The organism is Corynebacterium fournieri (genome assembly GCF_030408775.1).
GTDB lineage: Bacteria > Actinomycetota > Actinomycetes > Mycobacteriales > Mycobacteriaceae > Corynebacterium > Corynebacterium fournieri.
Genome location: NZ_CP047210.1, coordinates 2,263,852 through 2,320,009, shown reverse-complemented (window position 1 = coordinate 2,320,009; position 56,158 = coordinate 2,263,852). Strand labels below are relative to the sequence as shown.

Here is a 56,158-nt window from a genome sequence, read left to right as displayed (position 1 = left end):
CTGGGGCGGCATTGCCCTGGCCCTGATCATCCTGCTCGGCGGCGGCTACATGTTCTGGCAGGCCTCCCGGAAGCCGGTGCACAAGGACAACGTCAACGACGACTGGGACGGCAACTCCAAGTCCCCGGCCCACACCACCGGCGACGCGCAGCGCTCCGAAACCGGCCACGTCGATTCCGGCGAGCCCGCGGACTTCGTGGACACCTCCGTCGGCCTCAACACGTCGGGTTCGACCACCGTCACCACCGACCACCACCCGCACCGCTAGCCGGAAAGGACAATTACCGTGCTTGAACTGCTGAAATCTCTGTTCGCGGTCGTCGCTGTGGGTATCCTGCTCGGCGCTGGCCTGCCGGCGCTGTACGCCATGAGCATCCACTTCCTCTCCCCCGGAAGCGACGGCTCCTCCCCGGCGGGCGCGCGCCGCGTGCTGGGCTGGATCTTCCTGGCCATCGTGATGGTGGCGGTCGTCGCTGCCCTCCTGCTCATCGCGCGCGAGCGCATCGAGTACCTCACCGGATGGGATCCGTACCCCTTCCTCTAACCGTTTCATCCGACCGCCGGGCCCTGGTTTTCCCAGGGCCCGTTTTTCGTGCGTGCGCAGGAATAATGGACTTCGTCCAATCGTTGGTGTTGACAAACTATTTACTCGAACCTAGGGTTACCCGGAAATGAACGGAAGGTTAACTCCCTTCCCTGGCTATGAAAGGAGGTGAGCCATGAAGGGCTTCATCAACTCGGTCCGCGCATGGTTCCGCGACGAGGAGCGTGGCATCGCGTCGCTGAACGACCTCTCGCCGCTCGCCGTGCTCCCGCACGTCGACGCACGCTCCTAGTTCCCTAGGACGCGCCCAACCCGCCGCCCCCGGCACATCCGGAGGCGGCGGGTTTTTGCCGTTGAGGGCGAGGAGGCGAAGTTGACGTCGCAAAGCATAAATTTCACCTGAATTTCACCATGGCGAAACCTGGGGGAACTACATTTCCAACTGCTTACCCGCAACTGCCTGAAACGAAGGACCCCCATGCGCAAACACGTCGCCGCAGCCGCCGCCCTCGCCCTGCTCACACCGCTGACCCAGCTCGCCCTGCCCACCGCGCACGCAGAGGACCACGCAGAAGACCTGGCCTCCCGCTTCACCCTCGGCGTCATGCCGGACACCCAGTTCTACTCCCGCTACGGCACCGAAGCCGCAGGCGACATCTTCGGCGACCGCTACGGCTTAAACCCCTACGACGCGCAGACCGAGTTCCTCGCCCAAAACCACAAGAAGCTGGGCACGCAGTTTGTCACCCACCTCGGCGACGTGGTGGACCAGCCGGAAGACCGTGCCAGTTGGGACATCGCAGACCGCGCGATGAAAAAGCTGGAAGACGCCGGAGTGAACTACTCCGTGCTGCCGGGCAACCACGACCTGACCATGTTCGGCGATAATTCCGCGTTCAACCAGTACTTCCCGGAAGAGCGCGCGAAGAAGAACTCCACCTACATGGGCCGCACGACCTCCACCGGCATCTACGAGCGAGGCACCGGCGACAAGTACAGCTTCCCCGGCCAGAAGGTGGAATCCGAGTACCACATCTTCGAGGCCGAGGGCCAGAAGTACCTGGTGCTGGCGCTGGGCTTCCGCGCCAACGACGACACCCTCAACTGGGCCCAGGGTGTCATCGACGCCCACCCCGACCTGCCGGTGATCCTCACTGCGCACGAGATTTCCGGCATCAACGGTGACGGCTCCACCTACTTCACCGAGGAGTACGGCCAGCACCTGTGGGACACGCTGATCCGCAAAAACGACCAGATCTTCCTCACCATCGCCGGCCACCACCACGGCGCGGGCTACCACGTGGAAAAGAACGACGCAGGCCACGACGTGATCAACATCCTGCAGGACTACCAGATGGCCTACCTGGGCGGCAACGGCCTGATGGGCCAGCTGCAGTTCGACCTGACCCACAACCAGCTGCAGATGCTCGCCTACTCGCCGTGGGTGAAGGACAAGAAGCACGACAAGCTGACCTCCTTCGACCACCTGATCATGGAGGGTAAGGGCGACTCCTACACCATCGACTTCAACTTCGCCGAGCGCTTCAAGGCCTTCGCCCCGGACTTCGCGGCTGGCGACGCCAACGACCCGGACTACAACGAGGCCCTGAAGCAGACCATCACGCAGGGCTACACGCCCTACCAGGTCACCGAGAAGGACCAGCCGAAAAACGAGCAGGACTACGCGTACGTGGACGGCACCGTCGTGCACTGGCGCCCGGGCCAGACCAAGGTGGAGGGCAAGCTGCTTAACGACGGCGATTCCGCCCCCGCCGGTGCCGTCATCCCAGACGTCGAACACGGCGACGACATGACCCGCGTGCGCCACCGCGTCGGCGCAGGCGCAGATGCGGTGACCTTTAGCGACGACAAGCACCCGCTGTCCTCCGACCGCGGCTCGCTGGAGTGGAAGGACCCGCAGCACAAGCACTCCACCGCCTGGTTCGAAACCGCCACCGGCGCGGACATCAACTCCATGAACTTTGAAAACGGCTACACCATGGAGGCCTTCCTCAAACTCGACGAGGACTGGAATGCTGACAACAACAAGTGGTCCAACGCCCTGATCCGCGACGCCTCCGGCACCATCACCCACCCCGACAACGAGGACGGCGACCCGATCCAGATGCTGGGCGTGTCCAGCCTGCGCGAGCTGCGTTGGTACTCCTACGGCGACAACGGCGAGGGCTTTTCCAACTGGACCCACGAAGTGCCCAAGGGCAAGTGGATGCACATCGCGGTGGTCAACGATCCGGCGGACAAGTCCGTGACCATGTACGTGGACGGCTCGCCCATCCTGCGCGACGGCTACGGCCCGGTGGGCATGGGCGGCAACGGCGACAAGTGGCTGCTGGGCACCTCCGCCTGGGACAACGACAAGGTGGACGGCTGGTTCGGCAACATCGGCGAGATCCGCATGGTGGACCACCCGATCGGCCCCGACCAGTGGCTCACCGCGCGCGGCGAGGCCCCGGCACCGAAGACAACGGCACCGACGACCACTGCGCCGGAGGCCGAGTCTGAGGGCGGCTCCTCCAACGCGGGCAGCATCGCGGGCGCGTTCGCCGGCGGTGTACTCGTTGGCGCGCTCGGCCTGCTCGCAGCGCTGCTCGCCGGCGCGGGCGGCACGCTCCAGTGGATTGTGGACCAGGTGCGCCCGTACCTGCCTCAGATGTAGGTTCGCTACACCTCGGCCGTCGCGGCGAAGAAGGCCTCCGCGAAGGTGGCCGGATCGGATAAGTCGATGCCGCACAGCTTTTGGATGCGCGCCATCCGGGAGCGGACGGTGTGCCGGTGCACGCCCAACGCGTCGGCGGTGTGCGCCAGCTGCCCGCCGTGCTGCAGGAACACGCTCAACGTCCTGGCGTAGTCGGTGTTGCGCGCGGCATCTTCCGCCTCGAGCACGCCGAACAGCTCCCTGCGCTGGGCTACAAGGGCCTCGGCCACGGCCGGCTCGGTCAGCCAGCTGGCCCGCGAGGAGCCCGGAAGCGCGTTTCCTCCCAGCGCTAAGACCGCGCACCTAGCTTTGAGCGCGCGGATGTGCGGCTCGGCCAGCTCCGCGGCGGGCACCGGGCGGCCAACTGCCACGCGCACCCGCTGCGCCGCGGGGCCGAGCGAGTCCAGCAGGTCCGCACCGCTGTGCTCGGGGTGGACCAGCACCACCATGCTCACGGGGTCGAGCGCGGTGGCGTACAGGAAGTGCCCGTGCGCCTCGGCTGCGCGGTCCAGCGCGGAGCGGGCCTGCGAGAGCGCGCGGGGCCGGTCGGCGGTGATGACGACGGGGCGGGTGAGGCCGGAGTCGTCGATAGGCGTGTCAAAGCCACGGGGCAGCAGTGCTGTGGAATCGCCCAGCCCGAAGCGGGCGGACAGGGCGAAGGCGTTGAGCTCGTTGCGCGCGGTGCGAAGTTCGGCCGGGCGCGCCAGCAGCATGTCCGCAAGACCGGCGCAGTGGCGCACCAGCGCGGCGGGCGGGCGCCGGTGCGACCGGATCTGCAGCGAATAGGGGCGCTGCGGGCCCGAAACCAGGCGCTGCGTGGACGAGCGCATCCGCTCTCCCCGCTCCACGGCGGCGCTGTAGCCTGCAGATTCGGCGACGGCGACCGGTGCCGCGCCGGGTCCGGTGATGCGGACGCTGGCGTCGAGCAGCTCGGCGGCCGCTGAGGCGAGCATGTCCAAGGACCCGGGGATGGCAGACCGGGTGAGGTGCTCCTGGGCGTCGATAAGCTGCTGCTGCTCCACCTGCGTCCGGCGGCGCTGCTCCTGGTGGATGGCGGTGACGATGGAGATGAATGGGATGCGCCGCGGCACCTCAAACACGCCGATGCCGCGCCGCCGCGCGGCGTCGAGCACCTGCTCCGGGACCGCGTCGAAGGTCAGGCCGGTGCCGAAGCCGACCGCTACCGCGCCCGCGTCCGCCAGGTGGTCGATGTAGCGCCCGAGGTCCGCGGGGTGGTTCTTGAACGCGATACCGACGGTGAGCACGAGCGATTCGGGCTGGATGAACTCCGTGGCGTCTTCCAGCTCGTTGGTCTGCGCCAGTGAAAAGTGCTTGGTAGACGGCGCGACAAGCTCGCGCAGTGCGAGTTCTTGTTTGTGCAGCAGCCACGCAAAGGTCAGGTCCATGATGCTCCACCTAGTACAACCGGGGCCAAGAATATCGCCACACTGTACATGGCGGCGCTCACACACAGCGCTCATACTGTCCTGCAACACGCAGAAACCGAAAGTAAGGAGCAGGGATGCAGGATTTGAACTACCACCTCCCGCAAGAGCGACGAGTGGTCACCGACGGGATGGGGCCGACGAGCAAAGAACTCGACGCCCGCCGGCAGACCGCCGTGGCCCGCGCACTGTCGCCCGGCCTGCCGGGCTACGTCGTTGCAGGCGACGGCGGTGTGCTCGCGGATGCGGACGGCAACTCGTTTATTGATTTCGCTTCCGGCATCGCCGTGACCTCCGTGGGCGCGTCCAACGAAAAGGTCGCCGCAGCCGCTGCAGACGCCGCGTCGAAGTTCACCCACACCTCGTTCATGGTCTCGCCGTACGAGTCTTACGTCGCGGTGTGCGAGAAGCTCAACGAGCTGACCCCGGGCGATTTTGCCAAGAAGTCCTTCCTGCTCAACTCCGGCGCGGAGGCGGTGGAAAACGCCGTGAAGGTCGCGCGCTCCTACACCGGCAAGCCCGCCGTGGTAGTCTTCGACCGCGGCTACCACGGCCGCACCAACCTCACCATGGCCATGACGGCAAAGAACAAGCCGTACAAGACCAAGTTCGGCCCGTTTGCCTCCGACGTGCACCGGGTACCGGGCTCCTACCCGCTTCACGACGGCCTGACGGGCGAAGAAGCCGCCGCCCGCGCAATCACAACCATCGAGCAGGAAGTCGGCGCAGAAAACCTCGCCTGTGTGGTGATCGAGCCGATCCAGGGCGAAGGCGGCTTCATCGTCCCCGCCGAAGGCTTCCTGCCGGCCATCGCGCAGTGGTGCCGCGACAACGACGTCGTCTTCGTCGCAGACGAGATCCAGGCGGGGTTTGCCCGCACCGGCGAGTGGTTCTCCGTTAACCACGAAGGTGTCGTCCCGGACGTGATCACCACCGCGAAGGGCATCGCAGGCGGGCTGCCGCTGTCCGGTGTCACCGGCCGCGCGGAAATTATCGACGCCCCCATCCCCGGCGCGCTCGGCGGCACCTACGGCGGCAACCCGGTCGCCTGCGCCGCAGCGCTCGCGGCCATTGAGGAGATGGAAACGCACGACCTGCCGGCGCGTGCGCGAGAGATTGAAGCGCTCGTGCGCACCCACCTGGAGCCCTTGATCGCGCTAGACGGCGTGCGTGAGCTGCGCGGGCGCGGCGCGATGATCGCGCTCGAGCTGGAAGACGGCGCCGCCACCGCCGACATCGCCGCCGCGTGCAAGGACCAGGGCGTGCTGATCTTGACCTGCGGCATGGACGGCAACGTCATCCGCCTGTTGCCGCCGCTGGTAATCCCGGAAAACCTGCTGGTGGAGGGCCTGGAGGTTCTCGCCGGCGCAGTAAAGGAGCGTCTCGCGTAATGTCAGCACAGTTTGAAGTGGTCAACCCGGCCACCGAGGAAGTCATCGGCCGAGTCGCAGACACCGGCAAGGACGAGTGGCTCGCAGCGCTCGGCCGCGCGGTCCAGGCGCAGCAAGCGTGGGGCGAGTTCGCCCCGCGCCAGCGCGCGGAGGTGCTGCGCGCCGTCTACGAGAAGATCACCGAGCGCACCGACGAGTTCGCCCGCACCATGACCGCAGAGATGGGCAAGCCCTTTGCAGAGGCGAAGGGCGAGGTGGCCTACGGTGCCGAGTACTTCCGCTGGTTCGCGGAGGAGGCGGTGCGCATCCCGGGCCGCATCGGGCGCGCCCCGGCCGGCAACGGCGACATCCTGGTCACCCGCACCCCCGTCGGCCCCGTGCTGGCCATCACGCCGTGGAACTTCCCACTGGCTATGGCCACGCGCAAGATCGCCCCGGCGATGGCCGCCGGCTGCCCGATTGTGGTCAAGCCCGCTGCGGAGACACCGCTGACCATGCTGCTTGTCGCTGAGGTCATCGCCGAGGCGGTCACCGCAGCCGGCGGCCCGCGCGACCTGGTGCAGATCCTCACCACCACGGATTCCGCCGGGTTGTCGCAGACCCTGATGGCGGATGAGCGCCTGCGCAAGATCACCTTCACCGGCTCCACCAACGTGGGCAAGATCCTGGTCAAGCAGTCCGCGGACAACCTGTTGCGCACCTCGATGGAGCTCGGCGGCAACGCCCCGTTCCTCGTGTGCGAGGACGCGGACCTGGACCTGGTGCTGGACTGCGCCATGCAGGCGAAGATGCGCAACGGCGGCGAGGCCTGCATCGCCGCGAACCGCTTCATCGTGCACGAATCCCTCGCAGAGGAGTTCACCGCTCGCCTCACCCGGCGCATGGCGGAGGTGACAATGGGCAACGGCATGGACGACGGTGTCACGCTCGGCCCCATGATCACCGCGAAGCAGCGCGACGGCATCGCGGCGCTGGTAGACGACGCGGTCGCCGCCGGCGCCACCGTGCGCTGCGGCGGCGAGGTGCCCGAGGGGAAGGGCTACTTCTACCCGGCTACTGTGCTTAGTCGCGTTCCCTCGGATGCCCGCATCCTGCACGAAGAGATCTTCGGCCCGGTGGCCACCGTGACCACGTTTTCCACCCTCGAGGAGGGCATCGCGGCCGCCAACGGCACCCAGTTCGGCCTGGCGGCGTACGGGTTCAGCGAGAACGTGCACACGTGCCGTCGTCTAGCGGAAGAGCTCACCGCTGGCATGGTCGGCATCAACCGTGGCGCGATCTCGGATGCGGCCGCCCCCTTCGGCGGCATCAAGCAGTCCGGCTTCGGCCGCGAAGGCGGCGCCGAGGGCATCGAAGAGTACCTGGACGTGAAATACCTGGCGTTGTAGCCGAAAGGAGCGCATGAACCATGTCCCAATACGCAGTAACCAACCCGGCGACCGGTGAAGTGGTGGAAACCTTCGACGGCGCCACAGACCAGCAGATCCAGGACGCGATTGCCGCCAGCAAGCGCGCTTTCGCGCAGTGGTCGGCGCAGCCGTACGGCTACCGCGCCGAGCGGCTGAAGAAGTTGGCGCAGCTGCTGCGCGAGCGCAGCCGCGAACTCGCCGAAGTGTCGTGCGTCGAGATGGGCAAGCCTTTGCCGGAGATGGTGGAGGAGGTGGAGTTTTCCGCCGACATCATCGAGTACTACGCCGACAACGGGGAGACCTTCGCGGCCGAGCAGGCAATTCCGAGCGCGGACGGGACCGCGGTACTTCGCCGCCTCCCCATCGGGCCGCTGCTGGGCATCATGCCGTGGAACTTCCCCTACTACCAGGTGGCGCGCTTTGCCGGGCCGAACCTGATGCTGGGCAACACCATCATCTTGAAGCACGCGGAGATCTGCCCCAGAAGTGCACTGCGCTTCGAGGAGCTCACCCGCGAGGCGGGCATCCCGGCAGGCGTGTACACCAACGTGTTTGCCACGCACGAGCAGATCTCGGACATCATCGCGGACCGGCGCATCCAGGGCATCTCGCTGACCGGTTCCGAGCGCGCCGGCGCGGCCGTTGCGGCCCAGGCCGGAGAGAAGCTGAAGAAGGTGGTGCTCGAGCTCGGCGGCACCGACCCGTATGTCGTGCTGGACACGGACGACGTTGCCGCAGCGGCGCAGCTGGCGTGGGAGACGCGGATGGTCAACACCGGTCAAGCTTGCAACTCCAACAAGCGAATCATCGTCATGGAGGACATCTACGACGAGTTCGTTGCGGAGCTGGTGAAGTTGGCGGAGGCCATGACATCGACGACGTGGGACGCGTACGCCGAGGCCACGTACTGCCCCCTGTCGTCGCGCGGCGCGGCGGAGAACCTGCGCAGCCAGCTCGAGCAGGCAGTCGCGGCGGGGGCGAACCTGCGCACCGGGGGCGAGCTCGCAGATACCGGCGCGTACGTTTCGCCCGCGGTGATCACGGACATCCCCCGCGGGTCCGACTCGTACTACGCGGAGTTCTTCGGCCCGGTGGCAGAGGTGTACAAGGTCGCCTCCGACGAGGAAGCCGTCGAACTCGCCAACGACTCGCTCTACGGTCTCGGCGGCGCGGTGTTCTCCACCGACGAAGGCAGGGCGAAGGCGGTGGCGGACCGGCTGGAGGTCGGCATGGCCAACGTGAACACTCCCGCCGGCGAGGGGGTTGAGCTGCCCTTCGGCGGCGTGAAGCAGTCCGGCTACGGCCGCGAGCTCGGCCCGGTGGGCATGGACGAGTTCGTGAACAAGCAGCTCTACTTCGTCGCCGACTAAGGCGGCGGCCTCCCGGGTGTGCATTTGCATATCGGCCCCGTGCGGGCGTTGACGTTTCGCACGCCAAATGCGCAACCCGGTCCCGGCGCGAACGCGCTCGCATACGTTTTTGGGGAATGACTCCCCTCCCGTGAAAACACTCCGTGAAAGAAAGGCGGCACCTGCATGGTCCACGTTGGCAAGGCAATCGTGAACGCGCTTGAGGCGCACAGCGTCGAGCGCACGTTCATCGTCCCCGGGGAGAGCTTCCTTCCGGTGCTGGACGGTCTGCACGATTCGGACATAGACACAGTGGTGTGCCGCCAGGAGGGCGGCGCCGCCTACATGGCGGAGGCGCACGGCAAGGCCACGGGTAAACCGGGCGTGGCCATGGTCACGCGCGGCCCGGGCGCGTCCAACGCGTTTGTGGCGGTGCACGCGGCGTGGCAGGACTGCACGCCGATGGTGCTGTTCGTCGGCTTGATCCCGTTTGCGGACCGGGACCGCGAGTCCTTCCAGGAGTTCGACCCGAAAGCCTGGTTCGGCACCCAAGCCAAGCAGGTGTTTGTGCTGGATGATCCAGCTTCGGCGTCGCGAGTCGTCGCCGACGCGTTCTTCCAGGCCTCTACCGGCAGGCCGGGGCCGGTGGTGATCGGGCTGCCGGAAGACGTCCTGTACCAGCAGTTTGAAGGCACCGTCTACCCGCCGCGTCCGGTCTCGGGCGGAGGGGTTTCGCCGGGGCAACGGGACGCCGTCGCCAAGCATCTGTCTCAGGCGGAAACACCGCTGATCTACGCGGGCGGCCCGGGCTGGGACGGCGAGACCTCGGACAAGCTGGCGCAGTTTGCGCACGAGCACAATATTCCGGTGGTGCACGACTGGCGCGCATCCGACCGCATCGCCTTCTCCGCGGCCGCCAACGCCGGCTGGCTGGGCTACGGGCGCGACGATGCGGTGGCGCAGCTGCTCGAGGAAGCGGATGTGCTGCTGCAGGTCGGGGCCGTGCTTAGCGACGTCCCTACGGACGGCTACACCCTGCGCCAGAGCCCAGATGCCGTCAACATCGTCGCCACGATGGACACCTCGCTGCGCGGTCATTCCGGCGCCGTGACCGAACACATTGTGGCCTCGCCTAAAGCATTCGTGGACGCGCTCGCGCAGCTCGAGGTTCCGGTGGCGGACGAGCAGCGCTTCACCGCCGCGCACCAAGCGCACCTGGACTACGCCGCCATTGCCGGGCCGGAAACGTGGCGCGACGCGCCGGAGGGCACCGCCCACCTGGAAGAGGTGTTCCGGCAGCTGCAGGAACAGCTCGGCGACGACGGCATCTACACCTTCGGCGCAGGCGACCACTGCATCTGGGCGCAACGGTTCCTGCGCACGGAGCAATTCCCCTCGCAGCTGAGCATGCGCAACGGCTCCATGGGCTACTCCGTGCCGGCCGCGATCGCTGCCTCGCTGGAGTTTCCCCAGCGGACCGTGGTCACCATTGCCGGCGACGGCGAATACCTGATGAACGGCCAGGAACTGGCCACCGCAGTGCAGGAAGGCACCGCGTTTTTGGCGGTGACGGTGACCAACGGGCAGTACTCCACCATCCGCGGGCACCAGGAGAAGCACTTCCCCGGGCGCGTGAGCGGAACCCAGATGGTCAACCCGGACTTCGCCGAGGTGGCCAAAGCGTTCGGCGGCTACGGCGAGCTTGTCACCTCCGATGAGCAGGCCGCCGGCGCGATCGCGCGGGCGCTGCAGAAGGTGCGCGAGGAGCGCGTGCCCGCCATTGTCAATGTGATTGTGGCGCAGGAGCTGGGGCTGCCGGAGTAGGCCCGCGCCAGGGCAGAGCCGAAAGCGCAACCGCTGCCTGCGCGGGGACGGTGATGTCCAAACCGGCCTGGGTTTTGAAGGCCTGCAGCCGGTTGACCACGGTGTTTCTGTGGCAGTGCAGGGCGTCGGCCACGTCTTTCGTGGAGCCGCTTTGCAGGTACGCGGCCACGGTTTCGAGTACATCCGGCGCGTCCGCGCGCATCTGCGCCACGGCTGCATGGGCGCGCTGCAGCTCCCCCGGCAGCAAGGGGTGCAAGTGCTGCGCGGCAAGCGCCCAGGCTGCGTCGCCGACGGGGATCAGCTGGCCCGGGTTTTCCGCTGCGTCGAACATTGCGACGCAGCCGCGCACCGCGCTGCGCACCGCCGCCAGGCCAGGCAGCCTATCGAAGGTCACTCCGCCGAGATTGTCCGTGTGGCTGCGGATGATGGCCTGGTCGCTGCTGCCCTCGGCAGCCGGGGAAAATGCCGCGTACAGCCCCCGGTAGCCGTGGCCGAAGATCTCCCCTTTAGCCGCCAGAGGCTCCAGCGCCGTCTGGGCCGGGGCCCACGCGTTGGGGTGGTAGACGGTTAAGTCGATGGCGGTGCTGTCGCTGATGCCCAGCGCACGCGAAATAGCCCCCACGGCCTGCGGGCCTAAACGTTCCGCGGAAAAGAGCCGCTCGATGTGCCTGGCGTGTGCGAAGCGCGCGTCGTGGCGGGCGCGCGCTTGCTCGGCGGCGTACGCGCCGCGGATGTACACCGTGTAGCGCGACACCAGTTTTTGAATGTCGTCGACGTGGTCCACCAGCATGGGCAGCTGTTCCGGCGCAACGTTTCGGCGGAAGCGGTCCCATAGGACGGTGAAATCGATCTGGATCGCATCCACGAGCGCGGACAGGCGCACCCCCTGGTGAGCGCGCTTCGTGCCCAGCTGCCGCGCGTGAGCGGCGAGCACGTCCTCGTCGATGCCGAACTCGAGCTGGACAAGAAACAGTCCCAGGATGCTCGAGGCCGTCGCCCGCAGCTCGGCATTGTCCACCACATCCTCGCGGTAGTAGCCGGATTCGTGGAAGAGAACGAGGAAGTCATCCACTACTTCGTCCAGGTCGTCGCGGACCTGCTGCACGAGGCCGCTCCACTGCTCGTCGGTATGGGTGTGCATGTGCACAAAGATACAACCGCGGATTATGAGTTGGGCCAGCAACCGCGAAAGAGGTTCCCGTCACGCTCGTGGCGCAATAGTGTCAGGGAACACATTTGTCAGCGAGCTGGAGGAGGCGGACGCATGCACGCAACCACCATTATCAACGCGCGTGCAAAGACCATGGACGCAGCGGGCGGAACCGCGACGTCGATACGCATCGGCTCTGGGCGCATCCTAGAGCTCGACGTCGAGCCCGCGCCGGGCGACACCGTGCTGGACGCGAGGGGGCGCACCATCATCCCCGGGTTCAACGACGTGCACGCGCACAGCGTGTGGTTCGGCCAAACCCTGCGCGAGATCGACCTCGGCAGCGCCCGCCGGCGGGCCGACGTGCTGGAGGCACTCCAAGGCGCAGGCGGCGACGAATGGGTGGTGGCCAGCGGGTTCAACCCCAGTCTGTTGGAAGACGGGCCGCTTTCCATCGCCGAGCTCGACCGCGCCGCCAACGGAAAGCCGCTGCTGATCAAGCACAATTCCGGCCACGCCTACACCGTCAACACCGAAGCGCTGCGCCGCGCAGGCATCGACCCGGAGCACCCGCCGCGCATCGAAGGCGGCGAGGTCGTGGTCGACGCCGACGGTCACGCCACCGGCCTTCTCGACGAAAATGCGATGCGCCCCATCAACGACGTGCTGCAGCCGGAGAGCGAAAGCGACATCACCGACGCGCTGGACAGGGCCGGCAAGCGCTACCTCGCCGAGGGCGTCACCTCAGTGACCGACGCCGGGGTAGCCGGCGGGTGGATCGGCCATAGCCCGCAGGAGTTCGGCTTCTACCAGCGGGCCCGTGACACCGGGAAGCTGCACGTGCGCACCCAGGCGATGATCACCCTCGACGCCCTGCACAGCGTGGACGGCCACGCGGACGACCCGGCGGTGCACGGCCTCGACGCCGGTATCCGTACCGGTCTCGGCGACGAGCTGCTGCAGATCGGGCCGGTGAAGATCTTCACCGACGGCTCCCTGCTGGGCAAGACTGCCGCGCTGACAGATGACTACGTGTGCTGCCACCACGCCGGATACTTCCAGGGCGACACGGACACCATGCGTGCTCACGCTCTTGGGGCGGCCGCCGGCGGCTGGTCGCTGGCACTGCACGCCATCGGCGACAAAGCGGTGGACTTTGCGCTGGATGTCATTGGCGAAGCCGTGGCAGAGCACGGGCAGCGCGCGGTCCCGCACCGCATCGAGCACGGCGGGGTGGTGCGCGACGACCAACTCGCGCGCATGGCCCAGCTCGGCATCGTGCTTGTGCCGCAGCCGCGGTTCATCGCAGAATTTGGCGACTCCATGGCGCAGGTGCTCGGAGCGGAGCGCGCCGCGCTGTCCTACCCCGGTAAGCGCCTGCTGGACCACGGTGTGGTGCTGCCGGGCAGCTCGGACAGGCCCGTGGCCACCGGCACTCCGCTGCGGGTGGTGCAGAGCTTCGTCGAGCGCACGACCGCCTCGGGTGCCGAGTACGGCCCCGCCGACCGGATCAGCGTGGACGAGGCGCTGTACGCCTACACCGCAGGCTCCGCCGCCGCGACCGGGTGGGCGGGAAAGAAAGGCCAGATCGCGCCGGGCCAGTTGGCCGATCTGGTGCTGCTCGGCGCCGACCCCGCGGAAGTGGAGAGTCACGAGATCAGCGATATCCCCATCGACGCCACCGTGCTCGGCGGGGAGATCGTCCACGGCGATTTCTAAGTAAAGGACTCAAGATATGCACACGACACCACCCAAAGACGAGCAGTTCCTCGCTGATTTCGCCCAGATGAGCGCCAACGGTGCCACACCGGGCGGCGGCGTTGAGCGCCAGGCGGCCAGCGAAGGCGACATCCTAAACCGCCGCTGGTTCAGCGGCGTTCTCGAAGGCTTCGGCGCCGAGGTCGGCTACGACAAGATCGGCAACCAGTACGGGCTGTTCGAGTTCGTGCCCGGCGCGCCCTATGTCGCCGTTGGGTCCCACCTGGATTCGCAGCCGCTGGCCGGGCGTTTCGACGGCGCCTACGGCGTGCTCGCCGGCGCCCACGCCGCGGCCCGCGTAGCGGCGAAGGTGGAAAGCGGAGAGCTGGCGCCGCGCTTCAACGTGGCGGTGGTCAACTGGTTCAACGAGGAAGGTTCACGCTTCGCGCCGTCGATGATGGGCAGCTCAGTGTTCACCTCCGCGTTGAGCCTTCAGGACGCACGGGCGGCCACGGACTTGCAGGGCACCACCGTCGGCGAGGCGATCGACGGTGCGAAATGGGCGCCGCTTATCGACGCACCAAAGGTCGCCACCTACGCCGAAATCCACGTCGAGCAGGGACGCGGACTCGAAAACAACGGCAACCAGATCGGTTTGGTCACCGCGACGTGGGGCGCGAAGAAGTTCGTCGCCACGGTGCGCGGCGAGCAGGGCCACACGGGCTCGACGATGATGCGCGACCGCCGCGACGCGCTGTTCGGCGCCTCGTTGATCATCGCCGCAGTGCGCCGCCTCACCGAGGAATTCGCGGAGGGTCGGCTGCAGGCCTCCGTCTCGCAGCTGACGCTCGAGCCGAACTCCCCGGTCACGATCGCGAGAGAAGTGCAGTTCAACGTGGATCTGCGCTCCCCGGACAGTGATGTGCTGGCCGCGGCGCGCACACGGCTCGACGAGATCGTCGCCGCGGCAGCCTCCGAAGCCGACGTGGAAGTCGAACTTTCACTCACCCACGAGTGGGCCCTGAACCCCTACCCGGAAGCCGGTGTGGAACTCGCCCGCGAATGCGCGCAAGAACTCGGGCTGACCCATCAGGAGATTTACACGGTGGCCGGGCACGACTCCACCAACATGAAAGAGCACTACCCCACCGTGATGCTGTTTGTCCCCAGCGTGGAGGGCATCTCGCACAACGAAGCCGAATACACCACAGACGAAGACTGCCTGGCGGGGCTCGCGCTGCTCACCCGCGTGGTCGAGCAACTCGCCGCAGGCAAGCTCGCGCCGGATAAGCGCTGAGCCGAAACCGGCAGCCCCACCTTCCCCCAGATGAAAAGGAACCTACGCCATGTCCACCACATTTAGCCGGCCAGCAACCGGCGATGACGCATCCGGCCCGTTGCCGGAGCTGCACAGCGAAGAGCATATTGCCCAGTCCCGCGCAGAATTCAACATGGATCAACTCTCCGCAGCTGATGCGGAGGTGATCAAGGAAAACCGCGCTGGAGACGCCCCGGACGGCAACTTCCTGTCGTGGGCGATCACCCTGTTCGGCACCGCGGTCGGCGCAGGCATTTTGTTCCTGCCCATCGACGCCGGCAGTTTCGGCTTCTGGCCGCTGCTTATCGCCACCTTCTTCGTATTGCCGTTGGTGTTTTTCTCCCACCGCACGTACGCCCGCATCGTTTCCGCGTCGCCCGAAAAGGGCTTGGACGTGCTCCAGGTAGTCACCGCCCTGACCGGCCGGAAGCGCGGCCTGGCTACCGCGATCCTCTACTGGCTGGCCATCTACCCGACGGTTCTGATCTACGGCATCTCCATCACCAACACCGTCGACAGCATGATCGTCAACCAGATGGGCGGCCCGCACGTGAACCGTGTGCTGCTGGCAACAATCTGCGTCGGTGTGATGACGGGCGCGTTCGCGCTGGGCAAGAAGGCCACCTTGTGGCTGGCCAACATCCTCGTCTACCCGCTGATCATCGCGCTGGCCGCAGTGTCCATCTACCTCATTCCGAAGTGGGACATCGCCAGCTTCATGGCGTACGAGTCCGGAACGCCGCTGTGGAAGTCGTTGCTGCTGCTGTTGCCTGTGATGGTGTTCTCCTTCAGCCACATGGCCGCCCTGTCCCAGTTCGCGCTTGATGTGCAGAAGAAAAAGAAGGGCGATGTCGCCGCCACCGAGCGCGAGGTGTCCAAGATCGAGCTCATCACGGCGCTCATGCTGGTGGTGTTCACCATGTTCTTCGTCTGGTCCTGCTCGCTGACCCTGGGCGCCGAGGGCATGGACGAGGCCCGTGAGCAGAACATCCCGATTCTGTCCTACTTCGCCAACGTCACCCACACCCCGTTTATGGCCGTGATCAGCCCGGTGATTGCCATCTGCGCCATCGCGTCGTCCTACTTCGGCCACATGCTGGGCACGGAAGAGGGCACCTCGTACCTCATCCGCGTGGCCGCGCCGGGGTTCGCGGAGAAGGTCAACCCGCAGGTGCTGCGCTGGTGCATCTACGTCTTCGTCTTCGTCACCGCAGTGCTGGTGGCGGTGATCAACCCGTCCATCCTGACGCTCATTTCCGCCGTCGGCGGCATCTTCGTCGCATTCCTCGTCTACATCGTCCCCAGCCTGCTGTTTAACAAGGCCACCGCGTTCAAGCATTACGCGCGCCGGCCCGACACGATCTTCGTTCTTATCATGGGCTTGCTCATTATGGGCGTGACCATCTGGCAGATGTTCTAAGAAAGGACCGCTTGTGCTTCGCGCAGACCTCTCCCTCTTCCCGGACTACAAGCCCGGCAAATCGGATGAGACAAAACTGAAACTGTCGGCCAATGAGGCGAACTTTGGGCCGCTGCCCACCGCCCTGGACGCCATCCGGGAGGCGGCTGCTCGCGCCAACCGCTACCCCATTTCCGGATCCCCGGTGCTGCGCAAGGCGTTGGCGGACCGGCTTGGGCTGACGGAGGAGCAGGTTGCGGTGGCCCCCGGGGCGTCGGCGGTGATCCAGCAGGCCGTATTCATGACGTGCTCTGCGGGCGACGAGGTGCTGTTCCCGTGGCGCAGCTTCGAGGCCTACCCGCTCTACGCCCGCGTCGGCGGAGCGACTCCGGTGCAGGTCCCGCTTGGACAGGGAGAGGCGATCGACCTGGATGCGGTGGCCGACGCCATCACGGAGCGCACCCGCCTGATCATCATCTGCAACCCGAATAACCCGACGGGGCTGACCATCACCAAAGACGAGTTCACCGAATTCATGCGCCGCGTCCCGGAGGACGTCGTGGTCATCCTGGACGAGGCGTACTACGAGTTCAACGATGCCGAGGACACCCCGGACGCCGTCGAGGAGATTGCGAAGTACCCGAACCTCCTGGGCGCGCGCACGTTTTCCAAGGCGTACGGCCTGGCAGGCCTCCGCGTCGGCTACGGCTTCGGCAACCCGGAGCTCGTCCGTGCCCTCGGGCTGGTCGCCTTGCCGCTGACCGTCACAGAGCTTTCCGAGCTCGCAGCCGTCGCCTCACTGGACGCACACGACGAGCTGATGGTGCGCGTGAAGGAAACCCAGACTCAACGCGACCGCGTTGCTAAGGAACTGGGGCTGCAGCGCTCCTACGCCAACTTCGTGTGGATGCCGTGCGACAACGGCGCTGAGGTGGAGCAGAAAATCAGTGCGGAGGGCGTGATTATCCGCAGCTACCCGGACTCTGGAGCGCGAGTGAGCATCACGGACGCAACTGAGATGGATCAGTTCCTCGCCGCCTGGAGACGGGCGGGGCTGCCCACTGCCAACTAACGGGTCGCGCTGCCTTTCTCCGTTTCGCTGTGGGAACTCGTGTGCTTTATGATCGCTGTGGCGTATAACACTCAGTAATAAAGGAGTACCTTTGACCACAGCGGGCAAAGAGTTCAACATGGACCATCTCACCGTCGCCGACATGCGACAGGTGGAGGAAAACCGGTCCGGCACCGTCCCGGACGGCGGCACACTGTCCTGGGCCATCACCCTGTTCGGCACCGCAGTCGGTGCCGGCATCCTGTTCCTTCCCATCGACGCCGGCAGCTTCGGCTTCCTGCCGCTGCTGCTGATCACCCTGTTCATCGGCCCGATGGTGTTCATGTCCCACCGCACCTACGCGCGCATCGTCGCCGCGTCCCCCGTCAAGGGCCTGGACGTGCTGCAGGTGATCACCGCGCTCGCCGGCCGCAACCGTGGCCTGATGACGGGCCTGATGTACTGGCTGTCCATCTACCCCATCGTGCTCATCTACGGCGTGAGTATCACCAACACCATGGACAGCTTCGTGGTCAGCCAGCTCGGCGGCCCGTCGCTGCCCCGCTGGCTCATGGCCACCTTGTGCGTCGGCGTGCTCACCGGTGCCTACGCGCTTGGCAAGAAAGCCACCCTGGCGTTTGCCAACCTGCTGGTCTACCCGCTGATCATCGCGCTGGCCGTGGTGTCGTTCTACCTCATCCCCCAGTGGGACCTGGCCAGCTTCCGCTCCTACGAGTCGGACACGCCGTTTTGGAAGGCGATGCTACTGATCCTGCCGGTGTTCGTGTTCTCCTTCAACCACATGCCGGCGATGTCCCAGTTCGCCCTAGACGTGCAGAAGAAGTACAAGGGCGACCTCCCGGCTACCAAGAAGGCCGTGGCCGTCATCGAGGCCATTACCACCGTCATGCTCGTGGTGTTCACCATGTTCTTCGTCTGGTCCTGCACCCTGGCACTGGGCGCCGACGGCATGGACGCCGCCCGCGAGCAAAACATCCCGGTCTTGTCGTACCTGGCCAACGAGACCCACACCCCGTTCTTGGCGGTGCTCTCCCCGATCGTCGCCCTGTGCGCCATCGCGTCGTCCTACTTCGGCCACGTCATGGGCGCCGAGGAGGGCACCACGTACCTCGTGCGCGCTGTCGCGCCGGGTGTCGCCGAGCGCCTGGACCCGAAAAAGATGCGCTGGGGCATCTACGTGTTCATCTTCGTCACCACGGTGGCCGCGGGCATCATCAACCCGTCCATTCTGGATCTGATCTCCGTGGTCGGCGGCATCTTCATCACGTTCTTGGTCTACATCGTGCCGATGCTGTTGTTCCGCTACGCCAAGGACTACCGCCGATTTGCCAACAAGCCGGAAACCTGGATCGTGTTCGTCTTGGGCATTGTCATCATGGGCGTGGCCATCTGGCAGATGTTCGCGGGGTAGGTCCGGGAGCGGGGGCGTCGCCAAGTAAATGCCTAAAGGTGCACCACCTCGATGTCGCCTTGCTTGGCGAGGTAATCCGCTGCCACGGAACGGTGGCAGATGTCGGGGTCGGGTTCTGAGCAGAGGAGCACGGAGGCGTCGGCAAGCTTCGGCATCTCGCGCTCGTCGAACTCGGCACGGAGCTTGTCTGCAAACTCGTCGAACGGCAGGCCCTCCTTGCGATACGCGTGCATGAGGTCCTCGCTGGGCGCGAGCGCGAGTTCGTGGGTGTAGCCGATGCCCGCGATGGTCTCGAGGAACCACGGCAGATCGGACTGCTTGGTAAAGCCCGCGAGCTGGTTCGAGTTGTGGCGCCGGATATCGACGACCTGTTTGATCCCGTTTTCCTGGAGGATGCCGAAGAACTCCTCCGCCGTCTTCTTGCTGTAGCCGATGGTGTAAAGGCGCATGTGCGCGACTGTAGCGGTGCCCGGGCAGGGGCGGTTGCCGTGCGCATCAATCCCCGCCCGGGCCCGGGTGGATGGCGGGAGGCCCGTGGAGGGTCGTCGAGAAGCAATGGCCCTTAACTACACTGTCTAACCATGACTGAGGCGACCCCGCACCGCTATACGGCCGAGCTGGCCAACACCATCGAGCAGAAGTGGCAAGCGCACTGGCGCGAGCACGGAACGTTCAACGCACCCAACCCGGTTGGCCCGCTGGCGCCCGAGGGCCAGGCCGAGCTGCCGGAGGACAAGCTCAACGTCCAGGACATGTTCCCGTACCCGTCGGGCGCTGGCCTGCACGTGGGGCACCCGCTTGGCTACATCGCCACGGACGTCTACGCCCGCTACAACCGCATGCTGGGCAAGAACGTGCTGCACACCCTCGGCTACGACGCGTTCGGTCTGCCGGCGGAGCAGTACGCGATTCAGACGGGTACGCACCCGCGCACGACTACTGAGGCGAACATCGCAAACATGACCCGCCAGCTCGACCAGCTGGGTCTGGGGCATGACCGCCGCCGTTCCGTCGCCACGACGGATCCGGAGTTTTACAAGTGGACGCAGTGGATCTTCCTGCAGATCTACAACGCGTGGTTCGACGAGGACCTGCAGAAGGCCCGCCCGATCGAGGACCTGGTCAAAGACCTCCTGTCCGGTAAGCGCCAGACCAAGGACGGCCGCAACTTCCGCGACCTGACCACCGAGGAGAAGCACAAAGCTATCGACGAGTTCCGCCTCGTCTACCTCTCCGACTCCATGGTCAACTGGTGCCCGGGGCTCGGCACCGTGCTGGCCAACGAGGAGGTCACCGCGGAAGGCCGCTCCGAGCGCGGCAACTACCCGGTGTTCCGCAAGCGTCTGCGTCAGTGGATGATGCGCATCACCGACTACTCGGACCGTCTGCTCGACGACCTTGACCTGCTGGATTGGCCGGAAAAGGTCAAGAGCATGCAGCGCAACTGGATCGGTCGCTCCCGCGGTGCGGACGTCGTCTTCGACTCCCCCGCCGGCGATATCACCGTCTTCACCACCCGCCCGGACACCCTGTTCGGCGCGTCTTATGTGGTGCTTGCGCCAGAGCATGAGCTTGTCGACGACCTCGTGACCGATGCCTACCCCACCGATGTGGACACGCGCTGGACCAACGGCGAATCCACCCCGCGCGAAGCGGTGGATGCCTACCTGCGCGCAATCGCTGCGAAGTCCGACGTGGAGCGCCAGGAGAACAAGGAAAAGACCGGCGTGTTCCTCGGCTCCTACGCCGTGAACCCGGTCAACGGCAAGCAGGTCCCGATCTTCATCGCTGACTACGTGCTCACCGGTTACGGCACCGGCGCGATTATGGCGGTGCCGGCCCACGACGAGCGCGACTACGAATTCGCAGGAGTCTTCGGCCTGCCGATCACCCCGGTGCTCGACGGCGATGTCTCCGAAGAGGCGTTCACCGGCGATGCCACCCACATCAACTCTGCCAACGACGACGGCCTGGACCTCAACGGCATGGGCAAGGGCGAGGCGATCGATTCGGCAATCGCGTGGCTCCGCGACGCAGGAGCGGGCCACGAGAAGATCCAGTACAAGCTGCGCGACTGGCTGTTCGCCCGCCAGCGCTACTGGGGCGAGCCGTTCCCGATTGTCTACGACGAGAACGGCCAGGCGCACGGCCTGCCGGAGGACATGCTGCCGGTGGAGCTGCCGCAGGTGGAGGACTACAACCCGGTCGCCTTCGACCCGGACGACGCGGACTCCGAGCCGTCCCCGCCGCTGGCCAAGGCCACGGACTGGGTCGAGGTGGAGCTGGACCTGGGCCACGGCACCCAGAAGTACTGGCGCGACACCAACGTGATGCCCCAGTGGGCGGGTTCTTCCTGGTACCAGCTGCGCTACATCGACCCGACGAATGCGGAGGCGTTCGTGGACATGGAAAACGAGCGCTACTGGACCGGCCCGCGCGGCGAGAACGACCCGGGCGGCGTGGACCTCTACGTCGGCGGCGTCGAGCACGCGGTGCTGCACCTGCTCTACGCCCGTTTCTGGCACAAGGTGCTCTACGACCTCGGCTTTGTCACCTCCAAGGAGCCGTACCGCCGCCTGTTCAACCAGGGCTACATCCAGGCCTACGCCTACACCGACGCCCGCGGCGTGTACGTCCCGGCTGCTGAAGTGGAGGAAAAGGACGGCCGGTTCTTCTTCGACGGAGTCGAGGTCAACCGCGAGTACGGCAAGATGGGCAAGTCCCTGAAAAACGCCGTCGCCCCGGACGACGTTGTGGAGCAGTACGGCGCCGACACCCTGCGCGTTTACGAAATGTCCATGGGCCCGCTGGACACCTCTCGCCCGTGGGCGACCAAGGATGTCGTCGGCGCGCACCGCTTCCTGCAGCGCCTGTGGCGTCTGGCTGTCGACGAAACCTCCGGCACCCCCGCCGTCACCGACGCAGAACTCACCGACGAGGACCGCAAGGCACTCAACCGTACCGTCGCCGGCGTGCGCGACGACTACGCCCACCTGCGCGACAACACCGTGGCCGCCAAGCTCATCGAGTACGTCAACTACCTGACCAAGGCCTACCCCAACGGTGCCCCGCGCGCCGCCGTGGAACCGCTGGTGCAGATGGTTTCCCCGCTGGCGCCGCACATCGCGGAGGAGCTGTGGTCGGTGCTGGGCCACTCCGAGACGATCACCTTTGAGTCCTTCCCGGAGTTCGACGAGAAGTGGCTTGTCGACGACACCGTTGAGGTCCCCGTCCAGATCAACGGCAAGGTCAAGGCGCGCATCGACGTCGCCACCGACGCCTCCAAGGACGACCTCGAAGCTGCTGCGCTTGCCGACGAGCGCGTCGCTGGCCTGATCGACGGCAAGAACGTGGTCAAGGTCATCGCCATCCCGGGTCGCATGGTCAACCTGGTGGTGAAGTAGGGGGTTGGGGCCGGGGTTCCGGAGCGCGCGGCGTGCCGGTGCCCTGCTCTGCCCGTCCCCGCCCCGCCTGGCCCCGCCCTCCTGCGGAATAGTTCACTCGCCCGAGTCTTCCCAGTGAATTAGTCCACCTTGGACGGTTGGATAATTCACTTTCCCCAGGTCGCAAAAGTCCCCATGCGGAGTTGTTCACTCGGCGGGTCTGCGGACTTCCTGTGAACCACACTGGTGGCCGTTGTGTTGTTGGCTAGGTGGTTTTGGCTATGTTTCGTTGTTTAGCCAGGGTTGTGTATTGCCCGTCTGGTCCGGTGGTGAGTCTGCCAAAGACGAACCAGTCCAGATAATCGTCAAGATACTTCATAAACTCCTCGGTTGTGTGCTTTTCGGGGCGAATTCCACTGGCGTGAAGTTCGCGCTTGATGGTGCCGAAGAACCCTTCTACTCGGGCGTTGTCGCCGCTGTTGCCGAGCCGGGATAGGGACGGCACCATCAACCAGGCGTTATCGCACGGGTTCTCCTCTGTGCAATGTGTGCATTGTTGCCTGTCGTGACTGATATCAGTCAGTCGGTCAACCCAATCGATGTGGCGGTAGTGCCAGCCACGGTCGGTGTGCAGTTCGGGGCGTTGTCCTGGTTGTATTTGCTCGAGCCCAGCTTCAAGCATCGTGTTGGTCAGCAACGCCGCTGGTCGCGTTGCGCAGGTGTACGCGATGGGCATGTTGTCGTGGAAGTCGATCAGCGGGCTAAAAAAGACTTTGCCGTCAGCGCATTGAAACGCGGTGATGTCGGTGCCGAGTCTTTGATTTGGCGCATCGGCATAGAAATCGTGTACCAGATCCTTCCTGCCCGCCTGCCTGCGACGATGCGCCTGCGAACGATATCTTTGCGAGACGTGGGTGCCATTTTTGGTGACAGTGTCGATGTCTCCAACCAGACATCGATTTGCTGGGCGATGCGCAGTTTCGCCCTTGTACGAGCTGTAGCGCTTCGTGCGTTTCATCTTCGGCTGCAGGTGTTCTTCGCGCATGATCGTGCGAATCGATTTTTCCCCCAGCGACAGACCGTTCGCTTTGCACACTTCACTCACGCGGCGGTAGCCGTAGACCATGCGGTTGCCCTCACAGGCGGCGGTAACCATTGCCTTGGCCTGGCCTTTTCGGTCGACTAGAGGGTGTTTTAACCGCTTGCATGCCGACTTGTAGGTGTTGTACTTCAATCCGTAGTAGGCGCAGCAACGCGTTACTTGGTATCCGACGTCCCGGAGTCGTCTGACAGCCGTAGCGACGACCACGCTGTCGAGCGTCTCCGGGTTTGCGCTTTTCCCTCAGATTCCATCACCGCCTCAAACAGCGCTTTATCCGCCAGACGCATAAACCGCTCTTGACGCAACAGGTCTTTGAGGGTCTCAACGTCATCCGGCAACGCTGCCTCATCAAACGGAGCTGTTGGCTGCTCATGGTTGCGTGAATATGCACTCTCATCGCGCGGGGCGCGTTGTGATTGACGTTGTGTTTCGGCCTTCTTGCGCTTGCGTTTTTGGGCTTCGTGGTGTTCTTTCACACGCGCCAGTGTCGCCTGTTCTATCTCCTGCGGTGTCATCCCACGCCGCGAACCCGCATCCGGAGCGAACTTGTGCGTCCACGCCGCCACGGAACTCGCAGCGACCCGAAAACGCCATCCAATCTCGCGGGTGGATGCCGACGTTGTCACATTCGCCCGAACGACCTCAGCAATCAACTCGGCAGAACGCCAACCTTTATCGACCCCGCTGCCATGACGGGCGTTGCGTGCCCATCCCGAAATTGAAGCGGTAGAAGGAACAGACCTACATTCCTCCCGAATCAACTGCGCACGAACCTGCGAAGCAGCAAGCCCCTGCCCCGAAAGCTCAACGGCACGCTGCCGTACCTCCGGCGGATAACTCATCCTCGAACTCCGATCCCGACGACCGATGGTTCACAGGAAGTCCGCAGACCCACCACTTGACACAAAACGGATCTATCAGGACGCCACCCGCGCAGACCCCAAACCGCCCCCGGGTCTGTGGCTGGAGTGACTGTTACCATCTCGAGTGAAAGCGAACGACAACCTCGAAGGATGGGTACATGTCCACTCCCTACAACGGCGGCGGCTTCGAGCCGTATCCGGAGCATCCGGAAGGCAGCCACCCGGAAAACGGCTCCGGGAGCTACCACCCAGGTACAAACCCAGGCAACTACCCAGGCACCAACCCCGACAACCCCACCAACTACGGCGCTCAGCACCAGCCTGACCAGGGCTACGCCGCTTTTGAGGTGAATTCGGCGGGGTGGATGGCTGGTTCCTCAGCGCTGCGCTTCCACGGCCAGCAGCTCACGGACAACCAGCCGGGCGACGGTTTCTCCCCGCACCCGATCAACGACCCGGCTTCCAACGGCTGGTACCACGTGAAGGGCACCGGCAAGCTCCAGGTGATGGAGGCGCTGAGCTGGGCCGTGAAGGCGATGATGGCGAACGCGAAGTTCTGGATCCCGGTCGGCATCGCCTTCACGGTGCTGATCGTGCTGACGCAGTTCTTCCCGGGGCCGGTGTCGCTGATGACCACGATTGCGGTGTTCCTGCTCGTGCCGTGGCTGCTCGGTGTTGCGCTGCAGCAGACCTTGGTCAAGCACGTGACGTATAGCGACGCGAAGGCGCCGGCGTACGGCAAGACGATCGGCATGACTGCGCTGCTCGGGTTTGTCGGCGGCGTGGCGATGTTCATCTTGATGATGGTGTTGGCGGTCGGCGCGCTTTCCACGCTGGATCCGAGCACTGTGCCTGACCCGAACGCCCCGGACGCCGATCTTGCGGAGATGTGGGAGTTCATCCGCCCGATTTTGGGTGCGTTGACCGTCTCGTTTGTGGTGGCTGTGCTGGTCGGGCCGTTCTTCTTGTTCCAGTCCTGGTACGCGGCGGACAACAATGGTTCGTTCGGCGATGCGTTTAGTGCGGGTCTGAAGGCAGGCGCGTCGAACTACTTGCCCATTCTGGGCCTCGGTGCGCTGCTTGTGCTGCTCAACATCGTCGGCGGGATTTTGTTCTTCCTCGGCTTCATTGTTTCCCTGCCCGTGACGTTTTTGGCGGTGGCGCACGCCTACCGCCAGGTCTCCTGCGGCCCGGTGCCGAAGGAAGCTGTGGCTACAGCTTAACCACGGCGCGTCCGCTGCCCCGCCCCTCCAGCAGCCGACGCCCAACCTCGACCACGCCATCCAAACCGACTTCCTCGGTGCGGATGGCGTTGGTGTCTACAGACTCGTCGAGTAGTGCCCACGCCTCGTCGCGGATGTGGTTCGGCGCATCCACGGAGTTGATGCCCACCAGCTGCACCCCGCGCAGGATGAACGGCAGGACGCTAGCGGGCAGGTCGTTGCCGGCGGCCATTCCGCAGGCGGTGGCCACCCCGCCCCACTTGAGCTGGGTCAGCGCGTTGGCCAGCACGGTCGAGCCGACGGTGTCCACCACACCCGCCAGCCGCGCCTTTTGCAGGGGTTTGCCGGGCTCGGAGAATTCGGCGCGGTCGAGCACCTCGGCGGCGCCGAGTTCGCGCAGCCAGGCGCTGTGTTCGTCCACGCGCCCGGTCAGCGCCCACACTTCGTAGCCGCGGGCGGCGAGCAGCTGCACTGCGATGGAGCCGACTCCGCCGGTGGCGCCGGTGACCAGCACGGGGCCGTCGATAGGCAGCTGCGAGGCGAGTTCGAGGCCCGCTACCGAGAGCGCGGCGGTGTAGCCGGCGGTGCCGATCGCGGCGGCCTCGAAGGCGGTGAAGCGGGAGGGGACGTGGGTGATGTCTTTAGCGTCGATACGCATGTGCGAGGTGTAGCCGCCGTGCCGGCGTTCGCCGATGCCGCGGCCGTTGACGGTGACGAGCGTGCCGTCTTCCAGCGTGCCCACGGCATCGATGCCCGGCACCATCGGCAGCTCGCGCAGGATGCCGCGGTTGCCCGTCAGCGCCATGGCGTCTTTGTAGTTGACCGACGAGTGGCTCAGGGTGATCAGCGTGTCGCCCTGGCCGGTGTGCGCCTCCTGCTTCTCGACGACCTCCGGTCCGTTCTCAGTAACAATCAAGCTGCGGTTCATGGTGGCCAGCATAGGCGCACACTACGGTGGGCCGGGTGAATTCAGCGAGCAAGACGAATCGGATGATCGCAACGGTCGCCGCGGCGATGGTGACCTTGCTTGTCGTGCTCGCGTTTACGGTGGGCAAGGCGTTTGTTTCCATTCCGGGGCTGTGGGAAGCGAAGGCGCACCAGCTCAGCCAGATCCGCCTCAACCCGCTGCAGACCTTCGAGTACGCGCGCGTGTGGTGGGGCCCGTGGCTGAACCTGTTCGGCAACATTGCGCTGTTCGCCCCGGTGGGGTTTGTCGCCTACCGGAGGTCGGTGCTGCGCGCGACGCTGGTCGGCGTGGTGTGCAGTCTGGGCATCGAGGCGGCGCAGTACGTGTTTTCCTGGGGCTACAGTGATACCGACGACGTGCTGTGCAACACGGCCGGTGCGTTGTTGGGGGCGGTGGTGGCCGCAAGCACGCGGCCAAGCAATCGCACCACTGTGCTGTGGTCGATCGTGGCGGCGGGCACGGTCATCCTCACCGTGTGGGCGGCGCTAGGGTTGGGTGCATGAGCGAGCGCGGATGGTTTACCAGGCGGGTCTTTCCCACCGGCGGTGAGCCCGATCCGCGCTTCACCCTCGCCAACGAGCGCACCTTTTTGGCCTGGACTCGCACTGCGCTGGCGTTCTTGGCGGGCGGGATCGCGCTCGAGGCGTTTGAGCTGCCTGGCATCGAACCGGGTGTACGCAAGGTCGCGGCGGCGGCGATCATCGTCATCGCCATGGCGATTTCCGGCGGCGCGGCGGTGCGGTGGGTGCGCATCGAGCGGGCGCTGCGTCACGACGAGCCGATACCGGCCCCTGCCATCATTCCCGTGCTGTGCGCCGCGGTGTTCGTCGCCGCGCTGGTGGTTGGGGTGAGCCTGCTGCGATGATCACGGTTGCAGATCCCGGCCTGCAGGCGGAGCGCACCGCCATGAGCTGGACGCGAACCGCACTGGCGCTGCTGGTGTGCGCGGCGACGCTGCTGCGCTGGGCGGGTGCCTACCCGGCGCTGATAGTGGCCGCGTCGGTGGCGCTGGCCGTATCCGGGTTGGTCATCGTGGGGTTGAACCGGCGGGCGTACCGGTTCCAGGCCGCCGCGCTGGCCGCCGAGCGCAGCGCCCCCAACGCGGCGGCGGTGTTTTTGCTGACGGCGATGATGCTGGGCACCGGCGCGTTGGCGCTGTACCTGGTGGTTCAGGCGTAGTGGGCGTGGTGCAGCTCGAGCAGCTGGGTGCCCTCCGCGGTGCAGACGACTTGGCCGGCGCCTGACGCGCGCAGGATGCCGAACGCCTCGAGCCAGGCGGTCCAGTGCTCAATCTCGGGGTCGGCGGGCTGGCCGCCGACGAAAAAGCCCACAATGGCGCGCCACACCTTCTCCCCTGTCAGGGCCTCGAAGCCGCAGCGGAGGTTGTCCGCCACCTTCGGAATGGGGTTGTCGCTGGTCAGAAAGGTCTGCCCCGCCTTGGTGGGGGTGAGCACGCCGTCGCGCTTCTTCAGCAGGCGGGCATCTAGAAGCAGCTCGGCCACGGTGTCGGCAAAGGGCAGCGCCACCACCTCGCGGACCTCCTTGGCGGTGCCGGCGGGCAACTCGGCGCGGGCGAAGGGGACACCGGGGGTGAAAATGCGCATCAGCTCGGCGAAGATGTCGCTCGGCCCGGGGGCCATCTCCCCCAGCAGGTCCAGCTCCGCGCCGTCGCCAAGCACCTCGCCGAAGAACCCGCCGAAGAACTCGGTCACGGCGTTGATCATGGCCGGGTTGCGCTCCGGGTGGGGGTCCATGTCGATGATCTGGAGCAGGTCGGGGCGCGACTGCAAAAAGTCGTCGAAGTGCTGGGCCAGGCCGGGCCCGTCGGCCTGCTCGTCGGCTGCGGCGACCTCGTCGAAGAACATCTCCTCGGCCACGTTGCCGATGCGGGTGGACACGGAGACCGGATCCGCCTGCGTCATCCGGTCCAGCATCCGCTCCGGCGGCATGACCGGCAGGTAGCTAAACATCAAGGTGATGGTCTCCAGGTCCGGCTCGATGCCGGCGGCGAGCAGGCGGGCTTGGTCGCGGAAGGTGGTCATCAGCGCCGGGCCGGAGCAGGCTTCAACGACGTCGGGGCCGGAGGCGTCGACAAGCATGGGCGTGGGGCCCTCGATGTTGGACGGGCCGAGCACCTCGACGTGGATGTTCCAATTGGCCGCCGGGTCGTAGACGTAGGTCATCGGCCGCATCTCGGCGACGGTGAGTTCGTCTTCCAGCTGCTCGCCCGCGCCGGGAACCTCGGCGTAGACGCTGCGCTGCGTGCCCTCCTGCCCCACGTAGAGGTGGGTGGCCGCCCCGGTGAACCCCAAGGCGGCGTCGATGATCTGGGACAGCTCGCCCAGCGTCATGGTCTCCTCGACGTTGACGCACCGGGAAATTTCGGGCGAGGTGCCCTCCACGATCATGAGCACTGAGACGGTCATAGCGGCAACCTTACGGGCTAAACCACAAACAGGAAGGCGCACACCACCGCGGTGACCATGCCGGCCGCCAGTGGCACCGCGGTGCGGCGGACCACGTCAATCGGGTTGACCTGCAGGGCGCCGGCGACGATGAGCACGGCGGCGTTGACCGGGGAAGCCTGGCGCATGGTGTTGGAGGCGGACCAGATGGAGGTGAGCATCTGCGGGGCGGACACGGCAGAATCCGCGGCGATGCCCGGCACCATCTCGGAGAACGCGAAGTAGGGCGCCACGCCGGAGCCGGTGAGCAGCGCCATGGCCGCGGTGGCCAGCACGAAGACCAGGACCATCAGCACGGCGGCGCCGGAGGACGCCTGCGCCAGGCTGGTCAGGCCCTCGATCACGCCCATCTGGGTGATGCCCTCCACCAGGATGGCGGCGGCGACGATGAGGGAGACCACGCCGGCCGCGCCCTCGCCGAGGCCCTTGAAAAACTCCTGCAGCGAGTCGGCGGCGTAGTTGATGTCGCGCAGGCGGATGGCCTCGATGATCATGGTCACCATCAACGACACCACGGTCACCGGCAGGATGCCGGCCTCGAAGGACACCACGCCGAGCCGGTTCAGCGCGGCGGAGACGATGATCAGCAGCAGCGGCAAAAGCGGCAAGATGGCGTAGAAGCCGGGCAGGCCCTCGGCGCGCTCCACGGCTTCGCGGATGCGGCGCTGGGATTCGTCGTCCTTGGCCGCCTCCAGCTCCGCGTCGGACGCGCCGGCGCCGGCCTTGGCCAGGTCTTTCTTGTCGCAGCGGCGCTGCCACCACATGTGCACGAACGCCACCACCACCAGCGCAGGAATGGTTGCCTTCGCCACGTTGCCGAGGGTGAACTCGGTTACCGACATGCCGGTCAGGTCCGCGCCCTGGATCAGGCCGGCCTCCAGCGGCGAGGGGGCGATGGTGGAGGCGGTGGCCACGATCGCGCCGACGGTCAGCGGCGTGAGCCCGGCGGCGATGAGCGCGGGCATGAGCGTTGCGACGAGCAACAGCGACAACGCACTGGCGGAAGGCACCACGAAGGACAGCAGCGTGGCCACCAAGAAGCCGATGGGCACGAGCCAGTAGGAGCCGTGGAAGCGGCGCAGCGGGTTGGACAGCGCCACCACCGTCTTCGCGTCTGCGCCGATGTGGCGCATGTATCCGACGAAGCCGAACAGCACCATGATGGCCATGCCGGTGCCGGCGAAGCGGGACTTGAACAGGGACTCGATGATCAGCAGCTCGTCGTAGAACGCGTTGCCGGAAGACTCGATGTCGGCGGTGGAGTGGTCGATGCGCCCGGTGGCTGCGGCGAGCATGAGCAGCAGGACACCGACGGCGAAGATGGAGGAGGCGGCGTGGACCTTCTTAGCAATGAAATAGCCCACGGCCGCGATGGCGAGCAGAGCGAAGAATATGTAAAGCACGCTGCGATTATGCAGCGTGCAAACAGGTTCCGCTGGGTAAATGCCCAGTGTGTGGCAAATCTCTCCTAGGCCGGCTTGCCTCCGAGCACGAGCACGTGCGCGATGCTGTCGGCGCGGTTTTTCAGCCCCAGCGTGCGGTGCCCGGCATCCAACAGGCCTGCAGAGCTGGCCGGCACCGCGGTGTTGTTCACGGCTACGTCCCCGTCGGCGGCGAGGACGGCGTACTCGAATTCCTCTTCAACCATGATGGCCAGCTCGGTTTCGGGGGCGAGGGTGAGCTGGGCGGCCATGCAGGCCCGCTTCGTTTCCACCGCGCCGGTGCGGTTGAACATGTGGCCGATGAAGACGAAGGCTTCGCCTGCCGGCTGGGTGGTTACGCTGCGCAGCTCGAAGGCGTCGGGCTGGGCGCGTTGGACCTTGTCGGGCACGGCTTCAGCGTCGATAAGCACCTGCGCATGCGCGCGCTCGAGCACGCCGCCGAGGCGGGCGGTGCCGTCGTGGCGCCACGCGAGTGATTTGCAACCGACGGGAGTATCTTCCGGGCCCGCGAGCCCCCTGAGGAATGCGACCCCGCGCCACGGGCCAGCGTTCAGCTCGATAAATGACATGGCGCTCAGCTTAGATGATCCGGCGCTCCCGGGCCCTCTCAACGGCCGCCGTCCGGTTGTCCACCCCCAGCTTCGAATAGATGTGGATCAGGTGCGTTTTCACCGTCGCCTGGGAGATGAACAGCTGCTCGGCGATCTCCCTGTTGGACGCGCCCGTCTGCAGCGCGCGCAGCAGCTCAATCTCGCGCGCCGACAGCGTTTCCGACGGGTTGACCAGCCGGTCCGCCAACACGTTCGCGACCTGCGGCGAGAGCACTCGTTTGCTTTGCGACGCATCACGCACCGCCTCGTACAACTCCTCCTCCGGCGCGTCCTTGAGCAGGTATCCCATCGCACCCGCCTCCACCGCGGCCACCACGTCCGCCTGGGTGTCGTAGGTGGTCAAAATCAGCACTGGTGGCCCGCCCGCGGCCACCAGGCGGCGGGTGAGGTCAATGCCGGAGGCGCCGGGCATCTGGATGTCGGAGACCACCACGTCCACCCCTTCGGGCACCTCCGCGTTGCCGTCCGCGGCCTCGGCGACGACCTTCACGCCGTCGAAGGAATTGAGCACGGCGCGAAGGCCGGCGCGTACGACCGGATGGTCGTCGATAAGCATGACGTTGAGAGTCATCCGGTCAGTTCTCCTTCACAGGCAGGGTCGCGGCGAGGACGTTGCCCTCCACCGTCAGCTCGCCGCCGATCTCTTCCACGCGCGCCCGCAGGCCCTTGAGCCCGTAGCCCTCCGGGCCTGTGATGCCGCGGCCGTTGTCGAATACGTCGATGGTCGCAGTCTCCCCCAGCCTATCCACGGTCACCACCGCCGTGGACGCGCCGGCGTGGCGCACGATGTTGCTCAAGCCCTCGCGAACGACGCGCTCCGCCACCGACGCCGCCGGTTCCGGCAGGTCAACCGCATTGACGCGAACCTCCAGCTGCTCGCCGAGCGCGCGCTGGCGGTCTTGCGCGTGGCTGGCCAAACGCTCCAAGCGGGTCGGCAGCGGCGTGCCGGTGGCCGCGCGTTCGGCAGTGTCTTTCATCGCGGCGGTGTCCGCGGAGTTCTCCGCCACGAAGCGGCGCGCCTCCGCCAAGTTTTCGGAGGCGGTGGAGCGGATCACGTCCAAAGTCTCCCGCGCCGGGTCGCCCGCGCCAAGCTGCTTGTCCATCGCGCGGCCGAGCAAAACGATGGAGCTCAACCCCTGGGCCATGGTGTCGTGCACCTCGCGGGCCAGCCGGGCCCGCTCATCTGCCACGCCGGCGGCGCGCTCCGCGTTGGCCGCCTCGCGCTGGGCGGCTTTGAGGTCTTCGGCCATCTGCCGGTAGTGGTCCGCCTCCGCGCGCAGGGCCTGGTAGGCGTGGACGATAAACACGGCCAAGGCGGTGCCGATGGTGGGGCCGACCACCGCGCCGGGCCCGCCCTGGGCTGTTGCGGAGAGCGTAACCGCCAAAAGCGCCGCCGCAGCCGCCATCTCCCACCACTTGGGCAGGATGACGCAGGCGAGCATGACCAGCGGGAATTCCAGCCACACAAAGCCCTTGGAAATCTGCACCAGCCCCACCCACAGCACAACAACCAACAGCAGCCACGCGTACGGCGCCCACGCCGGGTACGCGTTGCCGCGGTTGTGCCACACGGTGCCGGCCAGGTACACGGCGGCGAAGCAGGCGGAGAAGGTGACAGCCGCCGCGGGCGCGCCGCCGCGCAGCTGCCCCACCAGCCCCACCGCCAGCAGCACCGCCACCAGTACGTGCAGGCTCACGCGCAGCAGTTGCAGGAAACGGGTGGTTGACAACATGCGTCTGAGCGTAGATCAACCGATCGGTTGACCGGGATTTCAACCACCAGCCCGATGTGTAACGGTGCAGCTAGACGCCAGTATTGAAGCCATGTTCGTAGGAATTCGAGAAATCACATCAGCCAAGGGGCGCTTCGGGCTGATCGCGGGCACCGTCGCGCTGATCACGCTTCTGGTGGTCGTGCTCACTGGCCTGACCGCCGGTTTGGGCAAGCAGAACACCTCCGCGCTGGAGGCACTGGACCCGCAGTCTGTCGTCTTCCAGGATCCGGAGGACCCGTCGTTCACCACCTCCCGCGTCGAGGCCCGCGACGGCCTGACCCCGCTGGGCACCAGCCAGATGCTGCTGACCAAGGCGGACGGCACCGACGCCGCCGTGTCCATCCTCGCCCTGCCCGAGGGCACCGAGCTGCCGGGCGGCGAGGCACTGGGCAACCAGGCGGTAGCCGCGCCGGGCCTGGAGGTTGGCGAGGGCGAGTCCGTCACCGTCGCCGGCAACCCGATCACCGTCGGCGCCATCGGCGAGGACCTCGCGTTTTCCCACTCCCCGGTCCTGTGGGTGCCCACGGAGTTTTGGAAGGAGTCCATGCACACCAATGCCGACGGCACGGTGCTGCTGGCAGACCACGAGGTCGACGGCGGCGTGTCGCTGACCAAGGCCTTCGACGGCTTGCCGGCCTACTCCTCCGAGCAGGGCTCGCTGAAGCTCATCCAGGGCTTCCTCTACGCCATCGCCGCACTGGTGATCGTCGCTTTCCTCACCGTGTGGACGATGCAGCGCACCCGCGACCTGGCCATCTTGAAGGCCATCGGCGCTTCCAACGGCTACCTGCTCAAGGACGCGCTCGGCCAGTCCGCCGTGCTGTTGGGCGCAGGCGCGGTCATCGGCGGCGCGGCCGCGTTCGGTCTGGGCATGTGGATGCAGGGCTCCGCCCCGTTCTCCCTCAACACCGCCACCGCCGTCGCGCCCCCGGTAGCCATTTGGGCGCTGGGCATGGCAGGCGCCCTGATCGCCACCCGTTCCATTGTCAAGGTCAACCCGCAGCAGGCCCTGGGAGGTGCCGCATAATGCTCGAACTCAAAGACATCACCGTTGCATTCCAGGACGGCAAGGAAATGCGCACCGTGCTGGACCACTTAGGCTTCACCGCCAAGCCGGGCGAGATCACGTTCATCGTCGGCGAGTCCGGCTCCGGCAAGTCCACGCTCCTGTCCGTGGCTGCCGGCCTGATCCAGCCGGATTCCGGCACCGCGCAGCTCAACGGCGTGCAGGTGACCGACGAGGTGCGCCGCGACAAGATCGGCATGATCTTCCAGCAGGCCAACCTCATCGCCGCGCTCAACGTGCGCGACCAGCTGCTGGTGACCGACCACCTTCGTGGGCTGCGCCCACGAAGGGCAAGGGCCGACGAGCTGTTGGCTAAGGTGGGCCTGGAGGGCCTCGGCGACCGCCGCATGGGCGAGCTGTCCGGCGGCCAGCGCCAGCGTGTCGGCATCGCACGCGCGCTGATGGGCGAGCCGGAGCTCTTGCTCGCCGACGAGCCGACCGCCGCCCTCGACGCGGATCGCTCCCAGGACATTGTGAGGCTGCTGCGCGAGCTCACCGAGGAGCGCAACATCGCCTGCGGCTTTGTCACCCACGACCGTTCCCTGATCACCGGACGCGACGAGGTCTTCGAACTCGGCGTCAACGCTGCCGCCTACGTTTAAACTGGCCCGCGTGTTCTACGCAGCCTCCGGCCCCGCCCCGCTCGACCCCGCCCTGCTTGCCCGGGAGATCGCGCGAAGGGCGGGGCTTTCGTCGTGCGGGCCCCAGGTCGCCTCGCTTCCGCCGTTGTTTGATAGCGACCTCGCGGCCGGCGACGGCTATTGGTTGGCGGGGCGAAGCATCGTCGACAAGCTGCGGGCGCTCGACCGCAACGTGGTGGCGTACGAAGTAGACGGCGCCTACATCGTGACCTCCCTGCAGGAGATGGGCCCGACGATGCTGCGCGGGAGCGACCTGGTGCGCGTGCCGCACGGGATTTTCCGGGTGCCGCAGTGGGGCCAGCGCACCTTCGTCGCCGGCGAAACCGCCGAGTTCCTTCGCTCCGTCGCGCCCCTGGAGGCAGCGGGCAGGTTTGTGCAGCCGCGCCGCTACCGCAGGAGGGACCGCGAGCGGGTGGCCAGCACCGAAAATGCCAGCGCGCCCAACACCGCGGACGCGAGCAACGTGCCGGACAGGTAGCCCAGATCCACCGCCGCCGCGCCCACCGCGGAGCCGGAGGCGATGCCCACCTGGAACGTAACCACGGAAATGGAGCTTGCCAGGTCGGGATTGTTGTCGCCCGCGTGCAGGAAAATGGTGGTGGCGGCCGTGGGCAAGGCGCCGGCGGCGATGCCGAAGATGCCGATCACGGCGAACATGGCCAACCCCGAGCCGTAGTGCAGCGCCAGCAGGCCCGCGAGCGCCGTGGTGGCGAGCGCGGCCGCAGCGACGCCGTTGATGCGGATCATGCGCCGGTCCACGCGCTTGCCCGCCCAGGTCACGCCAACCAAACCTGCGATGCCGTACAGGGACACGCCGTAGGGCACGAACTCGTGGCCCGCGGTCGCCTCCACCAACAGCGCCAGGTACGTGAAGGTGGCGAAGATGGCCATCACCGCGAGCATGAGGTAGACCACCAGGGAGGGGATGGCGGACTTCGTGCTGCGCGCCTGCGCGTTGGTGCTCGGCGGGATGGCAGGCAGGCTCGGCAGCGTGATCACCAGCATGATTAGCGCGCCGAGGACTGCAGCACCCAGCACCCACGTGGCGGCGCGCCACCCGATCGCCGCGCCCATCGCCGTCGTCAGCGGCGAGCCGAGCACCATCGACAGCGTGGAGCCGATAGCTACCGACGCCACCGCCTTGCCCGTCTGCCCAGCCGGGGCGATGCGCGCCGCCATGGGGTTGACCAGGGACCAGAACACGCCGTGGGTGAACGCCGCGGTGACACGGCCGGCCACCAGGGTGGCGTAGCTCGTGGCGGTGGCTTGCAGCACGATGCCGCCGATGAGGAAAAACAGGGTGCCGATGAGCAGGTAGCGCCTATTGACGTTGCGCGTTACGTGCATCAGCGGAATGGTCACCACCGCGACCAGGCCCGCGTACACGCTCATGAGCAGGCCGATCTGGCCTTCGGAGACGCCGAGGTCCTGCGCCATCGGGGTGATCAGCCCCACCGCGAACATCTCGAACGTGACGTACACAAAAGCAGCGAAGCTCATCGCCGTCAGCGGGACGACGGGAAACTTCGCTGCTTGTGGGGAAGAACTCTGGGTGGTGTGCACCCGGCTAAGTTACGGCTCCTGGTTGGACAGCGCAAACGCTGCGCCAGCGGCGCCGAGTGCCAGCAGAACCGCCACGATCACGCCGATGATCACACCGGTGCTCGCAGAAGAGCCGCCCTGAGTGGTGTCCGAAGCAGAGTCCATCTTGCGGGTGGTCTCGGAAACCGTCAGGTTGGTCATCGTCGTGGAAGGGGAAGTCACCGTTGCGGTCACCCGCCCGTTGGTGACAGTTTTGGTGACTACCTCGTGGGTGTTGCCCGGCTGGACCGGCGGCGCGGTATGCGTCGGGGTCCTCGTCGGCGCGGTCTGGGCGTCCGGATTCGTGCCGTCGGTGGGCAGAAGCACATTGCCGCCGCCATTCTTGCAGGTTTGGCGGGCCTGCTCGAAGGCGACCATCAGTCTGGACACGCGGCCCGCCTCCTTGGTCTCCGGCAGGTTTTCGTACGCGTCGACCAAAGCGGCGACCTTGTCGGCCGGCATGGACGGGTACGCCTCCGACTGCTGAGCGATCAGGGTCTCGTGGTCCGGTGGCAGCGTGAATTCCTCAAAACCGTCGCGAACCGGCTGCTCGATCTGGCCGGACTGTACTGCCTTATCAACGATGGACCAGTACATGTCGATGTCGAAGGACTCGTGTTCGCTGACCGCCGCGCTGTTCCACACCTGGGTGAAGTATCCACGGGAGGAGTCGAGGTCTGCACCGGTCTGAGCGGCGACATTCTTCGCCTCTCGCTCGATGTTTTGCTCAAGGTTGCTGTTGAAGTAGGTCACGTACGAGCCTGTGAACCTCTCCAAGAATGGCGCGACCGCCTCAGGGGCGTTGGGGTAGACAGTTTCAAACGCAGAGGCCCACCGGGCGCGCTCGTCCACGGTGCCGACGCCGACCTGGCGGTCGAGCGAGTCGATGTACTTCCGTTCTGCGTCATTTACCTTGAACGAACACACGCCATCGCTGGGTGAACCCACCGTAGCTGCACCGGCGGACGGCACGACACACGCACCCGCGACAGTTGCGGCTGCGCACGTGAGCGCTGCGATCCTCCGATTGTTGAACATGGTCTAAGCGTAGCGCAGAGGCACAACATTTCAGTATTCGTGCACCGGGTGATGTGGCTCTCTAATACGAGCAGGGTCGTGCAAATTCAAGGAACTCGCAGGTTACAGGAACGTAAACCTATAACTCTTAGTAAATTTAAAGGAAAAATTTGGTGTCGGTCACGCCCTTCATGGGGTGTTTTCGCTTGTCAACGGCTAAATTACACGTCTGTGATTTGAAGGTATTGATGTCTCAGTGGGTCTGCGATTTGGCGATTTGAAGTATCGACATCGGCCCGAACCCAAGGAAGGCGATGGAAAACGACGGGCTAGAGCTTCCCCGTAATTTTTCGGGCGATGTCGCGTGCGAAGGGGCTGACCCCGCCGATAGTGCCGGCGCCCGGACCGTTGAGGTTGTCGAAGCCGAGGACGTACAGCCCGGGCGTGTCCGGGTCCAAGCCGCGAATGGGCTGCAGGGCAGGACGGAAACCTGTCGCCCAGATCAGCGCGTCAAAGTCGGTGAGCTCGGAAAGGGAGCCGAACATTCCGCGGGCCTCGAGCAGGCCAGCCTCCTTCGCCCGGCGCACCTCGGGCACTTGGACGATGTCGCCGCCGAAGTCGGCGCCGCCTGGGTCGCCGTCGCCGCGCGCGATGGCGACGAAGCGCGCGCGGTTGCGGCGGAACAGCTGCTCGCCGTCGACGTCGTTGGGCATGTACTGCGGCGGGCGGCGCGTGAACCACTGCACGTCCACCCCGGCGAGCGCGAGGTCGGCGACGATCTGCGAGCCCGAGTTGCCGCCGCCGACGACCGCGACGCGCTGGCCGGCGAAGTCCTCGGGCCGCCGGTAGTGGGCGGAGTGCACCTGGGTGCCGGCGAAGGAGCCTGGCACGAAGGGTGCGAACGGTGCGGACCAGATGCCGGTGGCCATGACCACGTTGCGGGCGGTGAGCCCGTTGGCGGTAAACGCGCAGTCGCGGTGAACCACCCGCGAGACCCGCTCGCCGCGGCGGATGGGCAGGTCGTAGCGCTGTTCGTAATTGGTCAAGTACTGCACCACGTGGTCGCGCGGCGGGTAGCCGTCGTAGTGGGGCATGGGCCAGCCGGGCAGGTTGGAAAACTCCGCGCGGGAAAACAGTGTCAGCGCGTCCCAGTAGTGCGGCCAGGCGCCGCCCGGCGTGTCAGCGGCGTCCAGCACGACGAAGTCCGCGCCGTATTTGCGCAGGTAGTAAGACACAGCCAGGCCGGATTGGCCGGCGCCAATGACCAGGGCGTCGAGCATGGGTTAGTCCTCCCCGAGCGCTGCCGTTGCCTCGCGGATGAATGAGGCGATGCGGCTTGCCGGTGCGGGTGCCTCGCCGAACGGCGTCTCGGCGGCCAGCGCCGCGGCGAGGGCGTGGATGTTGGCTGCGTGGTTGAGCGCCTCGTCGATCTCCGTGGCCAGAAACTCCGGATCGCCGCGCCGGGCGGCCGCGTGTGCCATCCGCGCCCCGGCGAGTCCGGAGAGCACATCGCCGGAGCCGGGTGTTGCCGCCCAGGAGCCGCCGGCGTCGATGGCGTAGGCGGTGTCGGTGTCCCACGGGGTGGCAATGACGGTGCAGCGTCCCTTGCGCAGGATGGTGCAGCGCAGCTGGCGGGACAGCTCCAGCGTTTCCGTGAGCCGGTCTGAAGCGGGCGCATCCGCGGCGTCGCGCAGGCGGGAAAACTCCCCGTCGTGGGGCGTGAGCACGGTCGGCAGCTTCCGCGTTGCTGCCTGTGTGAGCAGCTCGGGGTGGTTGGCCATCAGGGTGATGCCGTCGGCGTCGATAAGCACGGGCACCTGTTGGTCCAGCACCCACGCAAGCTCGCGCGCGGCCGACTCGTCCGTTCCGGCACCGGGCCCGAACACCCACGCTTGCACCCGCCCGGCCTCTTCGAGCCTCTGCTTTGCGACGACCTCCGGATGCGCCCGCACCACCTCCGCCGCCTGCGGGCCCACGTAGCGCACCATGGACGGCGTGGCGTGCAGCGCGCCGGCGACGGCCAGAAGCGCGGCCCCCGGATAGTGTTCGCTGCCTGCGCGGATGCCCACCACTCCCCCGCTGTACTTGTCGTCTGTGGGCTGCGGGGCCACGGAATGGACCCGCGCGGGGCGCATCCACTCAAGCGGCGGGGTCCAATCCCCGGCCGGCGGCACGGCGCGGGTGGCGTTGAGCAGTAGCGTCTCCCCCATCTGGCCGTCCTCGATGAGCTGCTCCAGTGACTGGGAAAGCCGGTCCTGGCCGACCGCGATGTCCGCGAGCAGCTGGGTGCCGCAGGCCGGGTTGAGCGCGTGGGCGCGTCGCCACCCGCCGAAGGTGACGGTGGCGTCTGCGGTGACGTGCAGCGCCGCACCGTCGCCGGTGTCTGCCTCGATGCCGGAGGGCACGTCCACGGACAACACGCTCAACTGTGGGAAGTCCAACAACGCCACCACCTCGGAAAGGTCCGCCCGCAGCCCGGCGGTGCCGCCGATGCCGGTGATGGCGTCGATGGCCAGGGTGTAGTCCCAGGGGGTGTCCGGCAGCGCGTCCAGCACCGTGCCGCCGGCGCGTTGGAAGGCTTCAACGGCCCGTTCGTGGGCGTGGCCCGCGGTCAACAGCGCCTCCACCGTGTAGTCGGCCGCCAGCTGCGCGCCCGCGTAGAGCCCGTCGCCGCCGTTGCCGCCCGGTCCGGCCACCACCAGCACCTTGCGCCCGTCGTGCGGGCGGGCGGCAAGCATGTCCCGGGCTGCCTGGGCCACCGCTGCCACGGCGCAACGCATGAGCTGATCCGGCTCGGTTTGGCGCTCTAGCAGCGGTTGTTCGGCCAGGCGGATGTGCTCGGCGGTCCAGGTGAAGTCGTCCATGCCCAAAAGGGTACGTCGGCGTAGCAATCGTCGATAAGCAATCGCTAGACTTACCGCATGCCGTATGAGATCGGGTTCGACCGAGAAAAATATATCCAGATGCAATCCGAGCACATCCAGAAACGGCGCGCCGAAGTCGGCGGCAAGCTGTACCTGGAGATGGGGGGCAAGCTTTTCGACGACAACCACGCCTCCCGCGTCCTGCCCGGATTCACGCCCGACAACAAGATCGCCATGCTGGACCGGATCAAGGACGAAGTGGAAATTGTCATCTGCTTCAACGCCGGCGACGTGGTGCGCCAGAAAATGCGCGCAGACCTGGGCATCACCTACGAAGACGACGTGCTGCGGCTCGTGGATGTCTTCCGCGACCGCGGCTTCCTGGTGGAAAACGTGGTGTGCACCCAGCTTGAGGGCCCGAACCCGAAGGTGGAGGCATTCATGGAACGCCTGAACCGACTCGGGTTGAAAGTGGCGCGCCACTACATGATCGACGGCTACCCCAACGACACCGCGAAGGTGGTCAGCGACGAGGGATTCGGCCGCAACGACTACGTGGAAACCACCCGCGACCTGGTGGTGATGACCGCGCCGGGGCCCGGTTCCGGCAAGCTGGCCACCTGCCTGTCGCAGGTCTACCACGAGCACAAGCGCGGCATCGAGGCCGGCTACGCCAAATTTGAGACCTTCCCCATCTGGAACCTGCCGCTGTCGCACCCGGTGAACCTGGCGTACGAGGCAGCGACGACGGACCTGGACGATATCAACGTCATCGACCAGTACCACTTGGAGGCTTACGGCGAGAAGGTCTCCAGCTACAACCGCGACATCGAGGTCTTCCCGCTGCTGAAGACCCTGCTGCGCGAGGCCACGGGCGCGGAGCCCTACCAGTCCCCCACAGACATGGGCGTGAACATGGCGGGCTACTGCATCTCCGACGACGCGGCCTGCCGGCACGCGGCCGAGCAGGAGATCATCCGCCGCTACTACGCATCGCTTGTGGACGAGCGGCGCGCCGACGCCGATTCCACCGTCTCCGACCGCAACATGAACGTGATGCGCAAGGCGGACCTGACCGTCGCCGACCGTGTCGTGGTGGCCCCGGCGCTTCAGGTGGCGGAGCGCACCGGCAAGCCCGGTGCCGCGCTGGAGCTGCCGGACGGGCGCATTGTCACTGGCAAGACCTCCGACCTGCTCGGGCCGTCGGCCGCGGTGCTGCTCAACGCGCTGAAGCTGCTGGCCGGCATCGACGACGACGTGCACTTGCTCTCGCCGGACTCCATCGAGCCGATTCAGACGCTGAAGACCCGCCATCTGGGATCGGTGAACCCGCGCCTGCACACGGACGAGGTGCTCATCGCGCTGTCCGTGTCCGCCTCCGCCAACCCGGAGGCTGCGCTGGCGCTGGAGCACCTCAAGGCGTTGCGCGGGTGCGATGCGCACATCACCACCATCTTGGGGTCCGTGGACGAGGGCATCTTCCGCAACCTCGGGGTGCTGGCCACCTCCGAGCCGAAATACTGGCGCAAGGCTCTCTACCACAAGCGCTAAGTTTTCCAACACTAACCATTGCGCTCGTTTCGGTTGTCGTTTAGTGTCGGGAACATGCAGGAACAGCATTCGCCGGTGGAAGCTGCATTAGCCGAACTCAACGATGGCCTCGCGGTCGCGCGCACCCAGGCCGCAGACCACGTCACGCTGCCCAAGCAGACCGCCGTGTGGGTGCGCGACCTGCTCGAAGACATGGCGGAGGGGCGCCTCGTGCGCCCGCCGGAGCCGGAAGAAGAGATGACCACCCAGCAGGTGGCGGACCTCCTCGGAGTCTCCCGCCCCTTCGTGGTCAAACTCATCGACGAAGGCAAGCTGCCCGGCCACAAGGTGGGCACGCACCGCCGCGTGTACATGCGCGACGCGCACGCCTTCAAGCAGAAGAGGGGGTAGGGCGCGAAGCGGCTGGTGCCGGCGCAGGAAAGTTTCTCCCGCGGGCCGGGTGGACTTACACTGCCAGGCATGACCAGCAAGATCCTGCTCTACTACAAGTTCCAGCCCATCGCCGACCCGGACGCGGTGCGCCTGTGGCAGCGCGACCTCTGCGAAGGCCTGGGCTTGACCGGCAGGATCATCGTGTCCAAGCACGGCATCAACGGCACAGTCGGCGGGGACATTCGCGCCTGCAAGACCTACGCCAAAAAGACCAAGGAATACTTCACAGGCATCGAGTTCAAGTGGTCCGAGGGCGGGGCAGAGGACTTTCCCAAGCTCAGCGTGAAGGCCCGCGAAGAAATCGTCGCCTTCGGCGCGCCGGGCGAGCTGGAGGTGGACGACAACGGCGTCGTCGGCGGGGGAGAGCACCTCACACCACAGCAGGTCAACGAGCTTGTGGCGGCAAAGCCGGACGCCGTGTTCTTCGACGGGCGCAACGCGCGCGAAGCCGAGATCGGCAGGTTCAAGGGCGCCGTGGTGCCCGATGTGGAGACCACCCACGACTTCATCAAAGAACTCGAGTCCGGCAAGTACGACTGGATGAAAGACAAGCCCGTCATCTCCTATTGCACCGGAGGCATCCGCTGCGAGGTGCTGTCCAGTCTCATGATCAACCGCGGCTTCCAGGAGGTCTACCAAATCGACGGCGGCATCGTCCGCTACGGCGAGCAGTACGGCAACTCCGGGCTGTGGGAGGGCTCCCTTTACGTCTTCGACGACCGCATGCACACCGAGTTCGGCGCGCCGGGAGACCCGGACTACGTCCAGCTCGGCCACTGCGTGCACTGCGGCGAGGCCACCAACCAGTTTTACAACTGCGCCAACGAACCGGAGTGCCGCCGCCAGTACCTCAGCTGCGAGGCCTGCAGGCAGGACAACCCCTACTGTGCCGAATGCGCTACTGCGCAGCCAGCATCCCGACGGTGAGAATCAGCCAGGACATGGTGAACGGCACCAGCGGGAGCCAAAACACGCCCATCCACGGGATCCAGCGCTCGTAGCGGTTGAGCTTGCGCACCGTAATCACCGCGCAGCCCAGCAAACCGGCAACCGGCGGGATGGAGGTGGCCACCGCCCACCACGTGCGCCAAGACTCGGTGCACAGCCAAGCCGAGTCGCCGTCGCAAAGCGGACCGCCCTGCGCGCGGGAGATCGCCGCGAGCACGAACGCCAGCAGCAGCGTAACCGCGACCGTGCCGGCCGCGAAGAAAATGGCGTTGCGCGTGGAGCGGCGGTTGCGGCGATCCACCTCGAGGGGATCGGGCTGATCTGCGAGGTCGTCGAAAGAACGCGGCTCCGGGCGGACGCGCGAGAAGCGGTCGGCTGGGGAGTGAAGGTCGTTCTCAGGATGCTCCATGCGGCCCAACTTACTGGCCGTTTCGCGTCTTCAGAGCCCGGCGCGGGCACACCACAACGGGAACGGAGGCGTAGCGGATGAACTCGCCCTCCCGCGTGCCAACAAACACACTGGTCAGCTGCTGCGACGGCTGGGAACCCAAAAACATGATGTCGCCCTTTTTCCACTTCACCGAGTCGATCGAGCGCTTCCAGGACTTCGCAGCAGAAATCGCGCTGGTGACGTCGAAGTTGTCGCAGCGATCCGGCGCGAACTCCTCCGCCAGCGCCCACGCGTGGTCGCGCGCGCGGTCGAGGATGCCCAAGGTCTGCTCGTTCCACGCGGAGGAGTGCTTGTCGTACTCAGTGGGTGAGAAGGCGATAATGCGCAGTGGCAGGCCCAGGGCGCAGGCCATGGTGGTGGCGTAGTCCAAACCGGAAAAGTCCGGCTCCGCTGGCTCGTCTTCCATCACAATCGCGTACGTCACGCGCGTGATGCCCTTCTTGGACAGCTTCACACCGCGCGGGGCCAAGCCCAGCGGCACGGGGGACGAACGCATCATCTCGTCCGCCACGCTGGACGGGCGGAAGCGGCCTTTCGGCGTCTTGGCGCGAGAGCCCAAAAGGATCAGGTCTGCGTCGAACTCGTCCGCCGTCTCGTACAGGGAGCGCACCGTGTCCTTGCTGTCCACCAGGCGGGCGACCTGCTTGGACCAGTGGGACTGCGGGATGTGCTCCTTCAGGGTCTTTTCCACGCGGGAGTCAAAGGAAGACTGCGCCTCTTTCATCCGCTTTTTGCGGCCCTTTGCCGCGTTGGCCAGGGACTTGAACCACGGGGACTGGGTGCTGGCCATCACCTGGATCTGGACGGGCACGCAGCGGCCGAGCCAGGCGGCGAACTCCACCGCCTCGGTATTGGCAACGTCCCATCCCACCAGCACGCGCACCGGCGAGTCGACACCGGGAAGGCGCGGGCCGTCAGCGCCATTCGAGCTGCTCAGAGCCGTCCTCCTTGAACAATGTCCGCTTCGGCGGTGTATCGGATATTGAACACATCATAAACATTCACTCCGCCTGTCAAAAAGCTGCTCCCCTGCAGCGCAGTGCAGCACAGGGGCAGCGCAGTGCGGTGCGGGGCTACTCCGGTGCGCCGGCGGCGTACGCGCGTGCGAGGTCGTTGAGGACCTCCGTGAGCGCATCCAGCTTCTCCAGCGCCTCCGCGTCCAACGCGCTGAGCATCTGGGCGAGCGAGCGGGTGCGCTCCGCGCCGACGCGCTCGAGCTCATCGCGCCCGAAGTCCGTCAGCTCCACGGACACGCCGCGCCGGTCGTCCACCGAGCGCACGCGGCGGACCAGGTCGCGCTTTTCCAGCTGGTTGACGGTGTTGGAGGCGGTGGGCAGGCGCACACCCTCTTCGCTGGCGAGTTTGCTGATGCGGGTGGGGCCGTTGAAACCCAGGCGGTGCAGCACGGAAAGTTGCGGTCCGGTGAGGTCCGAGTGCTGCGCATTGCGGAAATACGCCACGTACAAGCTGGTCATCGCGGGGCGGATGTCCGCCGCGATCCGCATTGCTTCCGCGGAGGGGTCCTCGTGCGCCGCCACTTGTGTACCTCTTTTCTGCTTCGTGCTTGGACAAAACTTAGCAGCTCGTAGTGCGGTTATGATGGCCAGGATGTTCACGTACGAGCACGAGGTGTCCCACGAGTGGCAGCGGCGCCAGACGTTGCGTGAGCTCAAGCGTGGGCACTTGCCTGTCGACGCCGCATGCGACGCCGACTTCCTGTTACGCGCCGCCGCGCAGCACCATGGGGTGGACTCGCCCCGCCCGTGCCCCGTGTGCGGGGCTGCGATGCGGGATGTGCGCTGGGTGTACTCCGAAAAGTTGGGCAGGCGGACAGGAACGGCCCGCAGCGAGGACGAGATAGACCGGCTCGCCGCCGAGGTGGGGGAGCTGACGGTGCATCTGGTGGAGGTATGCCCGTCGTGCAAATGGAACCATCTGTTACAGGAAGTCACAGCCGTACCAGTAGTGTGAATCTGAACTGGGCAGGTAGGGTGTCCGGTAGGAATTTGGTAGGTAGCTCGCCTGTTTGCCCTCCCCGCGGGCGCGGCGGGTGCAATTGTGCAGGGAAAACGTGTGACTGACAAGAGCGCTGAAAACAGCACCGAAACGGCGAAGGCGCCGGACGATGAAGGCCGCGGCACTACGGCGGTGAAGAAAAAGAAGAAGTCCCGTGCGTGGCAATGGGTCCTCGCAGTGTTGCTGTTCCTGCTCCTTCTTGCGTGCATCCCGGTCGGCTGGTTCGCCTGGAAGTACGCCAACGCAGAGATCCCGGGGCCCGGGGAAATCGAAACCGCGCAGGTCTCCTCGATCTACTTCAACGACGGCGAAAACGAGCTCGCCCGCTTGGTCCCGCCCGAGGGCAACCGCGAGCAGATCGCCCTCGAAGCGGTGCCGGAGGAAGTCCAAAATGCCGTCTTGGCCGCGGAGGACCGCGACTTCTGGACCAACTCCGGTTTCTCGCCCACCGGTTTTGCCCGCGCGGCGATCGGGCAGCTCACCGGCAACCCCTCTGCAGGCGGCGGCTCGACCATCACCCAGCAGTACGTGAAAAACGCGCTGGTGGGTAACGCGCACTCCTACGAGCGCAAGGCCAACGAGCTGGTCTACTCCGTGAAGATGACCAACGAGTGGTCGAAGGAAGACATCCTGCGCGCCTACCTGAACACCGTGTACTTCGGCCGCAACGCCTACGGCGTCGAAGCTGCCGCGCACGCGTTCTTTGGCAAGCCCGCCTCCCAGCTGACCGTGGAAGAAGGCGGCGTGCTGGCGGCTTCCATCCAGCTGCCCAGCGAGTTGGACCCGTGGACGAACCGCGAGGCCGCAGAGGCCCGCTGGAACTACGTCATGGACGGCCTGGTGGAGATGGGCAAGGTCACCCCGGAGCAGCGCGCCGCGATGAAGTACCCGGAAACGCGCGACCCGGCCACCTACTCCGCTTACACGGAGGCCACCGGCCCGAACGGCTTGATCAAGAACCAAGGTGATCACCGAGCTCGAGGCGCTTGGCATCACCGAAAACGATCTGACTAACCGAGGACTGCAGATCACCACCACCATCGACGCCGGTTCCCAGGCCAACGTGGAGCGCATCTCGAAGGAGCGCCTGGCCAACCTGCAGGACGACGCACGTACTGGTGTGGTGGCCGTGGATCCGTCGACAGGCGCAGTGCGCGCCTACTACGGCGGCGACGACGCCAGCGGTTGGGACTACGCCAACGCTGGCCTGCAAACCGGCTCGACCTTCAAGATCTTCGCGCTGGCCGCCGCCCTGCAGCAGGGCATCCCGCTGACGTCGATGTTCGATTCCTCTCCGGTGACTCTGCCCGGCGGCATCACCGTGACCAACTGGGACGGCGGAGGCGGCGGCATGGTGTCCATGTCCGAAGCCACCCGCGTGTCCTCCAACACCGCCTACATGCGCATCCAGGACGAGTTGGACAACACCACCCAGGACACCGCCGACATGGCGCACGCCCTCGGCGTGGCCAAGTCCATCCCGGGTATCCCGATGACCCTGCGTGAAAACGGCGGGCAGCCGTACGAGGGCATCGTCTTGGGCCAGTACCAGTCGCGCGTGCTGGACATGGCCACCGCCGTGTCCACCCTGACCAACCGCGGCCTGATGCACCCGACCCACTTCGTGGAAAAGATCGAGGACGCCAACGGCGAGGTGCTCTACCAGGTAGACAACGACTACACGGAGCGCCGCGTATCCGAGCAGGTGGCGGACAATACCATCCAGGCCATGCAGGGCGTGGTGGGCTACTCCAACGCCACGCTGGCCGGCGGCCGCCCGTCCGCGGCCAAGACCGGTACCGCCCAGATGGGCAACACCGGCAATAACAAGGACGCCTGGATGGTCGGCTCCACCCCGCAGCTGGCAGTTGCCGTGTGGGTGGGCACCGCCGACAACACCTCCCCGATCTTCAACGAGTGGGGCGGCAACATGTTCGGCTCCAACACCCCGTCGAAGATCTGGAAGGAAATCCTGGACACCGAGCTGGAGGGCCAGGAATTCCAGAGCTTCCCCAACGCCAACCCCGTGTACTGGGGCGTGAATCCCTACAACGGCGGTGTCGGCCTGGGCGGCTACTACTCCAACCCCACGCCTTCCTACAACTCCTACTCGAACCAGACGCCGGACAACTCGCAGGCTCCGTCGAGCCAGGCGAACCCGGACCCAGCGAGCGCCCCGGAGGCCCCCGCGCCGGAAGCTCCGGCCGCTCCGGCGCCTGCCCCCGCGCCCGCCCCGGCACCGGCTCCCGCCCCGGTTCCCGCACCGGCACCGGAGGCGCCAGCCTTGCGTGACACTGTCAACGATGTGATTGGCCAAGTCCAGGAGGCGTTCCAGTAAATGTCTGAAAGCACGCAGACCCCGAAGGTCACCTGGCCGGATCCGGCTGATCGCGTCCAGCCGGCGCGCACCGAGCCGCTCGCGCGCGGCTGGGTGGAATTCCTCGGCGGTCCGATGGGCCGCTTCGCCCAGATCGGCCGCGCCAGGTTCTGGACGCCGCTGCGCTCCATCCTCGCCGTCGCCTACGTCTTCTTGTCCTTCGGCCTGCTGCAAAAGTCGCATTGCGCCGGCGGCAAGGCGGACGACAACGGCATCATCCAACTCAACTGGGACGGCAACCGCCAGTTCACGGCTGCCTGCTACAACGACATCATCCCGCTCTACGGCGCACGCGGCCTGGACAAGGGCGGCTTCGTCTACGACTACTCGTGGGTGGAAGAGGGCCTGACCCGCTACATGGAGTACCCGGTGCTCGCCGGCCTGTTCCAGCAGCTGTCCGCCTGGCTGTCCCGCAGCACCTACTTCCTGGTGGACAGTTTCCTGCCCGATTCCGGCTGGTACTTCTACGTCACCGCGTTGTTGCTGTCCATCATCTGGGTCATCACCATCCGTATGGTCGCGGAGCTGGCCGGCAACCGCGTCTGGGACACCCTCCTGGTGGCGGGCTCGCCGCTGTTGATCGTCCACGCCTTTACCAACTGGGACATCCCGTCCATCTTCTTCGCCGTGGCTGCGATGCTGGCCGCCCGCAACCGGAAGTTCTGGCTCGCAGGCGCGATGATCGGTCTGGGCACCGCGTTTAAGCTGTGGCCGATCTTCCTGCTCGGCGCGTACCTGACCGTGGCTATCCGCAAGCGCGACCTCGCGCCGTTTGGCAAGATGCTGGCCGCCATGGTGGTGTCCTGGCTTGTGGTCAACGTGCCTGTCTACCTGCGCAACCCGGATGCGTGGAGCGAGTTCAACCGCCTGAACACGGAGCGCAGTTGGGAGTGGACCACCATTTACGCGGTGTTTTCACGAATGACGGGCTGGACGGGCTTCGACTCTGGCGAGGGCGCCCCGGTGATCCTCAACGCGGTGACCCTGATCCTGTTCCTGCTGGGCTGCCTGGGAGTGCTCATCTTGGGCCTGAAGGCGCCGCAGACCCCGCGCATTGCGGAGCTGGTGTGCCTGATCGTGGGCCTGTTCCTCATCTTCAACAAGGTGTGGAGCCCCCAGTACTCCCTCTGGTTCGTCATTCCCGCGGTGCTCGCGCTGCCGCACTGGCGCCTGCTGCTGAGCTGGATGACCGTGGACATGGCCGTCTGGCCGATCCTGATGTGGCACATGATGGGCGTGGACAACTTGGGGGCGCCGGGCTGGCTGCTCAACACCGTCATCATCGCCCGCGACGCGTTCATCATCGCCATCATGGTGCTGGTGGTGCAGCAGATCCTGGGCCACCGCCGCGACAAGGTGCGCGACGCGCACAACGGCCACGACCCGTTGATGTCGCTTCCTTCCGAGTGGAAGGAGCCTTTGCTTGACGACGTCCCTTCGGCCCCCACCGAGCCCGAGCCCGTCGACGCGAAGGTTTAGTGGATGAACGCCACCACGATTTTGGGCATTGCCTCCATTGTGGTGGCGTTTGTCCTATTCAGCACCTCCTTTTACTTCGCGGTGAAGGGGCGGAAACGAGCGTCGCTAAGCATGGGCTTGCTGGCGTTTGTCTTCATGACGGTCATCCCCGTCTCCCTCGCCCTCTTCTCCGCTGTGCCCAACCCGCACTAGCCGGATTTTGTACGAATCAACATTTCGGCCGATTCCCGCGTTGCAAACGTGCAGGTCAGGTTTTTGCCCCGTTGATTCGTACACAAAGTGGGTCCGCACCAATAGTTGGTGGACCCGGGATTGTCCGCAATGCGGAGTCCTGGCGGGCTGGATTCGTAAAAGCTGACGATCGGGCCGTTTTGGCGTCGCGTTTCCCCAGTTCGCGAAATCGAGTCGTCAACTTTTGCGAGCAGCCGCCCCGACGCGCCCCGGATTGCTGGGTCCGCACCAATAGTTGGTGGTGGCGAAGTTGTCCGCAATGCGGAGTCCGCGCACGCTCGCGGGAAACCTAAGGTTTTGAGCTCGGTAAACGGTGGGGTACGCTGTCCGGGTTGCTTGACGCAACGAACCCTCCTGCCATGACCACAAGGGTGATGGCCGAAACAACCAGACCATAGGAGGTGATGAGGTCCGTGCGTCACTACGAAGTAATGATCATCCTCGATCCGCAGCAGGATGAGCGCACCGTTGCCCCGTCCCTGGATAAGTTCCTGGAGACCGTCCGCAAGGACAACGGCAAGGTGGAAAACGTTGATGTGTGGGGCAAGAAGCGTCTTGCTTACCCGATCAACAAGAAGGAAGAGGGCATCTACGCCGTTGTGAACCTCGACTGCGAGGCTGACACGGTCAAGGAGCTCGACCGCGTGCTGAACCTGAACGAGAACGTTCTGCGCACCAAGGTTCTGCGTACCGACAAGTAAGAACCGGTAGGCTCAGAAACCACACGATCAGCAGGTAGGAAGGTTTAGGACATGGCTCAAGGCGATACCCCGATTACCGTCGTCGGCAACTTGGTTGCGGACCCGGAACTGCGTTTCATCCCGAGCGGTGCCGCCGTTGCGAACTTCCGCATCGCGTCGACGCCCCGCACCTTCAACCGGGAGACCAACCAGTGGGAAGACGGCGAAGCCCTGTTCCTCACCTGCAACTGCTGGCGCCAGATGGCGGAAAACGTCGCGGAGTCCCTGACGAAGGGCATGCGCGTCGTGGTCACCGGCAAGCTGCGTCAGCGTTCCTACCAGACCCGAGAGGGCGAAAACCGCACCGTGTTCGAGGTCGAGGTCGACGAGGTCGGCCCGTCCCTGAAGTACGCCAGCGCGTCTGTCAGCCGGAACCCGCGTGAGGGCGGGTCGAACGGCTTCGGCGGCGGCAACCAGGGCGGCCAGCGTGGCGGTTTCGGTGGAAACCAGGGCGGTCAGGGCCAGGGTGGTCAGGGCGGTCAAGGCCAAGCCAACCAGGGCGGCTACAACCCGGGCAACGGCGGCTTCGGCGGCCAGAGCCAGGGCGGCAACCAGGGTGGCTTCAACGGCAACCAGGGCCAGAACCAGTCCCAGCCCGAACATGATCCGTGGGGTTCCGCCCCTGAGGCCGGCGGTTTTTCCGGCGGCGCGGGCGATGAGCCACCGTTCTAAACGACAACCACACATCAAGCATTTTTCACCATAAGGAAGGTTAGGATTATGAAGCTGATCCTCACCGCTGCCGTCGAGAAGCTTGGCGAGCCTGGAGAGGTCGTCGAGGTCAAGGACGGTTACGGACGCAACTTCCTGCTCCCGCGCGGCCTGGCTATCCCGGCTACCCGCGGCGCAGAGAAGCAGATTGAAGACATCAAGCGTGCCCAGGCTGAGCGCCAGGTCCGCGACCTGGATCACGCCAAGGAGCTGCGTGACCAGCTCGACCAGCTCAAGGGCGTCAAGGTTGCAGTGCGAACCGCTAACAACGGCAAGCTGTTCGGCTCCGTGAAGCCGGGCGACATTGCCGATGCCGTGAAGGCTGCGGGCGGCCCGAACCTGGACAAGCGTCGCATCAACGTGCCGAAGGGCCTTGTTACCAAGACCGGTGGCTACCAGGTCAAGGTCAACCTCCACGACGACGTGGAGGGCAAGGTGAACTTCGAGGTCGTAAGCGCGTAAGCACTCGCTTATCGACGACTGCTCCGCCTGAGAACGGAAAGTAAGCAGTCCAACGACAACAGCATTTTCAAGCGCGGGTCCCACTTGTGAGGAGTGGGGCCCGCGCTTGTTGTATGCCGATACAATACCGCTCATGAGCTTTTCCGTGGCGCGCCGTGCGCGATCCCTCGCCGTGACTGTCCTGCTCACGGCGGCTGCAGCTGTCGGCCTTGCTACCCCTGCCCATGCGGTGGACCTTTATGCCGGCGACAGCATCCGCGTCGCCTACAGCGACGGTGCCCGCTACGGCTGCACCCTGAACACTGTGGCGTACCGCGGAGGGCAGGCGTACGGGGTCACGGCCGGCCACTGCCTGGCACCGGTCGGCGGCGCTGTGCCGGTTGCGGTGTACGCGGCAGACAACCGCACGCAGATCTCGGGGGACTTGCACGATTCGGGCTTTGAGATGCGGGGCGACAACACCCTGGGCAGCCCGCTGCGTGACGTGGCCTGGTTCCCGCTGGGCGGTGGCGCGCACAACGGCGGTGCGGTGCGCGGCGGCGCGGTGGACATTCCGCTTCTGGGCGCTGTCCACCCGCTGACGGATGCGGTGCGCCAGATCAACCCGACGCGGCGCGTGGCCGGCTACCACCCGGTGACGGCGGTGCGGCCGGGACAGATTGTGTGCAAGGACGGCGCGCGCACGTCCCGCACGTGCGGACCGGTGCTGAAGGTGAACCCGGAGACCGGCGAGCTGGCTGTGCTCATTCTCGCGCTGCACGGCGATTCCGGCGGGCCGGTCTACACCGTCAACCCGGACGGCAGCGCCAACATCATCGGTGTCGTCTCGGGCACGGCGTTCGGTGTGCTGCTCGCGGTGGACGGGTTGCTGCCGCTGCCGGCGGGGTTGCGCTAGGCCATGTTCCTGACCAAGGTCCGTCTCTCCGAGCAGGTGCAGGGCTATGCCCGTGATCTGCCGGTGGTGCGTCGGTTGGCCGATAGGCCGCTTGAACTCGCGCAGACCACGATCCTCACCGGAGACAACGGTTCCGGAAAGTCCACGCTTGTAGAGGCCATTGCGGTGGCCGCCGGTGCCAACGCCGCGGGCGGGTCGCGCCACGCCCGCTTCGAGGCCGCGGACCATTCCCGGCTCCACGCTTCGCTTACGCTGACGCGCCGCCAGAACCCGAGCGACGTGTACTTCCTGCGCGGAGAAACCTACCTCGACCTGGCCGAGTATCACGAGAGTCTCGGCCCGGAGGACTCCTTGCAAGACCTCACCCGACGCAGCCACGGGCAGGGCATCATGCGCATCGCCCGCGAACGCTTCGGTCCGGATTCGTTGATCATTCTGGACGAGCCCGAAGACGGATTGTCGGTGTTTTCGCAGCTCGAGCTGCTCGGCCTGCTGGCGGTGTTGACCCGCCGGGGCGCGCAGGTGCTCATGGCCACGCATTCGCCGGTGCTGCTCGCGGTGCCGGACGCCCGCATTGTTAGCGTCCCTACATTGGAGCCTGTGCTTTACGACGACTGCGAGCCCGTTACCGCCACCCAGGAGTTCATCGACAACCCGGCCGACACTGCGACGTATTTGGTGCAGCCGTGATGTTTGTCCAGCAGGTCACCGTCGATCCCGCGCAGGCCCCCGAGTGGGCGCTTGCGACCCCGGCGATCTCCCACGTGGCGGAGTTCGGTTTTGAACTTACCCACCCGGTCACGCTGCTCACCGGCGGAAACGGAGTGGGAAAGTCCACCCTGCTTGAGGGGATTGCGCGGGCTTGGGGGGTTGCGCTGGAGGGCGGAACGTGGGGCGTCGGTAAGTCTGGCCCCCGCGACCCGATGTTTGGCGCGCTTAAGCTGCGGACCGGGCCGCGCGCGAAGGCTGGGTACTTCTTGCGCGGCGAGACGCACACGCGCGTGACGGAGTTCGGCGGACGCTCGCACGGGGAGTCCGTGATGGAGCTGACGTCGCGGCTTATCCCGGATGCGCTGTACCTGCTGGACGAGCCCGAATCGGGGCTGTCCCCAGTGGCGCAGATGGCACTGGTGGCGCAGTTGCACGCACTAGGGGAGGCGGGTGCGCAGGTGATTGCGGTGACGCACTCGCCGATCGTGCTGGGGGTGCCGGGCGCGGAGATCGTGGAGATTGGCGAGCGCGGCATCGAGCGCGGGGTGGGCCTGGAGGAGACCCTCGCCTACCGGGCCATGCGCGACTTCCTGGCGGACCCGCACGAAATCGCGGAGTACATGGCCGAGTGGGCCGAAGGGGAGCTGGAATAGCGTTCGAACACCCGTGTCGGACTGGTGGTATATGGTGTGCGCCATGACAGCGACACGCGAACATGCGGACGAACTTCTCAAAGGCATTGCCGGGCCAGACGCCACCCTGCGCGACGACCAGTGGAAGGCCATCGATGCCCTGGTCAACCAGCGCAAACGCATGCTGGTGGTGCAGCGCACCGGGTGGGGCAAATCGGCGGTGTACTTCATCGCCGCGAAGCTTTTGCGTGAGGCGGGCGCGGGGCCGTCCGTCATTGTCTCGCCGCTGCTGGCGCTCATGCGCAACCAGGTGGAAGCAGCCGCCCGTGCCGGGATCCGCGCCGCCACGATCAACTCCGCGAACATGACACAGTGGGAGGAAATCCAGGCGGACGTGGACGGGCTTGATCTGCTGCTGATCAGCCCGGAGCGCCTGAACGCGCCGGGTTTCCGCGAGGAGGTGCTGCCGCAGCTGTCGCAGTCGGTGGGCATGCTCGTGGTGGACGAGGCCCACTGCATCTCCGACTGGGGGCACGACTTCCGGCCGGATTACCGCCGCATCGCGCTGCTTATCCGCGACCTCGGGCCCGACACTCCCGTGCTCGCCACTACAGCCACCGCGAACGACCGCGTGGTGGCCGACGTGGTTGAACAGCTCGGGCAGGGCACCGGCGTGCTGCGCGGCGGGCTGGACCGCGAGTCGCTCTCGCTCAACGTCGTGCAACTGCCGGATCCGACCCAGCGCGCCGCGTGGATCGCGCAATACCTGGCGCAGATGGAAGGCTCCGGCATCATCTACTGCCTCACCGTCGCCGCCGCGCACGACCTTGCGGAGGCGCTTGAGACCGCCGGCTGGAACGTGGCCGCCTACACCGGGCGCACGGAGGCGGAGGAGCGCGAACGGCTGGAGCAGGCGCTGATCCACAACGAGCTCAAGGCCCTGGTGGCCACTTCGGCGCTCGGCATGGGCTTTGACAAACCCGACCTCGGCTTCGTCGTCCACCTGGGGGCGCCGAGCTCCCCGGTGAGCTACTACCAGCAGGTTGGCCGCGCCGGGCGTGCCACCGACCACGCTGAGGTCGTGCTCCTGCCCGGTCCGGAGGACCAGCGCGTGTGGGACTACTTCGCGTCGGTGTCCATGCCGGAAGAGCAGGTGGTCCAACGCCTGCTCGCCTCGCTTGGCGCGGAGCCCGTCTCCACCCCGAGACTCGAAAACGCCGTCGATCTTTCGCGCAGCCGCATCGACCAGGCGCTGAAGGTTCTCGACGTCGACGGTGCCGTGCGACGCGTCAAGGGCGGCTGGGTGACCACCGGCGAGCCCTGGGCCTACGACCACAAGCGCTACGACGGCCTGGCGGACGCCCGCAAGCGCGAACAGGAACTCATGCTCGCCTACGAGGCCACGGAGGCGTGCCGCATGGTGTTTCTGCGCCAAGAGTTGGACGATCCCACGATTGGGGAGGGAGAGCGCTGTGGGCGCTGCGACAACTGCACCGGCAACCACCTGCCCGTGGAGGTGGACCAGGCGCTTGCGGAGCGCATCGATGCCCGCTTGAAGGCCCCGGGCGTGCCGCTGTCCCAGCGCAAGATGTGGCCCACCGGCTCGGCGCGCCGGGGAAAGATCAAAGGTGTGGCCGCGGGCAAGGCGCTGGGCCGCCTCAACGACGTCGCCCGCGGGCCCGCGTTGGCCGCCCTGTTGCGCGACAGCGCCTACCGGCCCGCGGAGAAATGGCGCGAGGACCAGTGGCTCACACGCTTCGTGGCGGTGCTGGCGGACTGGGACTGGGCCGCGCGTCCGTCTGCCGTGGTCGCCCTCGGCACGGCTGATCCGGCGCGCACCGAGATGGTCGCGGCCACCGCGGAAGCGCTGGCGCGGGTGGGGCAGATGGCGTTCGGCGGGGTGGTGCGTGCTGGCGGGGAAGAGGTTCAGGCCCGCAACTCCGCCTTCCGCGTCAACGCCCTGGACCGTTACTACGACTACTCAGGCGTCGACGTTGACGCAGGACCGGTGCTGCTGCTGGTGGCCGAGGTGGATTCCGGCTGGTCTGCCACCGTGGCGGCCGCGGACATCGCCGAGCGCTTCGGCGTGGAGGTGCTACCGCTCGCGTTCGCCTCCCGGGCGTGACGCGGCGATGGCCGCACCGAGCAGCACGGCGAGGCCGAGCGGGATAAGGCAGAGGAACAGGTCGATGATGGGCAGCGCCATCTCCGCCTGGTACTGCTCCCAGGACGTGTGGGCGAAAGAGCCGAACCCCACGGCAAGGCACGCGGTGGCGATCCACACAGCCACGGTGGCGCGGTGCTGCGAGCGGGTGGCGCGGGTGAAGGCGGCCGCCCATCCAAAGGCACCCGCAACAGTGAGCACGGCCATGCCGGCGAAAATCAGTTGTCGAGCGGCGAAATCGAGGCCGCTGCCCGCCAGGTGCACCCCGGCGAGGGATACAGCGGGCACTGCCACGATGAAGGTGAGATAGCTCCAGGCAATCGCGCGAGTGGACATGGGGCAAGTCTAAGAAAACAGCCTGAACGCGACTTCAACGCAGCCTGTGGCGAATGTGGATAAGTGGTGAGTTATACACCCTGCTTACGCCCGCAAATGTCTACTGGAATGGACAATTCGTCGTTGTCAAACCCCGTGGTCAAGGGAGTTATCCACCTATTTCGCCACCACGTCAATTGTTGAAAATATACAGGGTGAGCTGGGGGTATATGACATTAACCAGCGGCGTCTTGGTGCGAATCCACACGAATTCCACACCCCAAACACCGGGGTTGTGGAAAACTCACCCGCGTGAT

At 66.1% G+C, this 56,158-nt stretch carries 52 protein-coding genes and 1 pseudogene (1 of these 53 cut by a window edge); 34 read left to right on the top strand and 19 right to left on the bottom strand.

Annotation, left to right across the window (positions count from 1 at the left end; translation table 11 throughout):
• The 3 genes from CFOUR_RS11045 to CFOUR_RS11035 all read left to right on the top strand — a co-directional run.
• Window positions 1-268 carry the end of an inorganic phosphate transporter gene (locus CFOUR_RS11045; RefSeq protein WP_085957104.1) on the top strand. It extends 1,043 nt beyond the left edge of the window, so only the last 268 of its 1,311 coding nucleotides appear in the window; its start codon lies off the left edge, out of view; the stop codon is at window positions 266-268.
• 18 nt (window positions 269-286) lie between these two features.
• Entirely contained in the window at window positions 287-544 is a 258-nt protein-coding gene (locus CFOUR_RS11040; protein WP_085957105.1) for a hypothetical protein, read from the top strand.
• A gap of 478 nt (window positions 545-1,022) precedes the next feature.
• Window positions 1,023-3,221 (top strand): LamG-like jellyroll fold domain-containing protein, encoded by a 2,199-nt coding sequence (locus CFOUR_RS11035; RefSeq protein ID WP_085957106.1) that lies wholly within the window; start codon window positions 1,023-1,025, stop codon window positions 3,219-3,221.
• Between the two features lie 5 nt (window positions 3,222-3,226).
• Here the strand turns inward: CFOUR_RS11035 and CFOUR_RS11030 are convergent, their stop codons facing one another.
• Window positions 3,227-4,666 (bottom strand): PucR family transcriptional regulator, encoded by a 1,440-nt coding sequence (locus CFOUR_RS11030; RefSeq protein ID WP_290179495.1) that lies wholly within the window; start codon window positions 4,664-4,666, stop codon window positions 3,227-3,229.
• A 116-nt stretch (window positions 4,667-4,782) separates the two neighbouring features.
• Between CFOUR_RS11030 and gabT the strand changes: the two genes are divergently transcribed.
• From gabT to CFOUR_RS11010, 4 genes are all read left to right on the top strand, one after another.
• The gene (gene gabT, locus CFOUR_RS11025; RefSeq protein WP_085957108.1) at window positions 4,783-6,096 is read left to right on the top strand and encodes a 4-aminobutyrate--2-oxoglutarate transaminase; all 1,314 of its coding nucleotides are present in this window, start codon (window positions 4,783-4,785) and stop codon (window positions 6,094-6,096) included.
• Complete coding sequence (locus tag CFOUR_RS11020) at window positions 6,096-7,484, top strand: NAD-dependent succinate-semialdehyde dehydrogenase (protein WP_085957110.1); 1,389 nt, start codon at window positions 6,096-6,098, stop codon at window positions 7,482-7,484. Before gabT ends, CFOUR_RS11020 begins: the two co-directional genes overlap by 1 nt.
• Before the next feature lie 20 nt (window positions 7,485-7,504).
• Window positions 7,505-8,875 (top strand): aldehyde dehydrogenase family protein, encoded by a 1,371-nt coding sequence (locus tag CFOUR_RS11015; RefSeq protein ID WP_085957111.1) that lies wholly within the window; start codon window positions 7,505-7,507, stop codon window positions 8,873-8,875.
• A 165-nt stretch (window positions 8,876-9,040) separates the two neighbouring features.
• On the top strand, window positions 9,041-10,678 hold the full coding sequence (locus tag CFOUR_RS11010) for a thiamine pyrophosphate-binding protein (RefSeq protein ID WP_085957112.1): 1,638 nt from the start codon (window positions 9,041-9,043) through the stop codon (window positions 10,676-10,678).
• On the opposite strand, the gene CFOUR_RS11005 is transcribed toward CFOUR_RS11010, so the two are convergent.
• The gene (locus CFOUR_RS11005; RefSeq protein WP_290179494.1) at window positions 10,638-11,819 is read right to left on the bottom strand and encodes a PucR family transcriptional regulator; all 1,182 of its coding nucleotides are present in this window, start codon (window positions 11,817-11,819) and stop codon (window positions 10,638-10,640) included. The genes CFOUR_RS11010 and CFOUR_RS11005 overlap by 41 nt on opposite strands.
• A 123-nt stretch (window positions 11,820-11,942) precedes the next feature.
• Between CFOUR_RS11005 and CFOUR_RS11000 the strand changes: the two genes are divergently transcribed.
• From CFOUR_RS11000 to CFOUR_RS10980, 5 genes are all read left to right on the top strand, one after another.
• Entirely contained in the window at window positions 11,943-13,547 is a 1,605-nt protein-coding gene (locus CFOUR_RS11000) for an amidohydrolase (RefSeq protein ID WP_290179493.1), read from the top strand.
• A gap of 16 nt (window positions 13,548-13,563) precedes the next feature.
• Entirely contained in the window at window positions 13,564-14,823 is a 1,260-nt protein-coding gene (locus tag CFOUR_RS10995) for a M20 family metallo-hydrolase (RefSeq protein WP_085957117.1), read from the top strand.
• Window positions 14,824-14,872: 49 nt separating this feature from the next.
• A complete protein-coding gene (locus CFOUR_RS10990) occupies window positions 14,873-16,264 on the top strand; it encodes an aromatic amino acid transport family protein (RefSeq protein ID WP_085957118.1) in 1,392 nt (463 codons plus the stop codon).
• 13 nt (window positions 16,265-16,277) lie between these two features.
• The gene (locus tag CFOUR_RS10985) at window positions 16,278-17,315 is read left to right on the top strand and encodes a histidinol-phosphate transaminase (RefSeq protein WP_085957119.1); all 1,038 of its coding nucleotides are present in this window, start codon (window positions 16,278-16,280) and stop codon (window positions 17,313-17,315) included.
• A gap of 91 nt (window positions 17,316-17,406) precedes the next feature.
• The gene (locus CFOUR_RS10980; protein ID WP_230471765.1) at window positions 17,407-18,726 is read left to right on the top strand and encodes an amino acid permease; all 1,320 of its coding nucleotides are present in this window, start codon (window positions 17,407-17,409) and stop codon (window positions 18,724-18,726) included.
• A gap of 32 nt (window positions 18,727-18,758) precedes the next feature.
• On the opposite strand, the gene CFOUR_RS10975 is transcribed toward CFOUR_RS10980, so the two are convergent.
• Window positions 18,759-19,175 carry a DUF488 domain-containing protein gene (locus CFOUR_RS10975; RefSeq protein ID WP_085957120.1) on the bottom strand — a complete coding sequence of 139 codons (417 nt, stop codon included), beginning with the start codon at window positions 19,173-19,175 and terminating at the stop codon, window positions 18,759-18,761.
• Between the two features lie 132 nt (window positions 19,176-19,307).
• Here CFOUR_RS10975 and leuS point away from each other — a divergent pair, with 132 nt between their 5' ends.
• Window positions 19,308-22,130, top strand: coding sequence for a leucine--tRNA ligase (leuS, locus tag CFOUR_RS10970; protein ID WP_085957121.1), 2,823 nt, complete (start codon window positions 19,308-19,310; stop codon window positions 22,128-22,130).
• A gap of 244 nt (window positions 22,131-22,374) precedes the next feature.
• Here the strand turns inward: leuS and CFOUR_RS10965 are convergent, their stop codons facing one another.
• Together CFOUR_RS10965 and CFOUR_RS10960 are read right to left on the bottom strand one after the other, a co-directional pair.
• On the bottom strand, window positions 22,375-23,418 hold the full coding sequence (locus tag CFOUR_RS10965; protein WP_290179092.1) for a DDE-type integrase/transposase/recombinase: 1,044 nt from the start codon (window positions 23,416-23,418) through the stop codon (window positions 22,375-22,377).
• On the bottom strand, window positions 23,367-24,053 hold the full coding sequence (locus CFOUR_RS10960; protein ID WP_143339056.1) for a hypothetical protein: 687 nt from the start codon (window positions 24,051-24,053) through the stop codon (window positions 23,367-23,369). The genes CFOUR_RS10965 and CFOUR_RS10960 overlap by 52 nt, the downstream gene beginning before the upstream one ends.
• Before the next feature lie 179 nt (window positions 24,054-24,232).
• Here CFOUR_RS10960 and CFOUR_RS10955 point away from each other — a divergent pair, with 179 nt between their 5' ends.
• The gene (locus CFOUR_RS10955) at window positions 24,233-25,297 is read left to right on the top strand and encodes a hypothetical protein (RefSeq protein WP_085957123.1); all 1,065 of its coding nucleotides are present in this window, start codon (window positions 24,233-24,235) and stop codon (window positions 25,295-25,297) included.
• Here CFOUR_RS10955 and CFOUR_RS10950 read toward each other — a convergent pair.
• Complete coding sequence (locus CFOUR_RS10950) at window positions 25,287-26,225, bottom strand: acrylyl-CoA reductase family protein (RefSeq protein ID WP_290179487.1); 939 nt, start codon at window positions 26,223-26,225, stop codon at window positions 25,287-25,289. The genes CFOUR_RS10955 and CFOUR_RS10950 overlap by 11 nt on opposite strands.
• Before the next feature lie 62 nt (window positions 26,226-26,287).
• On the opposite strand from CFOUR_RS10950, the gene CFOUR_RS10945 reads away from it, so the two are divergent.
• From CFOUR_RS10945 to CFOUR_RS10935, 3 genes are read left to right on the top strand one after another with little or no spacing between them, the layout of a single operon-like run.
• The gene (locus CFOUR_RS10945) at window positions 26,288-26,767 is read left to right on the top strand and encodes a VanZ family protein (protein WP_085957125.1); all 480 of its coding nucleotides are present in this window, start codon (window positions 26,288-26,290) and stop codon (window positions 26,765-26,767) included.
• The gene (locus tag CFOUR_RS10940) at window positions 26,764-27,129 is read left to right on the top strand and encodes a YidH family protein (RefSeq protein ID WP_085957126.1); all 366 of its coding nucleotides are present in this window, start codon (window positions 26,764-26,766) and stop codon (window positions 27,127-27,129) included. Before CFOUR_RS10945 ends, CFOUR_RS10940 begins: the two co-directional genes overlap by 4 nt.
• The gene (locus CFOUR_RS10935; protein WP_290179483.1) at window positions 27,126-27,443 is read left to right on the top strand and encodes a DUF202 domain-containing protein; all 318 of its coding nucleotides are present in this window, start codon (window positions 27,126-27,128) and stop codon (window positions 27,441-27,443) included. The genes CFOUR_RS10940 and CFOUR_RS10935 overlap by 4 nt, the downstream gene beginning before the upstream one ends.
• Here CFOUR_RS10935 and CFOUR_RS10930 read toward each other — a convergent pair.
• From CFOUR_RS10930 to CFOUR_RS10910, 5 genes are all read right to left on the bottom strand, one after another.
• Complete coding sequence (locus CFOUR_RS10930; protein WP_290179481.1) at window positions 27,434-28,690, bottom strand: IS1096 element passenger TnpR family protein; 1,257 nt, start codon at window positions 28,688-28,690, stop codon at window positions 27,434-27,436. The two genes, CFOUR_RS10935 and CFOUR_RS10930, sit on opposite strands and share 10 nt — an antisense overlap.
• Before the next feature lie 17 nt (window positions 28,691-28,707).
• Entirely contained in the window at window positions 28,708-30,132 is a 1,425-nt protein-coding gene (gene dcuC / locus CFOUR_RS10925) for a C4-dicarboxylate transporter DcuC (protein ID WP_290179478.1), read from the bottom strand.
• 65 nt (window positions 30,133-30,197) lie between these two features.
• Window positions 30,198-30,740 carry a pirin-like C-terminal cupin domain-containing protein gene (locus CFOUR_RS10920; protein WP_290179476.1) on the bottom strand — a complete coding sequence of 181 codons (543 nt, stop codon included), beginning with the start codon at window positions 30,738-30,740 and terminating at the stop codon, window positions 30,198-30,200.
• A 10-nt stretch (window positions 30,741-30,750) separates the two neighbouring features.
• Window positions 30,751-31,353 carry a response regulator gene (locus CFOUR_RS10915; RefSeq protein ID WP_085957128.1) on the bottom strand — a complete coding sequence of 201 codons (603 nt, stop codon included), beginning with the start codon at window positions 31,351-31,353 and terminating at the stop codon, window positions 30,751-30,753.
• A 4-nt stretch (window positions 31,354-31,357) separates the two neighbouring features.
• Window positions 31,358-32,515, bottom strand: a complete 1,158-nt coding sequence (locus tag CFOUR_RS10910) for a sensor histidine kinase (RefSeq protein WP_290179474.1) — start codon at window positions 32,513-32,515, stop codon at window positions 31,358-31,360.
• Window positions 32,516-32,606: 91 nt separating this feature from the next.
• Between CFOUR_RS10910 and CFOUR_RS10905 the strand changes: the two genes are divergently transcribed.
• The 3 genes from CFOUR_RS10905 to CFOUR_RS10895 are packed head-to-tail and all read left to right on the top strand — an operon-like array spanning window position 32,607 to window position 34,742.
• Entirely contained in the window at window positions 32,607-33,584 is a 978-nt protein-coding gene (locus tag CFOUR_RS10905) for an ABC transporter permease (protein WP_085957130.1), read from the top strand.
• A complete protein-coding gene (locus CFOUR_RS10900) occupies window positions 33,584-34,225 on the top strand; it encodes an ABC transporter ATP-binding protein (protein ID WP_179154795.1) in 642 nt (213 codons plus the stop codon). The genes CFOUR_RS10905 and CFOUR_RS10900 overlap by 1 nt, the downstream gene beginning before the upstream one ends.
• Window positions 34,226-34,235: 10 nt before the next feature.
• On the top strand, window positions 34,236-34,742 hold the full coding sequence (locus CFOUR_RS10895; protein ID WP_290179470.1) for a hypothetical protein: 507 nt from the start codon (window positions 34,236-34,238) through the stop codon (window positions 34,740-34,742).
• Here CFOUR_RS10895 and CFOUR_RS10890 read toward each other — a convergent pair.
• The 4 genes from CFOUR_RS10890 to CFOUR_RS10875 form a co-directional block, all read right to left on the bottom strand.
• The gene (locus CFOUR_RS10890; RefSeq protein WP_290179468.1) at window positions 34,652-35,764 is read right to left on the bottom strand and encodes an MFS transporter; all 1,113 of its coding nucleotides are present in this window, start codon (window positions 35,762-35,764) and stop codon (window positions 34,652-34,654) included. The genes CFOUR_RS10895 and CFOUR_RS10890 overlap by 91 nt on opposite strands.
• Window positions 35,765-35,836: 72 nt before the next feature.
• Entirely contained in the window at window positions 35,837-36,772 is a 936-nt protein-coding gene (locus CFOUR_RS10885) for a hypothetical protein (protein ID WP_085957131.1), read from the bottom strand.
• Window positions 36,773-37,191: 419 nt separating this feature from the next.
• Complete coding sequence (locus CFOUR_RS10880) at window positions 37,192-38,142, bottom strand: NAD(P)-binding domain-containing protein (protein WP_290179466.1); 951 nt, start codon at window positions 38,140-38,142, stop codon at window positions 37,192-37,194.
• A gap of 3 nt (window positions 38,143-38,145) precedes the next feature.
• Entirely contained in the window at window positions 38,146-39,726 is a 1,581-nt protein-coding gene (locus tag CFOUR_RS10875; protein ID WP_290179464.1) for a bifunctional ADP-dependent NAD(P)H-hydrate dehydratase/NAD(P)H-hydrate epimerase, read from the bottom strand.
• 57 nt (window positions 39,727-39,783) lie between these two features.
• On the opposite strand from CFOUR_RS10875, the gene CFOUR_RS10870 reads away from it, so the two are divergent.
• From CFOUR_RS10870 to trhO, 3 genes are all read left to right on the top strand, one after another.
• Complete coding sequence (locus CFOUR_RS10870; RefSeq protein ID WP_085957133.1) at window positions 39,784-41,277, top strand: DUF1846 domain-containing protein; 1,494 nt, start codon at window positions 39,784-39,786, stop codon at window positions 41,275-41,277.
• A gap of 54 nt (window positions 41,278-41,331) precedes the next feature.
• On the top strand, window positions 41,332-41,667 hold the full coding sequence (locus CFOUR_RS10865) for a helix-turn-helix domain-containing protein (protein ID WP_085957134.1): 336 nt from the start codon (window positions 41,332-41,334) through the stop codon (window positions 41,665-41,667).
• A 69-nt stretch (window positions 41,668-41,736) separates the two neighbouring features.
• The gene (trhO, locus tag CFOUR_RS10860; RefSeq protein ID WP_085957135.1) at window positions 41,737-42,636 is read left to right on the top strand and encodes an oxygen-dependent tRNA uridine(34) hydroxylase TrhO; all 900 of its coding nucleotides are present in this window, start codon (window positions 41,737-41,739) and stop codon (window positions 42,634-42,636) included.
• Here trhO and CFOUR_RS10855 read toward each other — a convergent pair.
• The 3 genes from CFOUR_RS10855 to CFOUR_RS10845 form a co-directional block, all read right to left on the bottom strand.
• Window positions 42,608-43,066 carry a hypothetical protein gene (locus tag CFOUR_RS10855; RefSeq protein ID WP_085957136.1) on the bottom strand — a complete coding sequence of 153 codons (459 nt, stop codon included), beginning with the start codon at window positions 43,064-43,066 and terminating at the stop codon, window positions 42,608-42,610. The genes trhO and CFOUR_RS10855 overlap by 29 nt on opposite strands.
• A gap of 10 nt (window positions 43,067-43,076) precedes the next feature.
• Entirely contained in the window at window positions 43,077-43,985 is a 909-nt protein-coding gene (locus CFOUR_RS10850; RefSeq protein ID WP_143338975.1) for a universal stress protein, read from the bottom strand.
• A 196-nt stretch (window positions 43,986-44,181) separates the two neighbouring features.
• On the bottom strand, window positions 44,182-44,646 hold the full coding sequence (locus tag CFOUR_RS10845; RefSeq protein WP_290179459.1) for a MarR family winged helix-turn-helix transcriptional regulator: 465 nt from the start codon (window positions 44,644-44,646) through the stop codon (window positions 44,182-44,184).
• Between the two features lie 70 nt (window positions 44,647-44,716).
• Between CFOUR_RS10845 and CFOUR_RS10840 the strand changes: the two genes are divergently transcribed.
• The 11 genes and pseudogenes from CFOUR_RS10840 (at window position 44,717) to CFOUR_RS10790 (ending at window position 55,487) form a co-directional block, all read left to right on the top strand.
• A complete protein-coding gene (locus CFOUR_RS10840; protein ID WP_085958379.1) occupies window positions 44,717-45,079 on the top strand; it encodes a DUF5318 family protein in 363 nt (120 codons plus the stop codon).
• 177 nt (window positions 45,080-45,256) lie between these two features.
• Window positions 45,257-47,462, top strand: a pseudogene (locus CFOUR_RS10835) (transglycosylase domain-containing protein).
• The gene (locus CFOUR_RS10830; RefSeq protein WP_290179457.1) at window positions 47,463-48,980 is read left to right on the top strand and encodes a glycosyltransferase family 87 protein; all 1,518 of its coding nucleotides are present in this window, start codon (window positions 47,463-47,465) and stop codon (window positions 48,978-48,980) included.
• A 3-nt stretch (window positions 48,981-48,983) separates the two neighbouring features.
• Window positions 48,984-49,172, top strand: coding sequence for a hypothetical protein (locus tag CFOUR_RS10825; protein WP_085957140.1), 189 nt, complete (start codon window positions 48,984-48,986; stop codon window positions 49,170-49,172).
• Between the two features lie 443 nt (window positions 49,173-49,615).
• Window positions 49,616-49,912, top strand: a complete 297-nt coding sequence (gene rpsF, locus CFOUR_RS10820; protein ID WP_085957141.1) for a 30S ribosomal protein S6 — start codon at window positions 49,616-49,618, stop codon at window positions 49,910-49,912.
• Window positions 49,913-49,963: 51 nt separating this feature from the next.
• On the top strand, window positions 49,964-50,623 hold the full coding sequence (locus CFOUR_RS10815) for a single-stranded DNA-binding protein (RefSeq protein ID WP_085957142.1): 660 nt from the start codon (window positions 49,964-49,966) through the stop codon (window positions 50,621-50,623).
• A gap of 48 nt (window positions 50,624-50,671) precedes the next feature.
• Complete coding sequence (gene rplI / locus CFOUR_RS10810) at window positions 50,672-51,124, top strand: 50S ribosomal protein L9 (RefSeq protein WP_085957143.1); 453 nt, start codon at window positions 50,672-50,674, stop codon at window positions 51,122-51,124.
• Window positions 51,125-51,257: 133 nt separating this feature from the next.
• Entirely contained in the window at window positions 51,258-52,019 is a 762-nt protein-coding gene (locus tag CFOUR_RS10805) for a chymotrypsin family serine protease (RefSeq protein WP_085957144.1), read from the top strand.
• 3 nt (window positions 52,020-52,022) lie between these two features.
• Complete coding sequence (locus tag CFOUR_RS10800; protein ID WP_085957145.1) at window positions 52,023-52,709, top strand: AAA family ATPase; 687 nt, start codon at window positions 52,023-52,025, stop codon at window positions 52,707-52,709.
• Window positions 52,709-53,383 (top strand): AAA family ATPase, encoded by a 675-nt coding sequence (locus CFOUR_RS10795; protein WP_085957146.1) that lies wholly within the window; start codon window positions 52,709-52,711, stop codon window positions 53,381-53,383. The genes CFOUR_RS10800 and CFOUR_RS10795 overlap by 1 nt, the downstream gene beginning before the upstream one ends.
• 43 nt (window positions 53,384-53,426) lie before the next feature.
• Window positions 53,427-55,487, top strand: a complete 2,061-nt coding sequence (locus CFOUR_RS10790) for a RecQ family ATP-dependent DNA helicase (protein ID WP_085958380.1) — start codon at window positions 53,427-53,429, stop codon at window positions 55,485-55,487.
• On the opposite strand, the gene CFOUR_RS10785 is transcribed toward CFOUR_RS10790, so the two are convergent.
• Window positions 55,458-55,862, bottom strand: coding sequence for a hypothetical protein (locus CFOUR_RS10785; protein WP_085957147.1), 405 nt, complete (start codon window positions 55,860-55,862; stop codon window positions 55,458-55,460). The genes CFOUR_RS10790 and CFOUR_RS10785 overlap by 30 nt on opposite strands.
• Window positions 55,863-56,158 lie beyond the last annotated feature (296 nt).

Bases quoted from the DNA above. Each gene is read 5' to 3' on its own strand.
- CFOUR_RS11035 (WP_085957106.1), top strand. From the start codon at position 1,023: ATGCGCAAACACGTCGCCGCAGCCGCCGCCCTCGCCCTGCTCACACCG.
- CFOUR_RS11030 (WP_290179495.1), bottom strand. From the start codon at position 4,666: ATGGACCTGACCTTTGCGTGGCTGCTGCACAAACAAGAACTCGCACTG.
- gabT (WP_085957108.1), top strand. From the start codon at position 4,783: ATGCAGGATTTGAACTACCACCTCCCGCAAGAGCGACGAGTGGTCACC.
- CFOUR_RS11020 (WP_085957110.1), top strand. From the start codon at position 6,096: ATGTCAGCACAGTTTGAAGTGGTCAACCCGGCCACCGAGGAAGTCATC.
- CFOUR_RS11015 (WP_085957111.1), top strand. From the start codon at position 7,505: ATGTCCCAATACGCAGTAACCAACCCGGCGACCGGTGAAGTGGTGGAA.
- CFOUR_RS11010 (WP_085957112.1), top strand. From the start codon at position 9,041: ATGGTCCACGTTGGCAAGGCAATCGTGAACGCGCTTGAGGCGCACAGC.
- CFOUR_RS11005 (WP_290179494.1), bottom strand. From the start codon at position 11,819: ATGCACACCCATACCGACGAGCAGTGGAGCGGCCTCGTGCAGCAGGTC.
- CFOUR_RS11000 (WP_290179493.1), top strand. From the start codon at position 11,943: ATGCACGCAACCACCATTATCAACGCGCGTGCAAAGACCATGGACGCA.
- CFOUR_RS10995 (WP_085957117.1), top strand. From the start codon at position 13,564: ATGCACACGACACCACCCAAAGACGAGCAGTTCCTCGCTGATTTCGCC.
- CFOUR_RS10990 (WP_085957118.1), top strand. From the start codon at position 14,873: ATGTCCACCACATTTAGCCGGCCAGCAACCGGCGATGACGCATCCGGC.
- CFOUR_RS10975 (WP_085957120.1), bottom strand. From the start codon at position 19,175: ATGCGCCTTTACACCATCGGCTACAGCAAGAAGACGGCGGAGGAGTTC.
- leuS (WP_085957121.1), top strand. From the start codon at position 19,308: ATGACTGAGGCGACCCCGCACCGCTATACGGCCGAGCTGGCCAACACC.
- CFOUR_RS10960 (WP_143339056.1), bottom strand. From the start codon at position 24,053: ATGAGTTATCCGCCGGAGGTACGGCAGCGTGCCGTTGAGCTTTCGGGG.
- CFOUR_RS10955 (WP_085957123.1), top strand. From the start codon at position 24,233: ATGTCCACTCCCTACAACGGCGGCGGCTTCGAGCCGTATCCGGAGCAT.
- CFOUR_RS10950 (WP_290179487.1), bottom strand. From the start codon at position 26,225: ATGAACCGCAGCTTGATTGTTACTGAGAACGGACCGGAGGTCGTCGAG.
- CFOUR_RS10945 (WP_085957125.1), top strand. From the start codon at position 26,288: ATGATCGCAACGGTCGCCGCGGCGATGGTGACCTTGCTTGTCGTGCTC.
- CFOUR_RS10940 (WP_085957126.1), top strand. From the start codon at position 26,764: ATGAGCGAGCGCGGATGGTTTACCAGGCGGGTCTTTCCCACCGGCGGT.
- CFOUR_RS10935 (WP_290179483.1), top strand. From the start codon at position 27,126: ATGATCACGGTTGCAGATCCCGGCCTGCAGGCGGAGCGCACCGCCATG.
- CFOUR_RS10930 (WP_290179481.1), bottom strand. From the start codon at position 28,690: ATGACCGTCTCAGTGCTCATGATCGTGGAGGGCACCTCGCCCGAAATT.
- CFOUR_RS10920 (WP_290179476.1), bottom strand. From the start codon at position 30,740: ATGTCATTTATCGAGCTGAACGCTGGCCCGTGGCGCGGGGTCGCATTC.
- CFOUR_RS10915 (WP_085957128.1), bottom strand. From the start codon at position 31,353: ATGACTCTCAACGTCATGCTTATCGACGACCATCCGGTCGTACGCGCC.
- CFOUR_RS10910 (WP_290179474.1), bottom strand. From the start codon at position 32,515: ATGTTGTCAACCACCCGTTTCCTGCAACTGCTGCGCGTGAGCCTGCAC.
- CFOUR_RS10905 (WP_085957130.1), top strand. From the start codon at position 32,607: ATGTTCGTAGGAATTCGAGAAATCACATCAGCCAAGGGGCGCTTCGGG.
- CFOUR_RS10900 (WP_179154795.1), top strand. From the start codon at position 33,584: ATGCTCGAACTCAAAGACATCACCGTTGCATTCCAGGACGGCAAGGAA.
- CFOUR_RS10890 (WP_290179468.1), bottom strand. From the start codon at position 35,764: ATGAGCTTCGCTGCTTTTGTGTACGTCACGTTCGAGATGTTCGCGGTG.
- CFOUR_RS10880 (WP_290179466.1), bottom strand. From the start codon at position 38,142: ATGCTCGACGCCCTGGTCATTGGCGCCGGCCAATCCGGCCTGGCTGTG.
- CFOUR_RS10875 (WP_290179464.1), bottom strand. From the start codon at position 39,726: ATGGACGACTTCACCTGGACCGCCGAGCACATCCGCCTGGCCGAACAA.
- CFOUR_RS10870 (WP_085957133.1), top strand. From the start codon at position 39,784: ATGCCGTATGAGATCGGGTTCGACCGAGAAAAATATATCCAGATGCAA.
- CFOUR_RS10865 (WP_085957134.1), top strand. From the start codon at position 41,332: ATGCAGGAACAGCATTCGCCGGTGGAAGCTGCATTAGCCGAACTCAAC.
- trhO (WP_085957135.1), top strand. From the start codon at position 41,737: ATGACCAGCAAGATCCTGCTCTACTACAAGTTCCAGCCCATCGCCGAC.
- CFOUR_RS10855 (WP_085957136.1), bottom strand. From the start codon at position 43,066: ATGGAGCATCCTGAGAACGACCTTCACTCCCCAGCCGACCGCTTCTCG.
- CFOUR_RS10840 (WP_085958379.1), top strand. From the start codon at position 44,717: ATGTTCACGTACGAGCACGAGGTGTCCCACGAGTGGCAGCGGCGCCAG.
- CFOUR_RS10830 (WP_290179457.1), top strand. From the start codon at position 47,463: ATGTCTGAAAGCACGCAGACCCCGAAGGTCACCTGGCCGGATCCGGCT.
- CFOUR_RS10825 (WP_085957140.1), top strand. From the start codon at position 48,984: ATGAACGCCACCACGATTTTGGGCATTGCCTCCATTGTGGTGGCGTTT.
- rpsF (WP_085957141.1), top strand. From the start codon at position 49,616: ATGAGGTCCGTGCGTCACTACGAAGTAATGATCATCCTCGATCCGCAG.
- CFOUR_RS10815 (WP_085957142.1), top strand. From the start codon at position 49,964: ATGGCTCAAGGCGATACCCCGATTACCGTCGTCGGCAACTTGGTTGCG.
- rplI (WP_085957143.1), top strand. From the start codon at position 50,672: ATGAAGCTGATCCTCACCGCTGCCGTCGAGAAGCTTGGCGAGCCTGGA.
- CFOUR_RS10805 (WP_085957144.1), top strand. From the start codon at position 51,258: ATGAGCTTTTCCGTGGCGCGCCGTGCGCGATCCCTCGCCGTGACTGTC.
- CFOUR_RS10800 (WP_085957145.1), top strand. From the start codon at position 52,023: ATGTTCCTGACCAAGGTCCGTCTCTCCGAGCAGGTGCAGGGCTATGCC.
- CFOUR_RS10795 (WP_085957146.1), top strand. From the start codon at position 52,709: ATGTTTGTCCAGCAGGTCACCGTCGATCCCGCGCAGGCCCCCGAGTGG.
- CFOUR_RS10790 (WP_085958380.1), top strand. From the start codon at position 53,427: ATGACAGCGACACGCGAACATGCGGACGAACTTCTCAAAGGCATTGCC.
- CFOUR_RS10785 (WP_085957147.1), bottom strand. From the start codon at position 55,862: ATGTCCACTCGCGCGATTGCCTGGAGCTATCTCACCTTCATCGTGGCA.